Here is a 57,671-nt window from a genome sequence, read left to right as displayed (position 1 = left end):
AAACTGCGATCGGAATAGATTGCTTCGGTCAGCAAGGTTCCATTGCCGGCCAACTCTGGAAGTGCCACGACAGCGCGAACGGTTCCGCCGAAGTAGTCCAGTTGATTGTTTTGAGTCGTGACCAGGGTTGGGCCACTGTGGATGCCGATCCCCAAGGAGACGTCGGCCAATTCGGAGTCCAGCCATTCGGCTCGCAAATGCTCCGCAGCGATGATCGCGTTCTCTCGAGTCGCGAACGATGCCAGTGACTTTTCGCCGATCGTTTTGACCAGGGTGCCGCCTGATCCTGAAACGCATCGCTCCAAAATCGTGTGGTGTCCATGCACAGCCGAGTAGGCCTCTGTATCACCGAGCGAAGCATAGAGATCTTCGATGTTGTTGATGGAGGTTGCCAAGAACGTCATCGTTTCGGTGGCGATCGGATTGTTGTCAGCAAACCGTTGGTGAGGAAACAGCTTGCGGAACGTTGGATTTGCAGAGGCGGTGGCGGCTGTCACCACGTCACCGCGTGGAATCATGCGTTCGATCCGGATGACCTGGAGTGTTTCGAGGTCATTGAGCAATGTGAGCGTTTGACGTCCCGCGCGAAGTTTCGGAATATGGCGACTGGTTCCAAGGCTCGAGAGACTTCCATCCCAAGTCGAAGGAGCCGACGTTGACTGAACGCGGAGACTTTGCGTGTTGGCAATCCGTGGACCGCGAAGAAGGTAGTCACCGGGATCGAGGTCGATTGGCAATTGCAAACATTCTCCGGCTTCGATCCGGAGTTGAGCGACAACGTGTGGCGAATGTTCTGGACCGCCGATGCAATATTGTCCTGCGTTGACTTCGCGAATTTCGGGATGCGTTTGAAACACCATTTCGATCGCACCGGCCAAGTTTGATTGGAAGTCCACGTCACAGGCTTCACAGTGCGTGTGGGTGTCAATTTCCGCGAGTTGTTGCTTGTTGTCGGCTGATACTCGACAGGTTGGGCAAAGGATTTCCCAGTGGAGATTTAGGATCCCGGCGTCGGCCGCCATCAAGCACGCATCGATCATCTCTTCGCTGGGAATTTTCCAACGATCGGCGAGAGCCAGCGGACGCAGTGATGCGAGCTCCTGTGCGGACCATTCTCGAATGACTTTGGCCAAGCAGTCTGCAACCTCGGGACGAACACCTGATTCAATCAATTGACTCAGGCGTTGGTTCAATCGAAGGTCTTGGGGCCGCGACATCTTCGGTGTGTCGACAAACGGATCGCTTCCTTGTTTCGGGGTCAATTTGCCTCTCAGCGAACGATCCATTCGCTGATAGACTTTCTCAAGATTCCGGAACCCCTTCCAATCCGCCTCAACAGTTGTGAGCACGCGTCCCAGCAAATTGCGTGGTTCGATTCGAACTTGATGCGACAGTTGGGTCCCACCATCAGGATGCTGGTCGAGAGTCACGACACTCATGAACCACTTGAATGGCCCCGAGTCAAATTCTCGAAGTATGCCCATTCGTTGGCCTTCGACCCATTCGAACGGGTGCTCTTCCCAGGAAACTTTGACACCGCTGAGTGTGAACGAGCCAAATTTTCGGATGCCAAGATGGGGATCCTTTTCGGTTCGATAGTCGACCGCTGGCAGACCCACAGCTTCATTGAGACGCTCCGTGTTTGAAACGAGCGGCCACAAGTCGGAAGAGTCGCTTTCCAAATGCCAGGAAGCCGTCTTTTCCCAAAGCTTCTTTGCAGAGTGGTCGGTGGGAAGACGGGGGTGGGCTTGAACGTCGGCGGTTTCGCCTCGTAGCAGAACCAAGAGATCCGTCAACAATTGAGAAGCATCGCCATAACGCTGAGTCGGGTCCTTCGCCAATGCTCGTTGAACAATTCGACTGGCCGAATCACTGATCGTTGCGTTGCGTTTTTGCACCGAAGGAATCGGGTCGAAACAGTGCATCGCGGCGAGCTTCATGAACTCGTCGGCTTGATAAGGAACGCTTCCGGTCAGGAGTTCAAACAGCGTGATGCCGATGGAGTACACATCGGTGGCGGGGCCGAGCGAGTCAGAGGATTTGCACTGTTCCGGCGACATGTACTTGGGCGTGCCCATGACCGATCCCGCCTGAGTCACCTCCATCGATTGGGATTGATTGACATGCCGGGCAATCCCAAAGTCTGTCAGTTTGAGAGTGAAGTCATTGAAGGGACGCTTTTCGATCGGGACGTCGTTGGGGAGCGAAGCCTCGTCGCGTAGCTTTAACAGAACGTTTTCGGGTTTGATGTCGCGATGGATAACTTCTTGAGAGTGAGCATCCACCAAAGCGCGGGCAAGATCCGCGGTGATGCGAAGCGCCTCGGACTCCGTCAGCTCAGGACGTTCCGCAAACCAAGTTTTCAGGTCAATTCCGTCAACGAACTCCATCGCGAAGTAGTGCAGTCCGGCATCCTCCCCCACATCGATCAATTGAGTGATGTGTTCGTTCTGTACGTTGCCGAGCAGGCGGGCCTCTTTGCGGAATCGGCGAATGGCGTGTGCGACATCTTTGCCCCCGTTGCGTAGGACTTTGATTGCGATGGTTTCGTTGTTGGAAAGATCGATGGCTCGATAGACCGATCCCATACCGCCTTCGCCGATCAGTTCTTGAATCTGGAATCGCCCCAACTGCTTGGGAACGTCCGTGACTCGGTTCCCACCGGACGCGTCTGTTGTCCAACGACTGGTGCTGCCTGTACCGATGGGAATGAAGGGAGTTTGAATCACACCGGTCGCGTCAACCGATTCTGGCTGCGCCGCGAAGGGCTCCAAGACGGACTTCCATTGCCCGAGCGATGGAGCGGGTTGGTCGTCTGACGGTTGCAGCCATTGCTTCAGGATGGCGCGCTGACGCCCCCGAAGGTGTTCTGAAACTGCAGTCGGCAGTTCGCTGTTGAATACATCCGCCAGTAGCCATGCGAACAAATCACGAAGGCCATTCAGGTCACCTTCAATCGAGTGATCCGTGTCGAAGGCTTCGTCGCTGCAGTGCGTCGCGGTGAAGTCGATGTGGATCGCTGTGCTTGGATCGTCGGTTCCGGCTACCAAAATGGTGGAGGCATGAAATCCACCTTGGTACAAACCGACGCGATGGGCAGCCGCGCAAGCATCCACCAGTTGCGTCGCAATGCGAAGTTTCGCGAGAAGATCCAGTTCGCTTGCTCGGTTCGAAAGGCGATCCGCCATTGGATCCAAGCCTTCCGGAATGATCAGCTTGAGTTCCAGGACACCATTGTCAGCGTACGATGGGATCGCCGAACGAATCCTCGGGTGGTCGACCAGCGGAAAGAGACTGGACTGCTGTGTGATCTGTTGAATGCGTTCCGGAGTGGCGCGATTGAGAACACGCCACTCGAACCCATCGTCACCAACCAGGGTTTCTCCGTCTGCACCAACGGAAATCATCCGCAGAGAAGGGGAGTTGAGCTGGACGTCGAGTGTGGAATCGCTGAGCATGAGTCACATCGCAGGAGGAATGTGACCCTCAGAAGCAGACCGCGCACGCGAGAGTCCGGAGTTGTCGAGCATCACCCCGAAATGTTGCTCATCAACGCAGTCCGTCGATTGGGAAGGCTGGGGACGAACCTCGGAATCGTGGAAATGACAGTGGATCCCTGACAATCCATAGCGATTGTGCTGATTGGAGCGGGGACTAGCTCAAAGAATCAAGCTCAAGGAACCAAGTCGACCGAGAAACTGGTGGGTGCAGCGACTGGCAACATCGGTGCAAATTGGGCTCGGTGGGCCGTTTTTGCGTTGCCAAACGGATACCAGACCAAGCCCAAAAACGCGTCGACGGTACCCGTGTCAGCGGGAGTCGTCAGATTGGTCTCGCCGTACATTGCCAAGGAATCATTCAGCGGCGCCAAGAAGTCCGCTCCAAAAACGAACGCGTCGTCGTGAGCTGGTGCAGCACCAAAGGCGGCGTTGGATTCGCCATGTTCATCCACTATCCCCAGCCATATGGTGCCTTGCACGCCTGTTTCAAAAAAGTGACGCAAGAAAAACGATCCCTGGTTGGTCGTTCGTAACGTCACGGGAGTCCCATTGAAATTGGCTTGGTCATCAAACGCACGGAACCGTCCCGTCAGACCGACTTGAGTTTGGGGAGTCAGATCATACGAAACTCGACCACGGTATTGCGCCAGCGAGGTTTGGTCAAAACCTTCTTGGTACTGGTAGTCCATGACAGCACCGATCGCCCAACGATTTGCGCGACGGAACAATCCAAACGTTGTGTAGCTTTGAAACCGAGTCGTGTCCTCACCCATCAGTTCGAACACTCGAACTGCGTTGTCAGTCCAAGTCACCGCGGAGCCAATTTGAAATCCAATTCCGTATTCTTCCAACAACGGTGCTGCATACTGACCGCGCAGTCGCAATCCGATGTCGGCATTCACCCCGTAATCCTGCGGTTGCTTGGAACCGTCGATCGCGGCGAGAAATGAAAGTTGCTCGAGCGGATGCCGGCAAACTTGGCTCACCAATCCTGAGTTGCACGTTCCCGACGAACATGAGGAACAAGCGTCGGAACAAAAGTCTGTTTCAGTGAAGGAAACCTGGTCGACTGACTTCCATTCGAACAATTCAGAGTGATCGCTGAAGAGTTGCAGCGCCGGCTGCACTGCCTCGTCGGCCTGCAGATCGGTTGGCAGCAAAAGGACCAGCAACGCGAAAACGAACTGGGGGACAACGAACTGCGGGACAGCGGACTGGGAGACTTGGTGCAGGTGGGTGCACCCTGAGTCAACACTTGCGATCTTGTTCATGTTGTTCACCTTCGTCCCTGATTCGAATCCACTCCCCCAAACGGCGATTCGATCTGACGACAGGTCGCTCTGCCTGTGGCGGTGGCAGATTTCGTTCGGACCGCGCGGAAACGAACGTTTCTCGCTAATGAAGTTGGAGTAACGGTGGTATCGGCGAATCGAAATGGGGACGTGGTGCCGAATGTTCTGCATCACTCGATTGGAAGGACTGCTCGGTGATGTAATTCGTACAACCCTGACAGTTTCCCTGTCCGCTGCGGACGCGTCTTCGCTGCCTTAGTATCGGTAGATCGCCGCCACTGGTTGTGTCGAGGCGTTGTCCTGCAGGCGACGAACTGTTCCTCCAGCTTTCAAAGTAAGACGGACCGCTTTGTTTACCAAATCGGTATCGGCATTCGGGTCCAATTCGACTTGCCCAGTGTTCAGGTCACATCGTCCAAGAAGTGGCTGGTCTTGCCCGAGCAAGAGCGTGTCGACTCGTCCTTCGGCAGCCCTGAGCACCACACTCTTCAAATCGACCGAGCCGAGTTCGCCCGCGATAGCTGCTCCAAGGCGATCCGACAATAGATCATCGTGATGCTGGTTGTGCTCCTTCGCGAACGCGCTGATGCGAGCGGTCAGTTGAGAGTCCGTCAAACCGTCTGGGCTGACTTGAATGCATTGCGTCAATTCGACTGATTCGGCTGCGGCATCAAAATGTCCCGCGACCTCTTCCGTGGCAATCGCGACCAGTTGTTGATCGGTGTTGTAAAGACGCTTCGCGACGTACTCGCCCACGCGAGAAAGATAGTTGCGGCGGTCGGCTTCGATTTTGCCTTCGCCGTTGCCATGGCCGTGGTACATCACGGTCTCGGAACCTCCGTTGCCGAAGGACTCATGAGACGAATACTGCAACTGCTTTTCCGGGTCCCGTTCGGTGACCAATTCGTCCATCGTGAGCGGGAAGATCTCGTCTTGAATCTCCATCGTGGTGTGTCCGTCTGAACGGAACAAACGAGCTCGTTCCCACGACAAGGCAAGCGTCAGCAAATTTGTTTCGCCACAGGCGACGCTGGCGATTGACCGCACGTTGAACTCGGGGCCAAACGAGACCGATTCGCCAGGGTCGTGGCTGAGCAGCACGTGCTCTTCGTATTCGCCGCTCAAGTAGATCGCGAGCCCAGCGGATTGGTGCTGCCAGAAAGTTGAGTCGTGTTCGAGCTTCGCCAATTCCACCATTCTTGGTACCAATTCACTGTCTGCTTGTTTGGCTTGCTGAATTGCCTGTTGAACCAAGTTTTTGAATCGGATTGGATTCTGGTTCGTGTCGCGTCCCGCCTGATAGGTTCCCATCAAAATGGAAACGCAATCGCCTTGCTCGTGTTCCAGCAATTCAGTGAGTTGAGTCTTGGTCGGAAAAGCGATCATGGTGGATATCCTTTCTTGCGGCAATGAATGGTTTCACTCGTCAAAGGACAGAGGACGCAAATCGGATGCCAGCGGGGGCGTCTCGTACGTCGTTCTGCCAACGATCAGCGAAAACTGGACGTGGTCCAATCATTTTGCAAGCTCGGCAAGATCCTCGGAGGGTGTCAGTGGCGTTCGGATGACAAACGCGTCCGTCCGTGTTTTGGCATCGAGAGGGTTTGCACCTCGAACCAGCAGCCTGGTCGATTCGCGGTCGTCGGTGGATCTCCGGTGAACGGGCGTGTTGGTTGAGAGAGCGCACGCGGAATGCTCCGAAAGAATGTGCAGCGAACCGCAGTTGTGTCACTCTGGCACAATTCCTGCATACGAGTGGCAATGGAATGCTCGATTCGATCCTCACTGCCCAACCCGGTCACCGTTTGACTTACGATGCAGGGAAACCAATTCGCGGCTGTTATTCGTTTAGCCATGCTCGGTTTGATTGAAGGGTGAAAGCCGAAGTCGAGTCCAGACTCAACACTCGCTCCAACCAAAATCAGGACAGCCCAATGCCACGCTCATCCCACACGCAATCGCAAGCTTTCGCCCCTAAAGCTGAAACATTTGATGCTCCTTTTTCTTTGAAACGTTCGAGTCGACGTTGGCGGCGAGCAGCTCTTGCCACGCTCGTGACGTTTGGTGTCGCATCGGTAGGCGTGGATTCGCTGACCGCCCAAGATTCGCAATCGACGGAACGAACGAATTTGCCGCCCGATCGTTCCGGCTCGGCCGACGTCGAAACCAATCGGATTAGCGATTGGGGCTTGGCGGGAATCGTTTGGAGTGACGCGAGTCTGGTCCGCAAGCTCGCATCCGAATCAGCGCAGCGAACCAAGGATCCTCAGCAACTTGCAGAATTCGAGCGATTGGTGAGTCAGTCTACGAGCGTGATTCAGTCACTGGAATCTTTCGGTTGGAAATTCCGTAGCCAACAGGCGGCCCAATCCGGGCGGCCAGTGACGGAAGCCTCGCAGCCAGACACCGACGTGATGCCTACCAACGTATCGTCCGACACAGCTGATGTTTCCAACGACGAAACTGAACAACCGTTGCCAGATCCGGAAGAGGTTGGAAAGGAACTGGCAAAGGAACTTCGCCGGACACGTCCCAGCAAATCATCCGCCAGCGAAGATGTGAATGAGGATCGGGAAACGATCGAAAGCCCGGAGCAGGTCGCTGGGCTGCAACGTTTCGATACGGAGACCCCTGCCGGAACCGATGACCCCGGCAGCGATGACGAATGGACTGCTGCGAGGCCTCCAATCGACGTCGACAACTATCGCGTGGACGACTACGTCGATGAGACTCCGGCCGAGAGGGCGAACCGAGCTGACGCGATCGAAGATGGTGTCGAGGGTGCGATCGCATCGGCGGCCGGACGCCTCGGTACCGGACGTGACCTCGGGGCTCGAATCAGTGAACGCGAAATTCAAACCTTGTCAGCAACGTTGCCTTACTCGGATGATTCCATCTACGACGCAGACGACTACGATCCCGATCGTGACTACCGAGTCGACAATCCATTGGCCGCGAACCCTGATGCGTCGACTGGCGTCGACTTGGGCGACCGCGATGATGACATCGGTCGACGCGCAGATCCCAAGGTGATCGACGGTGAAGACGAAATGGTGGCTGAGTTGGCCACCGAAAACGCCGAACGGAAATTGCCCGCAAGGCAACGCCGATCAAACTTCCAGCGGTTCACCACGGAAGAATCGGTTCAAGAACGAGATGCCCACTGGGTTCAGTTCCAACTGGATTCGAATGAGTTGGTGCTGACTCGCCACACGACGCTTGAGAACCTGCAGCAACGAACCAATGACGCGGTGACAAAGCTGAAATCGGACGCCAGCGTCGCGTGGGACACCACCGACAATGAGCAACTCAAAGCGGTTCTGAAAGCGATCAGCAAATTCTGATTCGCGGCTACCGTTGGTAAATCGGCAACAAGCCGTACGCCGGAGTCAGCGCGAGGATGGCGAGTGAGCTGCTGTAGGTGGAACCGAAGCGTTGTTCATTGGAACCGCCCGGCGGCCACGCGCCGTTCTCGGTTTGCTCCTTCAGCAAGCCAGCGGCAATTTGTGGGAACATTTGCTCCCACGTTTCGCCGCCAACCTGAGCCATCGCTTGGCTGCTGTAGTAGGTCGCGAGGTAGTAGTAATTGTTCTGCCATGGGTTCGGGTAGCTCCGCGTGCGGAACCAACGAACCGAAACGGGGATGCTGGCGTGACCTTGCCGGCCACCCAAGATCAAAGTCAACGTTGCGGATGCGGTGTTGGCGAGCGTGATCTGAGGTTTGTCTTGTGAGGCATGTGGCCGATAGCGAAAAATACCTTTTTGGTGTTCGTTCTGATCTGGTTCGTAGCACAGTTCGACAAAGTCCAGTCCCTCGTCAAAGTACTGTTTCGGTACGTTGAACTCGGCGTTGCGAGCGGATCGCAGAAACATCAATGCCCAACCCGTCACGGACATGTCGGACGCGGCATCAGGGCTCTCCGGGTACCCGTAACGCCATCCGCCTCGGTCCGATTCTTTGCCCTTCGTTCGTGATTGAACTTCGCGATGAAAGACCAGTGCTCGGTGAAGCGCGTCCTCAATTCGCTGGGAACGTTCTCCCGATCCCATTCCGTAAACTTCACCCAGCATCAGCCCGGCGATGGAATGGTTGTAGATCACCGTTTGAGAGGGTTTCAGGTGTTCGACGGGTGGTAACACCGGGCGCAACGAGAAGTAACCGCGACGACGTTGCGTGCTGAGGACAAAATCAATTGCTCGCGAAATTTGGGGGCCGTAGGGGCCTTTGTCCGGCAAATGTCCACGAGAAAGGAACGCCATGATGGCTAGCGATGTCACGGCCGGTTGAGCAGCTTCCTCGCTCGGGAATCGGCCGTCATCGGCTTGTTGGCTCGCGAGCCATTGCAGTCCGCGGTCGACGGAGGATTCCACGCGAGCCCATTCGCTAGCGGGTAACGCGGCACTCAAGTTGGCCGAGGTGGCAATCACCGGAACACTCTCTTGAGCCTCGACGGGCGACGCGACCAGAACGATTCCGGCGAACAACGCGACTCGCATCGCCAGCCTCCGCGCGAGATTCGCTATCGGTCGGTGTAGCGACAACGAATTGGCGGAACAAGCGATTCGATAAGAAGCGTGACTCAGTTCGGATTGGTTGTGCATGCTCAGCCTTCGTCGATCGTTGACATCAACTCACGGATTTGATCTTGATACTGTTCGATCGCTTTTCGATACGCTTCCGGGGGCCGGTTGCCTTGGACTTGCCAAAGCCCATCGTCGAGCGTCGAAAGCAAACGATTCCACTGTTGGTCCGCAATGAATTCGCCATTTGCGATCGCTTCCATCAAACCCTTTGCTTCGTCGGCTTGGACAATCTTCTGCCAAGCTCGTTCGGATGATTCGTTGTCGCCATCCGAATCCATCAGCTGTTTGATCTTTTCCGCCATCTCGTCCAATTGCTTGCGTTTCGCCTCGGACGGTTCACCTTGCTTTTTTTGTTTTTCAATCTCCAACAAGGTTTTCGCGAGCATCTCTTGGGCTTTCTTCGCCTGTTCTCGTTGTTCCTTTGAAATGCCCTCCGACGGCTCGTCCTTCGGTTTTGGCTTGCGTTTCTTCTGTTTCTGCATCTTCATCGCATTCGCGGCTCGTTGTGCTGCTGCGACCTGTGATGCCGCCAGAGTTCCACCGTTTGTCGATTCCTGCCAAAGCAAACTGTCGGCCCGAACTCGGAGGTTAGTCCGTCGATTTGGGATTCCCAACTGAGAGGCGATGTTGGGCTCGCGTTCCAGTCTCGCCAAGAACTCATCGAGTGTCGGGTCACGCAAGTCGCCGATGTTCGGGTCGCGTACGTCGTACTCGTCCAGATACATCACCACGGCTCGGCGAATCTTGTCGAACAAGTCTTCCGCCTCGGTCAGTCGGTCGGTTGCCAACTGTTGTTGTTCGCTGGCCGATTCCAAATTGTCGTTGCCCGACCGAATGGATGCGGCGATCTGATTGAAAGTGATCGATTCCATCATGCGATGCAGGGTGCGAACCATGTCTTTGATTTCGCCCGGCAAGTCCGTTTCAATAGTACGTTGAAACTGTGCGGCCAAATCGGTTTCCATATCCAGCATCTCGACTCTTAACAACTGCGTCGAGACAGCAAGCCGATACTGTTCCGTCTGCACCAGACCGCCGTAGTTGTCACCGGTGATGTTTCGATGAAGGTCCGCCCAGACGTCTGCCAAATCAGCGACGACGCGTGTTTCTTGGATGCGTGACTCGACGAAGAGAGCGAGTGGCTCGATGCCTTCATTCTCAAACTGCAAGCGATCGAGGTGTGAGAACAATCTTTCGCACTGATCGATCAATGATTTGGTACTGGCGGATGTCATCCGGTCTTTCGCTTTGTCGTCCGAATCAAAGAGCAGCTCCTCCGCATCAAACTGAATGTTTCGAGCAGTCGCGGAAATTTGGTTGGCGGTTCGAATTAGATTGGCCGCCGTTCCCGCTTCGATGTTGATCTCCAGAGGCATTTGCTTCTGAATGCGTTCGGCCAATTGAGCGGCGTCCTTGGCAAGATCTTCGGCCGCGGACAATCTCAATTCGATGATGATGGTCCACAGATCCGGTTGTTGAGACTCATCGATTTGCAGCCAGCTCATCGCTTCTTCGGTCAAGTCATATTGACGCTGTGACAGGTCGGACAATTGATTCCGCAGCGACTTCTGACGACGTTGGACCAGTTCCATGTATCGCGAAAGCAAACGCGGGTCATCACCCAGCATCTCAGCAAATTCGTCCATCATGGCACGCCGAAGTTCCAGGACCTCAGCGAGTCGGTCGAGGTAGGCTTGGTCGACTTCGACAATCCCCATCTTGCGATCCAGCGGGTTTCGGTTTTGTCGAGCGACCCGCATCAGCTGACGACGTTTTTCGAGATAGACCTCGTAAATCGTGACCGCCTCGTCCATTTCCTTCTTCAGTTTCTTTTCACGTTTGACGCGATCAAAACGTTTCAGCAATGCCGTCAGCAATTCACGAGCGCGAACGACATGTTGCAATCCCATGGTGGCTTCCATGTCGTTTGAGCCTGCACTTTGCGAGCCCGCGAAAACTCGGTCGCGGGCTGGTGTGACGTGGGAGCGAGTGATGTCGACCATTTGCAAGCCAACGAATGCGTATTGGCTTTCTCGCGTGTTCTCTCTCAGGTCGGCGACGAAGTCCTCGACGTTTCCCAAACCAGAATCGAGACGGCGAAACTGTTCGCCGCGGTCCGAGTCCGCAATTTTTCGTTCGACCAGTTTTTCCAAGCCGAGTTCCACTTCGGCGAGCATCTGATCGATCTTAACAACCGAATCTCTCATCTTGAGTTCGTCACCGGGGCGTTCCTCTGCCTCGGCAATTGCGGAGAGTTTTTCGGTGATTTTCAGACGACGACGACTCGTGTTGGTGTTTTGCCCTTTGCGATTTCGCTGGCCTTTGGGTGGTGTCGCGAGACTGACGGTTGAGTTCTGCGGCTTCATCGTCTTGGAAGGAGCGTTGGCCGGAGGCTTCGTGCGGCTTGCAACTTTGGCTTCTGGTTTCGTCTTTGGTGAAGCGGGTTTGGCAGCTTGTTTGGAGTCCGAAGGCTTGTTCGGTTTCTTTTCGGATGAACTGGAAGGTTTGCTGGCTGACTTTGGTTTGGCATCCTTCGGTTGCGAACTAGGTTTGCTGGACGCAATCGCATCGGGGGTCGGTTTGAACGCCGGTTCGACTTCCTTGGGGGACACATTTTCATTGGGGGAATCCGTGTCCTTTGGCTGAGTAGCGTCCGTGTCCTTGGGTTGAGCAGCGTCCTTCGGCGGGGCACTGGATTTTGCGGCCGTGTCCATGGGACCTGGTTTGAGTGTGTGCTCGTTGTTCGGTTCGCCCTCACTGCGCGGAGCCATCTTGTCTTCCTCTGGCTTCGCGCCCGCTAGCTTCGTGTCGCCCAGTTCTGAGTCAGCTTGTTTTGATTCCTTGGGGTTTGAATCGACTTGCTCCGATTCAGTGGGTTTCGAGTCGGCCTGTTTCGAGTCGGCCTGTTTCGAGTCGGCCTGTTTTGAGTCGGTTTGTTTTGAGTCGGTTTGTTTTGAGTCGGTTTGTTTTGAGTCGGTTTGTTTTGAATTGGATTCCGCTGGCGTCGCTGTTTTGGATTTGTCGGATGTTTCACCTGCGACATGATCTTGACTTGGTTTTGAGCCATCTGTTGCGATCGCTTCGGTGTTCGTTGAGGCACGTTGTTCTTCGGGGTTCTTCGCTTTTGATTCCCCTGCGTCGGTGGCTGGTTTGTTGTCTGTCACGCGAATGGAGTAGCTGATTTCTCGACCCTCGCTGAGACCGAACTTCTTCAAGTCCAGCTTCGTTTGAGCGATCAAGTGTTTCTGGTTGGCTTGTTCGCCGAGCGGGATAGGCTGAACGTGCAAGACCTTCGCGTTGCCTTCGGCATCTCGTTGAGACTCGTCGTAGATCACCAGTTCCGCCTTTTCGATGCCGTGGTCATCATGGGCTTCGAATTTGATCTCAATGATCTCGTCTTCCGCCACCGCCATTTCGTCGTTGGGTGTGATGACTCGAGCGACGGGGGCTTTGTCTTCGATGACATCAATGCGTGAAAACAGCCGCCGTTGGTTGGTCAGATTGTGCGGGCTGACCAGCGCCGGACGCAGCAACAGGTCATCCACCAATGACAGTTCCAGTCGATACCAACCATCCTTTTCAAGCGGCAGTTCGCGGATGTCAGCCGTTGTCGTCTTGCCGTCTTTGGATGATGGAGTCTTCGGATCCGTCAAGGAAATGGTCAGCTGTTGAAGGGAATCAAGGGGCTTGATCGCCAGACGCAACACGCTGTCTTGAGGGACTTTGACACGGCGTGGCAATCGGTCCAGCAGGATCGGTGCTCGTTTCGTGTATTCAGGGAATTCAACGCCGAATTCGATTTGATCAATCTCAGGGAAATCGATCGATTGAAGGTGCATCCACTCTGTTTGTGCGTCTCCTGCGCGAACACGGTAGGAGATGTCATCGTCGACTCGCATCTTGTGAGACCAAGTGTCCGGTGATGTTTCCTCCGCAGTGAGGCGATAGTCTTCGATTTGACCATCCGCTTGCATTACGCTGAGGGTCGCTTTGGACGGAACCACGCCGCTTGCTCGCGTGACCAGTTCGATCGAATCGCCGCGGGGAACGAACTGCGTTCCGTTCAGACTGGCAAGCTGCGTCGCGGTGATGTCTTGAGTTGGAAACCAGAACCGTTTGAGCAGGACTGAAACGCGACTGGGACTGACGGCGAACAAAACCGCGAGAAGGACGATTCCGGATAACGCGAGCAGAACGCCGGGTCGTGTCTTGACCGGTGGGCTGATCTGACGAGGCTGGACCATTCGTTCCATCGCGACGGCTTCACTGGTCACTTGATTCGCCATCGCTCGTTGGGTCGCGGTCATCTTCGACGGATCTTGCCCAGAAAGGCTCGCGACTGTCGACCAACGTTCTTCCAGTTCCGGGACGTTGTCATCAACCGCATCCGCGGTACGCAACCATTGCCAGGAACGTCGCAACGGTCCGATCAAGCAGTAAGCCGCTGTCCCCAGTGTTGCCACGACCGTCACGGTGGTGAGTGCGATGCGAAGCAAGCGCGATGCGAATGGGAACATCCAATCGATCAACATCGATGGGACCATCAGGAGCAGAAACACACCGATCGCAAAGGCGAGTGCGGCGACGATGATTAGCACCGCATGCCTGAGCCGGATGCGACGCAGTTTGCTTTCGATCGACGAGGGGATTCGGTGTGAGAATGGTCGAGTCGTGATGGTGGTAGACATGTTCAGGAGAGCCCTCTCGACTTGCGGATGATCCATTCGACTTGCAGACACCCCAGCACCAGCCAGAGATATCGCCATCTTTGCCACAGCGGTTGACGCTGGATGCTGTGAGTGACAACAGGTTGCAAGTCGGTGAGTTCCAAAACTTCTTCGACGGCGGTCGGCGGCAGCACTTGCCCGCCGGTCAACGTTGAGATCTGGTCCGCCAAGGCGAGATTGGATCGCGTGTCGACCAGTTCGGTGGGTAGGTCGGCTTGGACGGTGAATGTCGTGATCACTTCTTCCGTGATCGAATCGTTCGCGTCGGCACTCATCGCGACCAATTCATCGATCAAAGATCCTTCGGGTTTGGCTTGGTACACTCCCGGTTCCAAATCTCGGACGTCGGCTCGGTAGTGACCGGGACGTTCCTCATCCACGATCAGCGGAACGGTGCGAACGTCCTCGCCGACTGACAACCGGACACTGAGCGTTTCTGCATCAACGATGTCGCGAATCACGGCTTGCCCATCGGCATCCAGTAGCTCGACATCGACATCGACGGATTGGTCCGTTTCATAAAGCGTTTTCGCGGTGCGGATTCGGACCGATTGATTTCCCGAGGACAAATCCGAGGCGATCGCCCATCGCATCAGTTGGCCCCAAAATCGATAGTGCAACGTGTCGCCGCGAAGGAATCGCAAGCGATACGTGTCCGGTCCCGACAGATAGATGATTCGCCCGCGTCCAACGGGTTGCCAACACAGAAAACTCGATTGGGTGAGCGCCGGATCGTCGGCCGAAAGAGTTTCGCCTCTCGGGACAACCGCGATCAGGCTTTGAGCCGTGGGAACGGGGACACGCCATTTCGAAACGCTGTGGAGCGGCGAAAACTGATTCACAAACGACCACGCGTTGTTGGTGGCCAACTCGGTTTCCGCAATCATCAATGCAGCGTGGGAGCGACCCTGTTCGGTGACTTGAAAAGAATACTGCTGGTTCGCATCGGCCGGTTCATCCGTTGGCCGAACTGGGATGGCTTCCTCGAGCGGATGATCGATGTAGGCCTGAGGCATGGCATGGTCGCCAGCGATCGTGATCACGGTTCCGCCACGCGTTCGCATGTATTGAAGAAGGGAGGTCTGCGAGGCGACTGGCAAATGTTCGATCGGCAGATCGCCCAAAATCACCACGTCGTATCGGTTCCACTCTTCCACCGTGACGGGAAAGCCGCCCGCCTCCTGACGATGTCCAGTCGCGATGAGGCGAGGTCGGAACAGCAGTTCGTCGAGTTCGATCTTGGGATCGCGACGAAACAGCTGAGCCAAGTAACGGTATTCCCATCGAGGCATCTCATCGGCCAACAAGACTTTGATGTCGCTTCGCGTGACATTGATCTCGATCTCGTCGAAGTTGTTTTCTGTCGTCATTTCGCCATCAAGTGGCTGGATAGCGATTTGGAAGGTGGCGGAACCAATCTCGGAAACGCGTTGTTGGAATTGCACCGAACGAGTCTCGGCGTCGGAGTCGATCAAGACGTTGCGGAAATCAACGACCTCACCCGATTGCAGCAACTGGACTGTGCATCGTTCGCCCTTGCACTGATAGATTCCCAGGTGAGCTTCGATGACGACGTCGTCGTTCCGCATGGCCACGGCGGGTGCCGAGACGGAAATCAAGTCGATGTCTCGAAGGCGTGAATCGTTGCCAATGGGAACGACGTAAACCGGCGTTGAATCCAGTTGCGCGGCGACTTCGTTGGGCTCACGCTCGTGAGCGTGGTTGTGCGCCACATCGGACAAGACAAACGCTGCGGCGACCGGCTGATCGCGGCGAAGCTGATCGATGTATTGCAACGCGGAACCGACATCGGTGGTTTTTGCCGCCGTTTCCTGATCCGCCAAAGACCTGAGAAGCTTATTGGTGTCCGCGACGTCGGCCATCGCCTTTGCGGCGTCATCAAACGAGATCCACCGCACATCAGCGACTTCGGAGATAGCATCCAACTTCGATTGTTCCAACCCGCTGAGGAACTTTGCCACGCGGTCCCCTCGAGTTTGGTCGGTGAAGCGTGTTGCCGGTGAAGCTGCGTTCTGCGGTTGGTTCGCGATCCCTTGTTCAAAATGACTCGCCAATTCGCGAAAAACGCGGCGTGCGGTGGCGAGTCGATCGATCAAATCGGGAAGGCTTTCACGCCATCCCGCTTGGTTGGGCGTGCGGCCTCGCTGAAGCATTTGGGTAAGCTCTGACAACGCATCAAACTCTGGGCTGTCGATCATCGGAATCAGGCGACGAAGCGACGAGTCAACGTCGCTGTCGATGGAATCTGACAACGAATTTTGGAGGTGCTCGAGATGCTTTCGAACACGAAGGATCGCCTGGTCCGCCAACTCAAGGTGCTCGGCGACGGATGTTTCGGCACCATGCTGGTTGAGCGCCGCCACGGCCGAGTTCAATTGCTGAGTTGCAACGCCGATGGCGGCAAGAGAACGGTCAGTGAGCAACAGAGACACTGCGTCGGGATTGTCTGGGGCGTCAATCGAGCTGGAAGTACTCCAACGCCAATCATCCGCCAGTCCAGGCGGGTCGACCGTTTTCATGCTCGCACTGGAATCGGTCACAAAAACGACCGCTTTGCGAGTCGTTGTCGATTGTTCAACAACGTTGGTAGGTGCAAGTAGCATCCAAAATGCGACGGTGAGTGCCCCCAATCGCAGGATCGAAAATAGCCCGGTCGTGGTCCGGCCGAGAACGTGTCTTTCGCGATAGAGAGTCCAAAGCAAAATGCCGAGGCAGCAGATGCCCAACACCAGCAGCATGCCAGCGTTGAACGGGTGCTCGTACGAGAGGTATTCGTTGGTGGATGTTTCCGTGAGGTTCATCTCTCAGCCACCTCCAAAGGTTGGACCGCCGCGGGTGCTGACGACTCGTGCGTGATCTGGGTGAGATCTGAACTGCTGGGCGGAATCGAGCCAATTTGCGACGCATCGAATTCGGACGACTCGGGGATTCCCGCCGAACCAAATCTTTCGCGAGACATTATTCCGGAGAGAACCAATTCGCCGGTGATCAGTCCGATCAAGGCGAGCAACAGATAGGGCCAAACCGGGTCGGTGTGCGTGCTCGCCACGGACACGCGATCTTCTGTCCAAGCATTGGGAGTCGTCGCGGACTGAATCCGCTGCCACGCGCCGCGGCCGAGTCGGTCCAGATCCGATTCTTCCGAAGAACGTTGGACTTGGAATGGGATGCCTTCTTCGGCCAAGCCAATCTGCAGACTGTAGGGACCGGGCCGACGCGTTTGGCTGGATCGAAACTCAAAACCTTCGTCCGCGTACTGCGCGGTCAGTTCGATCGATTCGTCATCTGGGGTTTGTAGGAACCCGGTTGGTGCACTGTCTTGATCGCCGCTCTCTTCCGATGCACTGACGTCCTTCGAAACCCGCATCGCGATGGGCTGTCCCGGCAGCAGGTTGTACTGGGTTGCACGAGGTTGAGCCAAGTAATCGATCCAGTCACGAACCATCACCACGAACGACTGCGTGCGAGCCAAGTCACTCCACTGCAATCGCAAAGGAATCGATTGGACAATCACTCGACCTTGTCCCATGAAGTTTTCGACAGCCAGTGGCGTGCCGTTGTTCAATCGCAAGAGCGTCGATCGATCGTCGTTTTCGTTGTTGACGGAAAACTGATAGTAACGCTGAATCGATGCGTCGGCCAAATCAAGTTGATCGTTGTCCGCCAGATTTCGCGTCGCGGGGTGATCGCTGCGAAACGGATCGATGCGTACGGGTTCATCGTTGGAAGTGACTTCCTCGATATCCAGGGTGTCACTCGCTTCGGAATTCATTCCGGCGGGCAACGCATCCATGATTCGGTCGAGTCGTCGCGGAGCCAATCCGCTGGCGTCGGCGAAGAGTTGATGGTTGAAGAAATCGACGTTGGTGCGTGGACCCAGCCCAATCCAAAGCCCGCCGCCATCGGAAACAAAATCACTCAGTCGTGAGACTGCATCGGGCGGGAGTTCGGTGAGATTGGGAATGATGACAACTCGTTGCTCACTCAAGTCGACAGTTGAAAGTTCGTTTGGAGTGATCAACGTTGGGACGTAGACGGATGTCTCATCGAGTGGTTGTCCATCAATCCATCCGAGAGCGGCCTGCACGAAGTAGGTGTCTTGTTGCATTTCCGCATAGTCGGTGGCACCCTCGACGACGACCACCGGCAAGCGGTCAACGACCTCGACGATCAAACTCGCGACGTTATCGGCTGGTAAGTCATCGTCTCGATCCAGACGGCAACTGATTCGGTAGATTCCAGGTTGCTCGAAGGTGTGATTCCAATTGGCCTCAGCGGATTGCTCGCCCTCGATCGGGGCGATTGTCTGCTGATGCAGCGGCAGGTCATTGATGCTCCAAGTCAGTTCGGCAGCGTCCATCGTCACGGCGTCGTAGTTGCGGAGCGTGGCGATCGCAGTGACCGGAGTTTCCGAACCGACAACCGTTCGATCCAAGGTCACGGAGTCAACGGCAACGTTTCCAATTGACTCGCCGTTAGTTGTCTGATCCAGACGAACGGTCTCGATTTCGGTCCGGATGGCGGATTCGTTGAGAACGGATTGAAAGCGTTGCCAGCCGGTTTCGTCTTCGGTCCGCCAATCGGTGGCTTGCCCGTCGGTCAGGACGACGATGCGTCTCGCGTTTTGCGTCGGTTGATGTTCGACTTGGACCGCGGTGTACAACGCAGCGAGCAGATCGCTGCGGCCTTCGGTGGCGTCGATGTTTTGCAATTGTTTGTTGATCAACTCTCGGTTGCGTCGATCTCCTTGCGTGGTTCCTGAATCCAGCCAGATGGGATACGGAGCTGTTGTGAGGACTCGGACGTCGTCGCGAGCCGAGAGCTTGTCGAGTTCATTAATGGCGTGTTGGGTCGCCGCTTCGATCATGGTTCCCGAGTCAGTCTTGCGAGACATCGACATTGAATTATCGATCACAAAGATGGTCTCGCCACGCTCCGTTCCACCGAGATAACCCGTTGGCAACAGCGGGCGTGCCAGTGCCAAAATCAATGCCGCGATCGCAAGACAACGCAGCAACAGCAACAACCACTGTTTCAATTTGCGTGAACTGGTTTTCCGAGCGGAGGCTTCCATCAAAAACTGCATCGCCCCCCACTGCACGGTCTCGTTGCGGCGACGATCGAACAGGTGCAATAGCAATGGTGCGGCGACCAGAGGCAACGCAAACAAGAATGCAACGCTTAGGAAACTCATTTCGCCACCGCCCCCCGGTTCGTCATGAGTCCCCTGCGTGCCATTCGATTGCGCAAAAACCAACCTAGCGTGTCCGCGAGATCGGTGGCGGTCGTCATTCGAACGTAGTCGCCGCCCAATCCAATCACCATGTCTTCCAGATTGGCAAGGAATAACCGCACACGTTGCAGATACTGTTCACGAACCGCTGGTGGATCCAAATGAAGCCGCTGCGAGGCCACTTCGAGCGATTGGAAAGCGGACCAGCGGCGGAAGTTGAACGTCAGTTCTTCCGGGGCCATGATGTGCATGACCACGACATCGTGGCCTCGGGCTCGGGCGATCCGCAGCGCCGTGGCAAGATCTTCGAGATCGCCAAAACAATCCGATAGCAGCACCAACAGTCCTCGGCGGCGTTGCCTTGCGATGCAATGCTGCACTTGATGGCTGAGGTTGCCTTCGCCGCTCGCATTGGCGGATTGGAGTGCCGCCATGAGGGTTCTCAAGTGAGCGGCGTGTTGTTTGGCGGGAATGAATTGCGAGTTGGTTTCATGCAACACCGTCAAACCAACCGAGTCACGCTGATGCAGCAGCAATCTAGACAAGCAAGCCGCCGCGCGTCGGGCGTAATCAAGTTTGCTGACCGTCGACAGCCCGAAGTTCATCGAACCGCTCGAGTCCACCGCCAGCATCGCGTGGAGATTGGTTTCCTCTTCGAATTGCCGTACGAAGTAGCGATCATTACGGGCGTAGACTTGCCAATCGATTTGTCGAATTTCATCCCCCGGAGCGTATTGGCGATGCTGAGCGAATTCGCAGCACCCACCCTTGGTGGTCGAGCGATGTTTGCCGGCCAACAACCCATCGACGACCGTTCGCGACAGCAGTTCCAAGTGCCCAATTTGGTCCATCACGACTGGATCAACCAAGTCACCCAACCCCGCCCCTGACTTGTTCGTCGGGGCGTGGAGGTCGTGTTTGGATTGACGTCGAAACAGTCCGAGCATGAACCGGTGGCTATTGTGAGTGGGAATAATGGGTGGTGGAAAAAACGTCGTTAGCTGATGACCGGCGAGTTCTTCTTGAGCGATGGCGTTTGTTCGATGATCTTTCCGAGCACTGAATCGGCATCCACTCCGGCGGCTTCCGCGTTGAATGTCAGGATGACTCGGTGACGCAGCACCGGTGTTGCGACGGCGATCAAGTCCGCGACCGTCGCGTGACAACGACGATTGATCAAAGCACGAGCTTTCGCTGCCATCAACAAAGCGATCGTGGCTCGAGGACCCGCACCGAACTGAACCATGTTCTTCAGTTCAGCCGACATCGTTCCTTCGTCCGGTCGTGTTCCGCGAACCAGGTCCAATGCAGCGTCGTAAACGTGATCCGAAACGACGACGCTGCGAACGAGCGACTGCATTTGCGAGATCTGCTCGACGTCCAGCACGGTCTTGGTTTCGAATGAATAGTCGGTCGTTTGACGCCGAGCGATTTCGCGTTCTTCTTCGCGGGTGGGATAGCGAACGTGGATCTTGAGAAGGAAACGATCGAGCTGGGCCTCCGGCAACGGATAGGTGCCTTCCGTTTCGACCGGGTTCTGAGTTGCCAAGACAAAAAACGGATCGGGCAATTTGTAAGTCTTCCCGCAAACCGTCAGTTGGTGTTCCTGCATCGCCTCGAGCAACGCACTTTGTGTTTTAGGCGGCGTGCGGTTGATCTCGTCCGCCAAGATCACATTGCCGAACAACGGGCCTTCGACGAAGCGAAAAATCCGTTTGCCGGTGGTGTGATCCTCTTCTAAAACCTCGGTGCCGGTGATGTCACCTGGCATCAAATCGGGAGTGAACTGAACGCGACGGAACGTCAGATCGGTCAGCGACGCCAAGGTTGAAACCATCATCGTTTTTGCCAGTCCTGGCATGCCCTGCAGAATGCAGTGACCGCGACAAAGGATTCCAATCAGCAGTTGCTCCGCGATTTCTTCTTGGCCGACGATCACACCGGCCAATTGTTCCCGCAACTCGCACAATTTTTCGTGCATTTGATCGACAACCAACGCGGCATCCATTTCTGGTTGGCTCACGTGGTTGTTGGTGTGGTTTGAGTTGATGGCTTTGATCGTGTCGAGTCGGTTGGGCATGTTGTTCTCCGATGGATTTTCCAATGGAAGTCAGTTGTGTTGTTCGCCAACTCAATGGCCAGAATGATGTTCGCGTGGGGCTGTTATTCTGCCGATTGTTCGAAAGTCTCTGCTTCATTGGCGTCAATCAGCTCGTCGCCATCCGCGTCGAGTGAACGGAACTGTTCGTCGGTGCCGGGGAACTCGCTGCGTGACAGGTCGCTGTCTTGGTTGCGATCCATGCGACGAAACCATTCCGGCGCGGTCACACTAGGGGCGGGCACGGGGCGTGTTGTCGCTCGTACGTCCGCCAGTTCCAAGTGAGCGGTTGGGCCGAGCCCGATGCAGACACGAATCGGTGGCAAAGACTCAGCACGGGTGATTGCTTGGTCACCATCGCGGTCGAAGACCTGCAAGAGATGGTTGAGTTCCCGCAATTCGCGAATGGTGAATCGACCATCGTCGTTTGGGTCCAGATTTGGCAGCAATGGATATCCGTCCACGATCGCCCCAAGAGAAACTTGTCCAGAGTCGCTTTGGGCGAGTGCTGGCGAGGAGGAGTGTTGAACGCCGCACAACCGAATTGTGACTGACCCGAGTTCGACATCGATCCCAGCGGAGTCTTCCGACGGAATGATCTTGGCTGAGATGTCTTCGGCCAATCCAATAACATCGACATGAGCGGACTCAGGTGACGTTGTGGAGAAATCGATCGAGCATGCGATGTCAGCGGGCTGGTCAGTCCAGTATTTGACTTCCGAGTCAGAAATGGTTCCGTCTTGGTCTTCATCGAGTGACCGAACGGATTCGTACAGCAGCGGATCGCTCTCGTTGATGCCTATCATGTCACTGGTCAGCCAAAGCAACGGACCATTGGAAGCGGGGACGGACGCCGGATCTCGGAGCGAGTCTGCCGCTTTTGCAATTTCCAATGCGTCCACCACTTCATCGCGATTCGCATCGCACTTGCGGAACGACTCGACGGCTTCGGCCAGTTCTTCTTGTGATACCGTTCCATCGCGATTTCGATCCAGCACCGCAAAGGCGGGGCGCTGGTCGGATCGAAAGCTTTGGAAGTACGGATGCACCACCAACAGCGGCGGACCTAGGGTCCAATGGTCCAGCAACCACTTGGCATCAACATCCGATGGTTCATCGCCGATGGCCTCCGCGAATCGTCGCATCGCTTCTTCCGTATCAGTGGTCATCGTGTACGGAGCAACTGTGGCTGGCGTGACCGGCGGTTTCTCTTCAGCGTCTTCATTATCGTTTTCTTCTTCCGCTTCTTGGTCGTCGTCAGAAGGATCTTCCGTTTCAGGTGCGTCGGCAATGAGCGGATCCACTGGTGTGACTTCTTCGGCTGGTTCGATCTCTTGTTTCGCAGGCGGAGCCAATGCGGATGTTCGCGTGGACGTTGTGTAGGAGGAACGAACTTCGTCGAAAGGTTTGCCATCGATTTTGATCGAAGCATCGATTCGCAAAGGGCGACCGATTCGATCCGTCAGGTCTGGGTGCGTGATCGCAAACCGAATCTGGCCGTCGACGAAGGTTGGCTCGGCGGAACTTTGTTGGGGAAGTTCCATTCGATATTGAGGTAGCTTCTCCGCGGGCAACGTCGCTGGTGGAGCGATCGGGGCTCTCATTATCATGCTTGCGTCCATCGGGCGACTCGAAGGAGCGGGGGCCAGCACTTTCACGGAGGACGTCGCCAGGGGAGCCGTGTCATTCGATTTCGGTGCGTCTTCGCCAACGGCCTTGCTCTGCACAGACACCAAAATCAGGAGCGACACAACGATGGGAATCGCAGAGACAATTCGTTTGCCTGAGTGACTCATGCCAGCACTTCCTTGATCGCACGACCTTCGGCGATGGGGATGGGCCGGCCACCGGGAGACATGTTGCTGGGAGAACTGCCCAGTCCCAAGGCTCGGCAGAGCGTGCTGATCAAGTCTTGGACGCCAATCTTTCCGTCGACGACCTCGTTGCCATCCTCGCTCGTCGCACCGTAGGCTTGTCCACCGGCGATGCCACCGCCCGCCAGAACGCTGGACCACGCGTTAGGAAAGTGGTCGCGTCCGGCGTTGGGGTTGATCGACGGCGTTCGGCCGAATTCACCCATCCACAGAATCGTCGTTGATTCCAGCAGGCCTCGGTCTTCCAAGTCCTGCATCAAGGTTCCCCAACCATTGTCCAGCATGGTCGATAGGTTTTGCACCGCATTGAAGTTGTCCGTGTGCGTGTCCCATCCAACGGATGTGCTGCCTGTTCCCAGGGAGACTTCCACAAACGGGACACCTCGTTCAATCAAACGACGCGCCATCAAGCAACCTTGGCCAAACACATTCTTGCCATAAGCCTCGCGAAGTTTTTCGGGTTCGCCCGACAGGTCAAACGCTTTCGCGTCATCGCTGTTCATCAACCGAACGGCGCCTTCGTACACTTCGTTGTGCATTCCCGCCGCGCCGGCTTGCCGTGAGGTCACAAATTGCGATTGCAATCGCCGCCAAATCTTCAACCGTTGGTCCATCCGTTCGGCGTCGATCCCCTTAGCTCGATCCAAGTACTGAACTTTGAGATTGGGATAGCCGTCGTCTCCATTGGACATGGCGCCGGGCACATCGGTCGCTCCCACGAACAACGGACCAAAACGCGGCCCGAGGAAGCCCGGGCTGAAGGCTTCTTGGTTGAATGCTCGGTAGGTCCCGATGCTCACGTTGCTGGGAAGACTCATCGTGTCCTCCGCCAATTGCTTGCCGATCGCGGATCCGATGCAAGGGTACTGAACCGGGCCCATTGGTTTTTGTCCGGTACGCATCAGATACGAGCCGCGGCCGTGGTCGCCTTCTTTGGTCGACAGCCCGCGCAGAACGGCCAGCTTGTCCGCCATCGCGCCGAGCTTGGGCAAGTGCTCGCTGAATCGTAGGCCTGGAGCCGACGTCTGCACCTCTTTGAATTCCCCACCATTTTCATGGTTGGGTTTCATGTCAAAGGTGTCCGTTTGGGTTGGGCCACCGCTCATCCAAAGCAAAATGCAGTGTCTGCGTCGTTTCGGATCGTTGGCGGCAGCTTCCGCTAATGCCGGGAACCATCCACTCGCACTGACGCCGCCGATTCCAGCCGCCATCGATTGCATGAAGCGACGACGTGATGAATGATTCATGTTTGAAAATGACATGGAAACGCTCCGTCAATGGTTCAGGGTGAATTCGGAACTGTTGATCAACGCCCACAACAAGTCAGCCATTCCGGTGTGACGTTGTTCTCGGCTGGCTTCGGCAGGGATGAACTCCGCAACCAATTCGCGTTCATTGGGTCGTGGCGGTCGAGATAGGGTCGACATGAACAGCACTTCGATCCTCTGTTCGTCAGTGAAGAACGGGGCGTCGAGCGAACGAATCAAGCCGCTGCTCTGTTCATGGGTGGCTTGGCCGATCAACGATCCATTCATCAACATCAACGCCTGCGGGATACCCGCGAGGTATTCCGATCGGCTGATCGCTGGAGCGGCAAATTGCTGCAGAAACGTGTCACGTTGACTGTTGCCAAACCTGGCGAGCGTGTAGTCCGATGTCGCGTTCTGTTGATCCAGCATTGTTGCGACTGCGATGCAGTCATACACCTGCTCGGGAGTCAGGGTTTTGACGTTCATCTGGGCGAACGTTGTCAGTCGTTCTTCAATCCCATCGGATGAGTCTTCCGCACGATTGGAGCTGCTGGAAAGCTGGTAGGCACGTGTCAGTGCAATGCTTCGGACCAATCGCTTCAAGTCAAAGTCGTTCTCGATGAACTGGCTGGCCAAGGTGTCAATCAAGTCAGCCGACACGGGAAGGTTGTTCTCTCCGAAGTCATCGACGGGATCGACGATGCCGCGTCCAAACATGTGACTCCAAACTCGGTTGACCGTCGCACGAGCGAAGTACGGGTTATCCGGTCCGGTCAACCAATTCGCCAATCGTTGACGACGGGGAGGCAAAGGTTGCGTCTCATCGGCGGGTTGCCATTCCTCACCCAGGAAACGCGGCGGGATGACTTCTTCCGACTCGGGCAGCATGACTTCGCCTCGATCAACATCACGCACTTGCATGACTGTCGAGACGTTTTCCAGCATCGCTTTGGGACGGGAGATTTGAGCGAAGAACGCGGCGTAGCTCCAGAAATCTTCTTGCGACCATGGTTCAAACGGATGGTCGTGGCACTGAGCACACTCCAGACGCATGCCCAAGAAAACACGTGACGTGCGAGCAGCCAGCTGGTCCGCGTCCAACTTCAACGCACTGTAAAACAGCAAGGGGCCGGACTGAGCCAAGCGGCCTTCCGCCAGCAGCAGTCGACGGACGATCTTGTCGTAGGGTTCGTCGTCAGCAAATTGTTCGGCCAGCCACTTCTCAAACGCTTCCCGGCCTCCGAATGCATCCAAGTCGACGCCTTCTGGGATCAAAAACGATCGCCAAACCGCGGCCATCTGGGACGTGTAGTCGGGGGTGTCGAGCAAATGATCAACCAGCTCTCGATAGCGGTCCTCGGATTTGTTTTCGAGGAAGCGGCGGACTTCCGTGACCGTTGGAGTGCGTCCAGCAAGATCTAGGTAGACACGTCGAAGCAACTGCAGGTCAGTCGCTCGATCCACTGGCTGAATTTCCTGTTCGGCCCAAAGGTCATCCAAAATGGAATCGGCACGTGCGATGACTTGATCGTTGTTTCGCGAGACCACCGCGACGGGCTGCCACTTGTTGGCGGGGCCGATCGGCAGCGAAACAATCGACTCAGCAGCACTATCCGTGGTTTGAGCTCCGTCGGCGACTCGGTCTTCGCTCGGAGATACGTCGAGTTTGTTTGGCAATCCGGCCTTGGCCGCACGATCTCTCGCCGCGATGCGATTGGTTGATTCCGTGTTGGTCCCCGCATCGACATCCGCTGCCGCCAGCATCAATCGTGATTGAAGCTCCGTTGTTGACTCATTGAGGTAGGACAACGACGACGCGATTGGATGATCCTGTGAAGCGTCCTTGATGTTGATCGCCAGTGGTAGTTTCGAGTCAGGGTCCAACTCCATCGACAGCTTGTATTGCTGGTTGTCTTTGGTGGCGAACTCAACGTGCAAATCGACAATCGCTCGTTCCTGATCCGATCTTTCCTGCCAATCCTGATGAACGATGCGAACACCGCGAAATTGCTCGATTGATTCCGCTGTCAGAGGCTGGTCGAGCAGGACCATGGCTAGCAATTCTTCCTTGGTCGGTGACGCGTTGCCTGGAAGAAGGAGAGACGAGCTTTGTGCTTCGGAGCTGTGAGGACGAACCACAACGGTCCGACGGGCGATGTCGATCCAACGAGTCTCCTGCTGTGTTTGCTGGCAAGCGACTTGATCCGAAAGATCCAACCAGCGGTTTCCGTCAGCGTCGGCGATTTGGATCAATCCATGCTGCTGCATGGCTTCCATCACCGTGGCCCAAGCGTACGTGTTGCTGCCGCCAATCAGAAAGACAACCAGCATCAAAGAAGCGGCAACGGTACCGGCCAACCACCAAGACGTCGTGATCACGCGTTTTGCATTGGCGAGCGTGACTGTTCCGGTTGAGTGAGAATGTGTCAGCCGTGGGGAGTGGCCCCACTGCTCCGTGATCTCGGCGTCCAACCGTTTGACCAGCGACCGCGGTACCGGTGGCGCATCGAGTGCGTCAGACAGCAGCGTTGCGATCGACGATTCATCCTCTTCGTTGCAATGCAACTCGGGCGGATCGTTGTCGATCGACGACGGATTGAGTGGACGTTCGGATGTCATGGAAGCGAACCTGTGCTACCTGGCTTCGTCTTACAAAAAGAACCAAGCCGAAACCTGTTTGGGAGGTGACGGCGATTTTTGGGATGGGGGATCTTCGGATTGAATTGGACGTGGAACTTCTTTTTCACACTTGGAACACTTCGCCTTCGCCGCCGGAATCTGTTCCGGTTTCAGTTGGTCACGCAAAGCTTGGCGTGCTCGGAACAGTGTTCCTTGAACGCTTTTCTCGGTCGTGTCCAATCGCTCGGCGATCACCTTGACGCTGACCTGATCCACGTATTTCCATTCAAGTGTTTGCCGGTAGTGTTCCGGCAAAGTGTCGATCGCTTCGCGAACACTTTCGCGGCGCAGTTCTTGGTCGTGTTGAGTCGCCGGGTCGTTGTCATCAGTGGGCTCACCTTGGTGCTGAGCGTCTTCCATCAAATGTCGAACGCGAGCGGCGGCTCGGAAATGATCTTGAATGCGTCGGTGAGCAACGGTTCGCAGCCATCCGCCAGGGTTCTCGATCTCAGTCTCGGCAATCGCCGCTGACATGAGAGCCAAGACGGCCTCGGCAACAATGTCTTCTGCCAGGTGAGCGTTCCGATCCACACGATAAAAAACGAACCGCCAGATCGATGGAACAAAGCAATCGTTCAAATACTGAGCAGCACTTGGCTCACGATTTCGCAATCCGGCAATGAGTTCAGCATTATTCAAAATTGGTCTCGCCATTCGGCAGGATCACGGACCCGCGGTCCACCAGCATTCAGAGGTAAGTCGAACCTGGTCGCGGAATCACACGCGGAATCAATCGAAAAAAATCGAAACGGCTCCCGAGAAGGCTTTATCATAGCGGAGACCAATGCAGCGGATCATTTGAACCATTGAAACTTCAACGCTCACTTCGTGCGAGCGTCGTTGTTCACACTCGCCCTTGTTTCCTTCCGCTATAAATCGAAGGAAAGACTCTGCCGCTTCGAATCAAAACGCCATAAGAAACCTGGAATTCCGAAATTGGTGCGTGTGATCCGAGTGTTTGCAGCGACATCTTGTATGCCGGAAATCTGTTGAGCCTGGGTACACGGAATCCAATGCGATTTGAAACACTCTTTGTTGAATCGAGAAACGCGGTTTGGATGGTCGTTCGAATGAGCGCATGCGTTGCTGTGCTGTTCTTGCCCAGCGACGGTCGGTCCGCGGATCCAGTGAAGAGTGGCGAGCGTGTGTCGGATGCGGCGTCGCTGAATCACTTGTTTGGCGAAGGCGTGATTCAAGAAAACGCGGTTGAATTCCTTTCGCGGATTCGAGAGTTGACTCCTGCGCAGCAATATCAAGAACTGCGTCAGTGGGTATTGCCGGGCAAGGGCCATGAGATCCGAGTCGGAGGTTCGATTGCTCGACCCGCTGGAAAAACATCTGATGTGGCGGATCGACATTGGACGACATTGTCAGAGTATCCGGAGAGCGGATGGATTCATTGTCCCGCTCGAGAAATGGTCGCTTTGGCGACGCAGTTGAATTTTCAGTCGGAGTTGAAGAGTCAGATCGCGGAACTGCAACCGGTCGGCGAACAACAAATTCAGGCGAAGGAAACGCTGTCGACCCTATTGGCGATTGCCGCATCTGATCGCGAAGATGTGTTGCAGCGTCTGACGGAACGATTTGCGAAAAATCGACACTGGCAAGATCTGAACGCGGCCGAATTGTGGTGGTCGGACTTGATCATTCTGTGGGCCGCCGTGGAGAATCCCGCGACGACCGATTTAGTGATCGAAGAATTGTTCGGCGCGTTCTCCGGGCTTCGAGACTACATTCCTGACTCAGAGTTCGACCTGACTGCGGATTACCTGTGTTTGTTGTTTGGGTACTGTTCCGCTCGAACGCATGACTCGTTGGCGAGTGTTCCTGATTCGTTTGATGTGTTCAGCCGAGTCGATGCTGCTTCCCATGGACGCGGAAGCGTCTTGCCACGCTTTGCCATGCATGACCAAGGGGTGGTGAAAGTTTCCGGGCACGAGCTGGACTACCTCGTGTATCGTAATCCATTGGTAGGTGACTACGAAGCTGTCGCGGAGGTCTCAACTCTCAATGGTGCGTTCAGCGAAATTATGGCTGGTGGATTAGCGGCCAACCCATCGGACTCTCGCCCAATCTCGTCGGTTGGCAGCTTTGCCAAAGGGAATTGGGAAGTTCCAGTCGACGAGCCGATTGAGCCGCTCAGTGGCGAAAGCTTTGTTCGGGTGACCAGTTCTGCTGGCAAGCTCGAACACTTTTTCAATGGGCGGCGTGTTCTCGTTGACTCGTCGCGCAACGCTTCGGCACCGTGGGTTGGCATTCGCGGTTGGCGTCGCTCGAAGGGGCACATCTCCGATTTGCGAATCACGGGACAACCCGGTGATCCGGGGGCGATTGATCTGCTAAGTGATCCATCACTAAGAGGTTGGGCGAGCTACTACGACGCGGATGAGAACAACGGGTTAGGGATTTGGAAGGCCAAAGAACTAGGTGACGTGCTGCACCTGACCAGTGAGCGAACCGGTGGATGTCTCGGCTCTCACGACGAGGACCTCTTGTATTACGTGCGTCCAATCGTTTGGGATGCACGCATCAACTATGAATTCTTATGCGACGAAGATTCTTACGCGGTGCATCCATGCATTGGTCGGACGGCTTTTCTGATCACTTCCAGCGGTGTGTCTCTACATGAGATCACAGATGGATTGTTTCAGAAGACACCTCTTCGACCTGACAATATGAAGGCAACGGCAGGCGGCACAACACCCGGCCTCGTCAAGGGATGGAACCGAGCGGAGGTGCAGTTCAGAGGCAACCGTGTCGCGGTACTGCTGAATGGGAAACGAATTGCGGAGAGGCAAATTGATGTTGATGAATCACGCACGTTTGGTTTCTTCCATTTTCGTGATCAGACTCGAGCTGTGGTTCGCAACCTGCATTTGAGCGGTGATTGGACGAAGTCGTTGCCCGATTTGCAGGAACAGTCACTCGCTTCCGAAATGGTCAAGGACTTGGAAGCTGCTGCCGAGGCATTGCCGGAAAAATGGACGCATGATTTTCGAAACGGAATCCCAGAGGATTCGTTCATCGTGGATGGACGGGCGGATCGTTTGTCGCAATTGCCTGATGGCATTCACATGGTGCGTGCGACGCCGTCCGACAAAACAGCCATCCGCTTGAGTGGCATCGTCGATGGTGATTTCGAGATCACGTTCGGTTTCAAAGACTTGCAAATCGGTGATGAAGAACCGACGTGGCATTGTGGGCTCGGGATGACGGTTCAGCTCGACAACGGACATCGCAGTTGCTTGGATGTTTGTATTCGTCGAGACCGTTTGAGTGGTCTGCCTGATGTTGCCTTTGTCCACAACACAAAGAACCCGGGCGGAGGTTACAAATGGGTTCGTGGCTGGACTCGACGAGAACTTTCGACATCGGGGCGACTGCGTTTGGTAAGGCGAGGAGGCACGATTTATGGCTTGTTCGCTCAAGGTGACTCGTCGCAGTTTCGGCTGATCGGTTCGACGGAGATTCCACTGGGGCCGGTGCCTCCACTCGGTTTTTACAACTACAGCGTGGGCGGCAAAGGCATGAGCGTCCGCGGTACCTGGACCGATCTGACCATTCGAGCGGACACGATTGATTTGCAGTCGGCCGAATCACCCTTTACCCTCGAAAACTTGAATCGAGCACGCGATGAGATGCATGCGTTGGATCTCAACCTGACCAAGCAGGCAATGCTGAATGGGGAGTGGATCGTTGCTGATGGTCCGGCTGAAAGCATTAATGACACAAGCGATGGGCTTCTGTTCACTGCGTTGGGTGGTGCCGAAACGGCAGAAAGGGTCGCGATCCTCAAGCCATTGCAGCACACGGTGGCGGCTGATATTCAAGCCGAATTCTCAATTATCAAAGCGGTTGGGAATCGTGAGAGCGGCATGACAACGGAGGCGGTGATTGGAATGCATCTTTCCGAGATTGGAACGGTGGAGTTCGATCCCTTGCACCTGACCGTTACGGAAGCGACTTTGATCACTCGATACGAGCCCGACGGAAGGATCGAATTGAGACCGCGAATTGTGGCACGTAACCAGGATGGAAAGACGATCTATCAACCGTTGCGCAGCCTAATCGTCGAGTCGCCTGGTCAGTTGCGAATCGCTTTGAGAGACCAGGCTCTGCACTTCCTGTATCAGGTCGATGGTTCAGAGAATGAAACGTTGGTTGCTGTCCATAAACTGAAGCGTAAGACGGTCGCGACCAAAGCGGAGACTTGGTTCATTGGTGGGTTGAACAACGGTGAGATGCGGGCTGTGCTGAAGCGGATGTCGATCCACACCGATCCAAGCACGCCGACGACAGATTCGTGGACTGCTCCTTTTCAGGCAATGCCGGCGAACGCTCCGTCAACGGCGAACCCACCTGAAGATTCGGTACCTTCGCAGATCTACAATTCCATTCGCAATGTGTTTCGTTGAAGCTGGCATGATAAAAACCTCAAGGGTTCAAATTGTTTTGAATTGCTTCGCGATTGTCTTAGCGTTGGTCGTTTGGCATGGAGTCGGGCAACGTTCGTTGCTTGCTGACGATCGGACGGGGCGGTCGGATGAAGTGGCCGCAGCTTGGATAATGAATGACCAGCATGCCTCGGACTCCGGTGCAACCATTGACGCTCGTGCGGAGGATCTCGCTCCCGATGAACATTTTCTATTTCTTCGTTCCTGGGTGCTGCCCGGTCCGAGCTATCCGGGGCTTCGCATCACGGCCGACTATGGGATCGTCGATGATCAGCAGCGGCAACGACCGGAGGTTGATTCTCCGGCGCTGAAATTGGTTCACGTCGCCAAACAATTGGATCTGCTTTCATCGCTTTCGGAGGCTGTCCTTGGTTATCAAGCCAAATCACCGAGCGATCGTTGCGATCAATTGGTGCTCGTCATTCTTGTGGCGTTTGAAATGGGCGATGCTCCGCTGGTGGAGAAACACGTGGATGAGTTGTTGAAGCTCATCCGCTCCGATGAATCGCTTTTGGAACATTCGCGGGATGGAATTGTTTTACTCGCTCAGCAAGCGACCAAGACGCCAACTTTGACGACAGCGATTCGCGAACTGGTCTTGTTCACGACGCTGGCTTATCGCAAGGAATACGATCGTCCAGCATGGATTCGTCATTTGGTCGCCGCCCAAGCCAAACTGAACGATCCAGTCAAAGCGGACGAGCGATCGGCCCGGGAGGCTTCACAGTGGTACACGGGAAGTCTCGAAAGGGCCTTTGAGCACGGCAATGCGTTTCCCCATCCACTTCCCGTGATTGAGCGAGGCAGCTATCGCAATCCGTCCAACTACGGAGACGACTTCGTGTTCTTTCAGTCGCCAGTGCAGGGTGACTACTCCGTTGACGCGATGGCAACCGGGTTTGGCTACCGCGAAGCGCATCTTTTGGTCGGCGGTTACTACGCGGGGCTGGTCTACAACCACACGCAAAGCATGCTGGGAAATGTGCGTCAGGAATTAGGACGCACGAGCATCGGTGAGCCACTGACGGACACCCATCGATACGGTGTTTTGCGCACGCGAGTGAGAGTGCGAGATGGAGTGGTGACGACATCGGTCAACGGCCGTGAAATCCATCGGCAAGATGTTGGTGACTCCGTGTATCCGTGGCTCGGCGTTCGCACCAATTACCGAGTGCAAGGCGGCGTCGACAATCTGCGGATCACTGGCAATCCTGTCATCCCGAAAAGCATCGAGATGGTCGAATCTTCCGATCTGCTGGGTTGGTATGACTATTACCAAGACCCCGGAAACCGTCCGAACCAACTGGCGAATTGGTCGGGCAATCGAGTGGAAGATTCTCAGGGCGATTCGACCACCGAAATCACTGACCCGCGATTGGGTTACCTGCCTCGCGGCAGCCATGTGGAGCATCTCCTGCGATACATCCGGCCGATGGTTGAAGACGGGGTGATCGAATATGAATTTTGGTACGACGGAGAGCAGTGGATGGCTCACCCCGCACTCGGGAGAACGTGCTACCTGATTCGCGAAACGGGGGTGACCGAACATCGGTTGACCGACGGACGCTATGACCGACGTGGATTGCGTGCTGACAATGAACGCGGCAGGGGCAGCAAGCAAGATCGGCTTGATTCCTTGCGATTGAATGATTGGAATCAAATGCAGCTTCAGCGGCGGGGGGACGAGGTCATATTGCGATTGAACGGTGAGGTGATCCACAACTCGGAGGTTGAAACCGACGGTGTGAATCCATGCTTTGGTTTGTTCCACTTCGCAGACCAATCGTCACTGCGAGTCCGAAATGTTCGATGGATCGGGGATTGGCCGACTGAGTTGCCACCCATCGAAAAGCAACTTCTGGCGGATGATTTTGACGGAAGCTTGGATTGGACGGCGAGCGAACCGGGCAAGAAGTTGAACTACCGGATCAACCGTGACTCATTCGCCAGAGGCAAGTTTGTTCAGGTCGAAGGTGATCCGGCCAAGACGGTGGTCGCATCCAACGAAGGAATGGTGATCAGCCAGTTCAGCGAAACTGGCTACCGTGGAACATTGGTGGCACCCGACATTCAAGTCGGAGGGGACTTCGACGTCATCGTCGCCTACGATCAAATGCAATGTGAGTCGTTGAAGGAAAAGATCGGCAGTGTGCGTTTGCACTTGGTTGCCGACACGGCGGAGGAGGACATGGCATTGATCCAGCGAGTGGAAGATCGCAGCAACGACCAATTGATGCAGTGCTTGAGAATGGCGACGGTCAATGGGGAACAACGACGCAACTACTTTGGCAGGATCCCTTGTGACAACGACGCCGGGCGACTGAGGCTTTCACGTCGCGGCGACAAAGTGTTTTATTTGGCGGCAGATGGAGATTCGGACTACTTCTATTTGCTTGGTGAAGAACAATTCGTCACAGACGATTTGCAGCCGCTGGGAATTCAATTCGGAGTCCAGATCCAAGGCCCCAATGGTCGGGTGAGCACGCGGTTCACTGAGTTGCAGGTCCGAGCTGAACGTCTCGAAGGTGCGAACGAAGTTGATGCCAGCGAGACATTCGCGTCGTTGAACAAGTATCGCGAATTGCTGCCCGTCTCGATGGTCCGTGATTTCACGCGGTCGCCCGTCAGTCCAGCGGAAATCTACCGATGGGGAAATGTGCAGCAGACAGCCTCGGGGCTGAAAGTCACCGCCCCGGGAACGGATGAATGGTCAAGCGCGGGTATCTCCCTACGGCATCGCATCGAAGGCGATTTTGACATCGCATTTTTCTTTGATCCGTTGCAATTGCCGACTCCAACACAAAACCTTCAGACCCAGCTGTATTTGCAGATCGAATGGAGCAACGACGAAAGCACGCAGGTGGATGCGATGCTGAGCAAGTCCGACTCGGGGGCAATCGTCAGTCGAGCAATGACGCGGACCCTGGAGAACGGGAAATCGACTTACAAGATCATAGGGAATCACCCCTATGACAATCCCGATTACTTCCGAATCACGCGGCGTGGCAACATGTGCTTTTGCATCACGGGTCGACAAGCGGGCGGCCAACCTTTGATGCTGGGCGCCATTCCGGTTTCTGATGAACCGATCGACCCAAGGAGAGTCCGCGTTGTATTGCACACTGGAGGGGAAGGCCGAACGTCAGAAGTGTTGCTGAAGTCGATTCACGTGAGAGCGGATGCGGCGACACTCGATGTTCCTCTCCCAGCGACCAATCGCAATGACCGGGTGATCGTTGTCCCGACACCTGCCAAACCAAAACCGCAGCCCACCAGCATCTTTGAATCTTTTCGCAATCTCTTCCGTTGAAACTTCACGCCATGATTCATGACTCGCATCACGATCTCAAAATGAATTCGAAAAAGCTTCTTCTGCAAAGCAAGATTCCATGTCGATCGATTGCAATCACGCTCGTTAGCTTGGCGACGCTTTGGTTGACTCAAAACGCATCCAACTGTGCGGCGCAAGACAGCCTGACACGTTTGTCGGATGCCTTTGGGGCGACGACGGTTGCGAAGGCAAAGCCGTCTTACACTGCACTCGTGTTGCCCGCGCTGCGAGACCGCGATCCGGAGACGGCACTACGAGAGCTGGACGCAGTGGGTGGTTTGGCGATCTCCGATCTGATCTACAGCGACTTGCCATCGGCCGCGGCCGCTTTGAATCGTTCGATGGGCCAGTTGAGTAGTGATCAGCAGTACGAACTGCTGGAGGAGTGGACACTCCCGACGGAGCAACGCAAACGAGTGCGAGTTCTATCGACGCCGTTACCAACGGACGCTCCGCCTAAAGTCTTTGCTCGATCGATTGGCGAACGGCCGCGAGACAATACATTTGCGGTTGCTTCGGTCGGTCCCGTCAAAGGCTTCTTTTGCAGTGGATGGATGCTGTTGCAAGCTGCGAATGACCTCGGACGCTTGCCAAGATTGCGAATCGCGTTGGAAGAGCTTCGGGAGCAAAACGTTTCCGGTGCGGAGGAGTTGTTGGTGCTGTCACAATTGTTGGGAGCCCGCGGAAACCTGGAGATGGCAACGTCGTTCTTGAACGCCCAAGCTGACCTGCCAACCGAAGCCACGCCACTGACGTCTCGTGATATCACCGTCGCCGCGATCGCTGCCGCTGCGATGCAGCACGATTCCACTCAAGCGGCGGCGGAAGCCTACTTGGCGACCTTGGTTGATCGAGCGGTGGACGATCGGTCGATTGGAATGCGTCCATTTCTTCGAATTGCACACGCAATTGCCGTTCAGTGTCATCGCGGGGAGTCGCCGCCCGACGTTTTGTTTCAGAATCAAATGAAGTTCTGGGTCCCGGCAACGGTTCGAACATCGAAGGACATTCAGCGCGGGCACTCGCGAGGCATGTGGCTGACGCACGAGCGACATGTGTTGCACATGGCAGGAGGGACCGCGGACGTTTTGTTGTGTCGATTCCCGTTGGTTGGTCAGTTTGATTTTGTTTGCGAGACTCAATCTGGTGGTTCAATCGGCACCGATGGCGGGCTGGTTTACGGCGGGATTCAATTCCAAGCCACAGGCCGCAACACCACGCTTTCGGTCTGGGACGCCGACGCGCAGCATCGATCCGATCAAATGTCACCGTTCGCGCGAACTGCCGCCCAACCGGTTTTTAATCGCGTTTCCATTCGCTCGACGAAGGACTCCAGCCAATTCGAATCCAATTTGCATCCGATCTGGTTTGACCGCGAAGCGGCGCGAATGAGTCCATGGATTGGTCTTCGCAGTTCCGGCACCAAGCGGCCCGTGTTCCGCAACCTAACACTCACTGGTGAGCCCATCATTCCCAAACAGGTCGACTTGATTGCCGGGAATGAGCTTCGCGGGTGGCAATCCAGTTTTTACGATGAGTCCCAGCCGCCGTTCCGCAAAACTCTACCCGACGGGGCGGTTGCATTTGGGGCCGCGGACATCGAACCTGAATCGGCCGAGATCGACTGGAAGGTCCAGTCAGGCACGCTCATCGGCAGTGCAAAGTCGGATCCAACCGAGGCCGAACATCCCGGCCTGTTGCAGTATCAACGACCATTGTTAGACGGGGAGTCAATCTCGTATCAATTTCAGCTTGGCGAAGACGACTCGATCGTGCATCCCGCAATTGGACGCATGGCATTTTTGCTGGAGCCAACCGGCATGCGAGTTCGCTGGCTGACCACCGGAAGCAATGACTGGACGACGTTGCCAATGGACAATACTGCACTGGAACCACTCAGTCGCCGAGGCCCGCGATCTATCCCATTGAAACGCAATGAGTTGAACGACGTCCGTGTTGGACTGGCCGATGGAAAGGTTCTTGTGCACCTCAATGAGGAACTCGTCTACGAACGAGATCTCGAATCCAACGCCGGAACTCAGTTCGGACTGTACCGATCCCGTCGCAGTTCACCAGCGACGGTTCAAAACGTCGTGATGAAGGGCGATTGGCCCGAGTCCGTCCCCGAGGAATTCCTTTCCAATCCGGTCGCAACAGTGGATCGTTGAAGCGACCGCATGCCAGCGTGGCCACCCCGATTTTGTAGGAAGCGTCCCCATCCAATCGGTTCAGAGCCGGTTGTTCACAATCCGAATTCTTGGCGAATCCGGCTACGCGGGCCGGTCGTGTTTCCAACATCGCAGACTGGAAGCGGTGGCGGCGCGCGCTCAAAAAATTCCCGGCCGGATAGTGGTCGGCGCACAAAAAAAGCCCAGCTGAAACAGCTGGGCTCTTAAAAGCGACGCGGACGGGACTCGAACCCGCAACCTCCGGATCGACAGTCCGGTAGTGCAACCGGACCGATTGGCCAAAGAATACGCCGTAACTTATTTCTACAAATAGACTTGTGGATGATGGGAAAACGAAGTCTTCCGTCGCCGACAGTCCAGATTTTACAATGTTTTCGGACGAGTATCAGTAGTTCTCGGACAGTTCTCGGACGTGCCTGTTTTCCGAGTGCGAGTACTTGGGAGTCCAGGCTCGCCCGACCTTCGGCGGCTCGACCGGCGAGGGGAAAGCTGAAAGCAGTTCGTCGCCACCGATGCGTAGTGCCGAATAGTATGGCCAGCGATGAGGGTCGAAACCTTTCGGTGTACTGCTGGTTTGCTGTCAAAGCAGGTGCCGAATTGGTAAGCTGTGGCGGTAACACCCCCGAAAATCCCATACGCGCTGAGGCTCAAACATGGTCAAACTTGCTGGCGAGCAGTCGTCGCCGACAGTCAATCGTGTTGCTTCGGAATTGGATCACGCGAAAACTGACGTTTCGCGTTTTGACCGTGCGACCCTCACGTTCGACGAATTGTCGAAGCCACGTCAGGCGATTGATTTGGCCAGTGAATTGTGGTCTCGACTCCCATTCTCCCGAGCCGGTGCAGCTTCGGGTGACCGTGGTATCGAACACACGATTCGGATCGTCACGACGAGCACCTCGCAGATTCAGGAATGGTATCGCGAGCTAAACGACTTCGTCCCGGCAATTGCAAAAGCGGCGATCGAGTTTCGTGGCGATGAGTTGACGGCTGAATTGCATGGCGAGTTAGCTGCTGAAATCGAAAGGCAGATGGTTGAGCAGGTTCGCTACCCAACTCCCAGTCGCTCGTTCGTTGACTTCAAGTACGCAGATTTATCGCCCGCCGAAGCGTGGGCTGAGGGGCGACTTCGTCTCGAAGAAGCCTGCTTGAGGTTTGCGAACGATGTGTTGGCACTCTTCGACTCTCTTCAGCAAGAGCATTTAATTGGTCAGATTCAAGAGGCATCGACAACTTGCCGCTTCACCTACTTTCGTCGCGTTGCCGTTGTCGAGCTGGCAGAAACGAGAACCCGTGAACGGGTCGTAGATGAGTCGGGCCGGCGAATGTTCCAAGATAGTTACCTCGTTGAGACGCTCCAAGTTTCTGACTACGAAATTCAGCACCGACAAGCCCAGCACGTGCATCACGTTCGCCAACCAACTTTGAATGAGCCGAGTGCTACCGTTCATCCACTTCCGACGAAATACAACGAGTTAATCGAATCCTGCCCTGACTGGCTTCATGGGCAACTACGTGTTCTTGAAGGCGAACTGTTCCGCCACGAATGCATCGAATGGGATTTGCTCACCGAAACACGGAGTGCTGAAAAGGTCATCGAACGCGTCCGTCGTGACCCAGCGGTTTTAATTGGCCCCTACGTCCTTGCGGGTTGGGGCGAAGACACCATCAAGGCTGAAGAGAATCGGCAACTGGACACACGGATTGCAGCAGCTCGGAAGAAAGCTGCAAGTGCCGCATTAATCAATCACATTCTTTCTTACGGCTTGGCCACGCTAGCAGTTGCAGTCGTTGCAGTTTCTGCCCCTGCAATCGCAACGCTAACCTCGCTTGGAATTCTGCTTGGTTTGGCTGCGATGGGTTTCGCCGGAAACGCCGCCCACTTGGCGTCGATCGCAAATAGCGTGGTTTCGGCAAAATCGGTCTTGCTTCATTCCGCTTTGATTGGTGCCTCGGTGTTTGCCATCCAAGGATTTGTCTTCAGTATCTTGTATTGGTCTCTTCCTGCATTCGTCATCGGTGCAATCGCCGCTATCGTCGCAGCAACGGCATTGAAAGCTCACCGTGCAGCTACGGAGTTGGACGAGTCAAGTGTCGGCTGATGTCAGTGCCACGAATGAATCCTCAACCCCTACGCTTTCGGTTGAGCAGCGACGCCAGCGGGAAAAGCATCACTGGTGGCTTTCGACTGCACTCGTTCCAATTCTGTTGCTAGTGATTCCTGTCGGTATCGGTGCCGTTGCTCTTCTCTTGCACGGGCGGCAAATGCCTCCGCCCGATCCGGTTCCACCTCCAGATGAGACTGAACTGATTGCAGGGGAAGTCGATGCGAACGTTGTGGGTATCAGACTTCAATTGCAGAAGGCGTCCTTCGACATCGGTCTCGCTCAAGCAAAACAGAGTTTGCGTCACCTTGAGTCTGCGGAGCAAGAGTGGTCGACGCTTCTTGACGCAACCCTCCACGATTCAGCGGGAAGACAGATTGCTGGTAGTGATGAACTGCTGTTGCGTTTCATTGCACTGCGCGAGATGCCGTTGCCAATTGAGTCAAAGATGACTGCCTCGGATCTCGCTTTCGCGGTCGATGACCTCGCAAAAAATGTGAATATGGAGGATGCGGATTCGCTGAGGTCCGTAGCGGAAGCCTTTGAGAAAGCGAGCGAACGCGCCGTGTTGCTCTTTAACTTGCGGCAGGCCCGTACCGATCAACTGAAAATACTTCGTGACTCTGCACAATCACTGGTTCCAAGTCCATACAAACTGTCTATGGCAATCTCAAGACGTCCTGCCACGGTCAGCAGCAAGCTGGAAGCGATTGCCGAGAAGGTGAAACGTGATACTGAAACCATGCTCAATGAAGAACTCGAGCGACTCGAAACGCAGCACGAGAAAGCGGTTGATTTGGTTGAACAGCTAACTGCACAACTAAAAAGTGTTCAGAGTGGCGAAGCTTTGGCTACAACGGATAGCGACGAACCAGCGATCCCGCTGGCAACGCGGCAGGAGTACCGTGATGAGTTTGATCGCATTCGCGCTGTTCTCACCGCCTTTACGACTCCCGGATACGTCCAACCAGAGACGGCTGACAAACTTGTCTTTCACGACACCAAACAGCCAGTTTCGTACTCAGCACTTGAACGTATCGGCGCACTGGAGGCTAAAAAAGGGCTTCCGATATTATTCCGTGTCGGCGGTTCAAAGTCAGCGACTCAGCAAAATGACCGTCCACTTGGAACATTTCCGCGGATGAACTCAATCTCCGAACTTGGCAACCCAAATATTGCCGCTCGCGTTGAGGAAGCACAAGAGCTGCTTTGCAAGTACGGTTCATTTCTAATCGAAGATGGCTTGCTCGCCCCCTAATTTCTTATGGCAAACCTATCACCGTACCAAAGATCAGACGCCGAACTTGGTCGACACTTGCTTTCCACGGCAGTGTTTTTAGTCGTCGCTGCGTCAGCCTTCGTTGGTACAGCATGGATTGCGAATCCAGACATATTTCCGTTCCAGCCGAAACCGATTGATCCAGTTAAGCGAGACGAGACAACCGTTGTCGATAACTCAAAGCAGCGAACTGATGATGGTCCAAAAGACTGGGGGCCGAGTGTCGATGCGGTCACAGAGTCACTTCCGCAAGCTGAGTCACGTGAAGTCGCGAGAATACGCCAGCGTTTGAACTCCGTTGTTCAAACGCTCGACGGCGAGGAATTGTCTCCCGACGCTGAAGCCGAGATTCAAATGCTGCTCAATGAACTTGCTGGGAAAGCGGCGATTCTGAGTCGTTTGTCGAAGCCGCCTACCATCAATGTTGATGGAGTCGGCGAAGCCATGAATTCCAAAGCCCAATCGCGTCGAATGGCTGAGATTGAAGCGATTCGACGGACACGCACACAAACTGAACAAAACGTGCGGCGGGAGAAAGACAAGGCAATCCGCCCAGTTCGACTCGGATTGCGAGACCAGCAAGACCACGCCAAGCGTCTGAGGGTTGAAATAGAACAAACGCAACGGGAACAAGAAAAGTTCAAAGCAAAAACAGCGAGGGCGGAAGCACTGCGTCGCGAGATGCCTGACGTGCAGAAATATTTGGTTCCATTCACCTCGCCCGGTTATCGGCAGCCCAATAGCGACAGCAATCCGTGGGACAACACGCGTACCGCTGAAGCCAAACCGGTTTCGCTATCTCGTTTGAAACGCTTGGGAGCATTGGATTACAATTTGAAAGGGCTTGAAAACCTTTACATATTCGGCGGCATTAAGGCTCGCGGAACTAACAATACAAGACCACTTGGTTCGTTTCCCGAATACGCGTCCCAAAGACTGAATCGTCCTGAGGTAAGACAGCCTCTTGAACGCGCCCAGCAGCTCCTTCGCGATCATGGTCAAGCGATGGTCGAACAACAATTGCTATCTCCTTAGATCAATTCGAAATGCAACATGACAAATAGAAGCAACGGTGCTGTGAAATCGAATGAACGACAACGCCTTTGGAGCCGATGGCGAGTCTACGTCATCGTCATGATTTTACTGGTCGCATACGGCTCTCCTCGAACCTTCCTTTTCAACGGAGCTGGTTTAGTCGGTAACGCCGCTTTTGCTGATGAGCCGAAGGAACCCGTGGTCGGCACACAAACACTTTTAGACAAAACGTCTGTCTTTGCAATGCCGCCTCATACAGAGAATTCGGACAACGATCAAAATACGGCAACGACAGATTTGGAAGAGCAAGAAAAACCAAATGAGCCGGCTCCCAATGTGTTTTCCATGGTCACCCCCAAGGCTAAGCAGTACAACCCGGCGGTTCTTCGTGCCCTGGAACGAAAGCGATCAATCCTCAGAGCACTAATAGAGAAGCTCAAAGACAACAGAGCCAGCCTCGCGAAGGAAGGAGATCAAACCTGGAAACGAATTCAAACGCTCGCTGCATCAGCGTTTAAAACGAACAATCCAAGCATTGCCTCAAAGGATGCACAGCAAGCGATTGACCTGCTTGTCACCATCGAATCCGACTTCACCTATGCGAATTTCCGTGAAGAAATTCGAGGCAAGGATGCGAGTGAAATCCTGTCCGCCCTCGTCGACTTTTCTGTTTCTCATCCGGAACATCCACGGCTCAGCGATTTGGAACGGTCTCTAAAAAGATTGACTCACGACAATTGGCTGTCGATGGCGTCAGGTGAATTAAAGGCGGCAGCTCCAGATGATTCTGGATTCTCTGAGGGGTGGTTGCCGATCGCATCGGCTTGGCAACTAGTCGGCAACGGCCCCGAAGCTCGCGAGGCTATGCGACAGGCCATCGAAGCTCTTCCTCGCATGACCAAGCCGGAACGAGTCGTTGAATCAATTTTTGAAATCTGCCAACACCCGTCGTTTGATCGTTCACTATCGCGAGAGTTAATCGCTGATGCGGCTGAAATGTGTGAGCAGGTGTCAAACAAACGAGTGAGCAGCAACTACCTCGCCAACCTCTCGGGACTGTCAAAAACATTTGGTCTGGATACTGAAGCAGCAAGCCTTTTTCGTCGTTCGGTTGCATCGGTCGACAGAACTGAGATGGGCAGCGTCTGGCAGAAAGAAACGCTAACACAGGAAGCCCGGACTGCCTCGTGGACTGAACCGCCAGAGGCAGTCTTTGCCATTTGTGCGAAGATGGAAAAACTGCGCTATCCGAAACCTCTCATCACTGCGAACGCCTATGGTCATGCGGCGATTGCGGCAGCAAGGCGTAACGATCAGCCCCAATTCTTTAAGGCAATGTTGCTGACCGAGAACACTTTCGCACCACGGCGAATTTATGATTTCCCGGAATACTTGTATACGACTCGCCTCGCCGAAGCCAATATCCTCCAACGGCGATGGAGGGCGGCGATAGTTGTTGCCAACAACGTCCCCGATCCGTATCTCCGAGCGTCGTACCTGTTTCGCGTCATGAGGCACGCTCCACAGGATGTCCCGTTAGAAAATCTTCAGAAGCTGTTTGAACAATTTTCCGAACAGCGGTGGGCGTCCCCCGCGTGTGCTTCCTACGCAGAACACCGAGTTCGTACAGGTGAGAGCCTTTTATCTATCGCTGAGTGGTCAACCTTGCTTCCATCTGCCTCGATGCGAGCCGCCGCGTTTGCCGGGATTGCACGCACAGCGGGCACGAAGATTGTCGCTAATGACTTCGGCAATCGCCTGCCGCTTTCCTCAACCATTGACGTCGAAGATGTCAATTCTCTGTTGGACGAAGCCGAGCAATCGGCATATCGAGTACAACAATCCTTAGATGCTGCGTCTGCTTGGCTGGTGATCGCCCGCACATCGCAATTGCTCGATAAGACAGGTCGCTACGAGCAAGCAGTCAGCAATTTGAACGACAATCTATTTGATGCTTGGACTGAGGTTTGGAGCCAGCGTCCGCCGGTAAAGAGGTCGTACAATGGTGGTTACATTGACACCAGCGACCGACATCGCAAACAGGAAGAACGCATGATTGCAGGAATCATTGACTGCTATCGTCATCTAGCGGAGATGCAAACAGATTTTGGCGACTCGCGTGGTGCAATGGAGACACTACTCAATTGGGCTAACGCGGCAGGCTTTCGATCTTCAACCGCAACATTCAACGACGATAACTTTCTGCGAATGAAAGCCTTGCTCAACAGGCTTCAAGGTGCCACAGGTGTGGGATCGGAGTCACTCCCGTTGGCGAACCATCATTTCTACCGATACAGCCGCGCAATGGTTGCCGCGTGGTCAAAGGATATCCCCAATCTTGAACAGCTAATTGCTGAGCTGACTGAAAAGTCGCAAAAGCGAGGCAATTCGTCTTCGGATCGAATGTATCCCGCTCGGGCGTTTTCGGAACTCGCCATTCTCCACGCCGAACGCGGCAATATCGAGTCGTACCGCGATGCCAGAAGGTCAGCACAAAGTCTGATCGCCCGAGGAAGTGCTGGCCCGGAAATGAAACTTGCATTAGCGACTTCCGATGCTTTGGCAGGCGAGTTCGCACTCGCGGAATCTAATCTTGTTCGCGGAACGCTTCTTTGGTTCGGCGATGCCAGCCGTCCTCGCAGCCAACTTGCCGTCTCGCTGGCTGCTAACGGGCAATTGGAAAAGGCCATCGGTCACGCTCAGAGAATTTCGTCATCACAATCCTTTTATCGCACTAAGGCGTGGGCTGCCATCGCTGAAGCCCGCCGGAAAGGCAGTTCCGAGTCCGTGCAGGAACTCCTTGAATGGACTGATTCAATGGGGTCGCAGGTCGACCGAGCGGCAGTTTTCTGCGGTTTGGCTGTGGCAGCAGCCAGTCGATAGCCATCGTCGACGAACCCAAACTTCTGACACTCTCCAAGGAAAACGGTTGAAAGCTGATCTCGGAACGTTGTTGTCGCGATAGCCGCTTGCCTCTGCGCCGGTCATCGTTGGGGCGGGGCCGCGTGAACCCAACGATGACCGGCTCCGAGGAAAGCGGCCTCAATATCGAATGTTCTGTTTCCGAGAAACAATTTCGGTTGTGAACGCAACAGAGGCTTGGGGCCGTGAGTCGAAGGTAAGCACTGCGTTACGCGGCTCGACTCTCGCCGGCAGACGGTCGAAATTTTCGGCTCGAACGGTTTGCTTCGATGATCGGAAACGTGGTACCTATGGACGATGAATGATTCATGGATTGCCATCGTTGACAGAAAAGGACTCAGGCAACTAGTCCTGGAAACCAGTCATGCCCTGCCGTTCTTGATCCGCCGGGCATCTCGGGAAGATGTTGAGTGTTTCTGGGCAGTTCTCGAACCTCAACACGTGATTTTCATTGAGCGTTTGCGACGCTCAGGCAACGCCACTTCGGCGCTTCGATGGGTGGATTATCTGGCAACCGATGTCGGTCGAATGTCTCTGGATGATTCCACTGTTCCACCGCAACTTCCGGTTGATGTGACAATTCCCGACAACCGTGATAGGGAATGGAACTACTAGTTTCAAACGTTCCTTCAATTTGCAAAATGGGTAATCCGATACCACCTCTCGCTCGATGGCGACAAAAGCGTTTTTGCGTTGTCGAGAGAGGTCGGTGGTCTTACAGGTTTTTGACAATTTTACTGCGACTCGTTTCATGAACAGCCAGCCAGGCGTTCGTTTGTCTTACTGAGGCACACGATCGCTTGGCTGCGTTGGTTGAGCATTCACGTTTCAATACTGAGAGGAGTTGCAAGATGGCCACACTGACAAAGGCTCACAACGAACTGTTCCGACGATCCCCAGATGAATCCTACGATTCGTTTGACAAATTGTACGAACACTGCTCGAAACAGCGGTTGCAATCGGAGGATCTGTGGGAACGTCCGCAGAATCTGACGCTGACACACGATATGACGGTGTGTACCGGCGATGGAAACGAACTGCACTTAAATGACTGGTCATTCTCGCAGATGTGCCGCATGGCCGGTGTTAGCAAGGAAACCGTCAATCAGCTTTCCCATCGAACCGCCAGCAAGGTGTTTGAAGAAACTCTGCCGCGTGCTGAAAAGCCGTTGCAGGTTCTGACAACGGGTAGCGACGTTCGCAGCATGCACGGCGTCGCTTACACGCGACTGTGGAATGCGGATCTGCTGGATGTTGTTAACGAGTTCGCTTCTGATTTCGCTCCGCCGCAAACCGCGATGGATGGAACAAGTACCGGGCTCTACTGTGGCGAACAGGATTTGTTCGCGTTTATGATCGACCCGACCGGTTGGGCTGAAATCGACGGCCAGGCATTCGCTCCAGGCTTTTTCGTCTGGAACAGCGAAGTCGGTAAACGCTCGCTCGGTATTCAGACTTTCTGGTTTCAGAAGGTCTGCCAGAACCACATTGTCTGGGATGCGACCGAAGTTGTTGACTTCAGCCGCAAGCACACAGCCAACGTCCGCGACGGACTTGATGAAATTCGCTGTATCCTTGAACGGCTGGTCGCAAGCCGCGATGAACGCCGCGACTCGTTCGCCACGGTAATGAAAAAGGCGATGAACGAACGACTTGGCAGTGATGACGAAGAAGTGACGAAGGTGCTGTCTGCCGAAAAGATACCTCGTGGTCTGATCAAAGACGCGATGGAGATTGCCCGGCAGCGAGGCGGATTCACGATCTTCGCAATGGTTGATGCTCTGACAAAACTGAGCCAGAAGGTCAACTACGCGGGCGACCGTACGGAGTTGGATGCCAGAGTTGGTCAGTTGCTCGCATTGGCGGCCTAGTCATGGATTCGCAAGCAACTTGGGATTCTCTGCTATCCGAATGGACAGCCGGAAATTGGCTGGAAGTAATTGACCTAGCCGAAGCTCTTCTTGGTTGGCTCAAAAAAGATGGCTTTGCACCCGAGACGATGGGCACGCTCCGACTTGGAGCTGACTGGAATAGAACCCTGGCTACTGCAATGGCAACATTTGCTTTGCAGCGGTCCAACGAAGTGCTCGACAATCCTGCCGGGATTCCTAGCACGGTTCCCTTCACCCTTTCGTGCGCAACCTGCAACAACGAAGGTCCGTCAACGGTCGGTCAGGCAATCAACGCAGGTTGGTCGCACTTTTATTACGTTCCTGCGGGAATGTCTGAAAACTTTCTTGGTTACTGCCCAATTTGTCGCAAGACAGATTTGGAAATTTGACCTGTCTGACGACGTTCGTCAGCGAATCACTTGGTTCCCTTTAGGAGAAGTCTGTCATGGCTACTGCCACACAGCGTAAGCAATCGAAGAAGTCCCCCACTCGCCCCGTTCAAGAATTTCGTCTGGGACGAATTCGGGCGGCGATTTGGGAAAACGAAACGACGAACGGAACACTCTACAACGTGACCGTCAGTCGGCTGTACAAGGACGATGACACTTGGAAGGACTCCAGTTCGTTCGGACGAGACGACTTGCCATTGGTCGCGAAAATCGTTGACCGTTGCCACACTTGGATTTTTACCCAGAGCAGCGGTGAGTCCAACGAAGAAGGTGACGGCAACACGCCCTTCTAGTTGACTTCGCATTGCACGAAGCCAGAAGGTAAACCGCGTTCCAAAAGCGTAAGCTGAAAGAACGGATGGTGACTACGGTTCAAACTCAGGTTTTCAAGACCGCTGGCCACCACAAGTTTCACGTTGTTCTTTCGCATATTATTTCGCACACGTACCTCGCTCGTTTCAGTTTGACATTTCTTGTCACACGGAAGCGATGCGATGCCGAAAGGTTTTCTTTTGTTTTCGACTCCTATTCGCCTCGCGAACCTGACTGTCCCGCGTCGCAATTGACGACTGCTGGACGAGACGGCCCGGAAGGCCAACGGGGAATAGTGGGCCTACTGACATTCTTGACATTGTGAGCCGATTCACCCACTGAAATCTAACGAACGGGTTGAAATGTGTTGGCCGGAAGCGATCATCCTGCACTCCGGCATCATCAGCCACAGGTTTGTCATACCGCATCGCTTCCGGTCTACGTGCAACCGTGGAATGCTCATCAACTTGCAAACCAATCGCCGGTGAAGGATCTCGTGGCAAATACAAGCTCAGGAAAACCAATTCTACTTTTTCAGTGCAAAAGCGGCCCGGTCCGAGCAACCGTGCACGGTCCCGAAATCGGCTTTCGCTGGACCAGAACGAGCTACTTCTGCTGGATGCGTAGTACCAAAACACCAGGCGAATGGGAGCAACGACAACCTGATCGTGAACAAGATCAAATTCACGTTAAGAAATGCAATCAGTTGGTTTTGGAATGGTTCAAGCAACGATGATTCGAGGTCGGTACCTGATATCGGCGAACATCAAACCAGCCTTCAAGAGCAGGAATGATCCTTGATACAAGCCTGCGGCGGTCGAGACAGACTATCGTGACCCGTGGGCGTGAAGGCATTCCTGATCATCTGAGCCGGTTCACCGACTGGAATCTAACGAGTGGGTTCAGACTGGCTGTCCGGTCGAAATCACCATGCCACCCGGCATCGCTAGCCACGACACATGTTTCCGGAGCGCTTCCGGTCACAGCTACTTTCGACGCTTGTCATCGGTGGCAAACTGTCGTACGGTTGGCCACATGGAAAAACCCGCTCAAATCAAACCTTCTCAATGGTGGTTGCCCACCGGTGTGGCCATTGCAGGCTGCCTGGTGTCGGTGGGCATTGCGTGGTTGGACTCACGGGTGCTAACGCTGACATTTTTTGGAACAATTGCAAGCCTCTGTTTGGGCCTGCTGCTTATACGGTCACGAGAAGACAGATCTCGCGATCCCACGCTGCTTGAGACTCCGTTTTTCCTCGCGCATGACGCAGAAGTGTTCAAACGTTATCGTGCGATATTGCGCCAGATGCTTCGTGTCAGCGGACGGGTTGAGCCCAACTACCGAAAGTCGGCGCTGCGTGAATTGGATGTCGCTGTGGAAAAACTCACCGAGATAGGCGACGGCAAAATCGTTTTCCAGGGCACTGAGGCTTGGCGACTTGTTTACGAACAATTGCTGCGTGATCCGAGCGTGCTCGTCTATCGGTCGGTTGCTCTGGTAAAGAACACGTCGTACTGGCAAGACGGAGCTGGATTGCAGAGCATGCAACTGAACTTCGACCTCATTGCCGGCTCCGTCGTCACGATCGAGCGAACCGTCATCGTGACGAATGAGCTTTGGCCACCTGATGATGATCTGCCAACGGAAACGCTCAGGCAATGGATTCACGAGCAATCGGTCAACGGAGTCTATATTCGACTGGTGCGGAAGTCTGATTTGCTAGACGAGCCGGAGTTACTACGCGACATCGGCATCTATGGTTTCACGGCCACTGGAACCCAGGAATTCGACGATTCCGATCGTCGAACGAGCAAGTTCACGCTGGACTTCGATTTCGATTCTGTTCGCGCTGCGGAGGCGAACTGGAACAAATTGAACGTCTACGCGACCCCTTACGCGGAAATACTGGATCGTTTCAGCCTGGGCGAGTAGGATCTTAAGAACGCAACGCAAGGGTACTCTCTGTGTCAGTTCTTTACTTAGACACCGCGAGGCTGGGCAGGACGTGTGCGGCCGCATCTCAGGCTCAGCTCGACGTCAATCGGCTTCTGGTCGACGATCCGTCGCTGTACTGCGAGAATCTCTTCAGAAATGGCGCTGATGCCTGGCCAGAGGAACGCCTTGCTCAATATCCTTCGTTTCAGCATTGGCATGGGCTCCAGTCGCTTCAACGTGAATTCGCCAAACACTTTTCGGTTTCCGATCCGGAGAACGTCTTTCTTGCGAGCCGATCAGTTCAACTTGTGAGGCTAGCTTCTCGCACCATGTTTCGAGCGTGCCGTAACGTGCTGACCTGCGACATGAATTGGCCACACTGGCAACATGTCGTCGCCGATGAAGCTGCCCGAAGTGGTCAGGCAGTGTCGGTCGCGGAAATCCATTCGGCGGTTTTCGATAAAGGACTCTCGGCTAAATCACTCGTAGAAACGCTTGCCGCCGCATTTCTTGATCGAGACTGCGATGGCATTTTCCTCCCGGCAGTGACCAATCTAGGAATTCGCCTGCCAATTTCCGACCTCCTTTCACGATTAAAACCGAGCGGTCGACTCCGTTTCGTTCTCGTTGATGCGGCTCAAAGTTTTTGCCAGCTACCTGAACCATCACCCACGAAACACGTTGATATGACGATTACAGGATGTCATAAGTGGCTCGGAGGCGGGAATCCACTTGGCGTAGCGATCTGCGGACGTCCTATCGTCGCTGAGCAGTTTCGCCAAATCCTTCAATCAGGACATTGTCCTGAACTCGAAGATCCCTTGCTGAGATTCAGCCAGCAGATCGGCGGAAACTCCGTTAGTCGGTATTTGGAGACCGTAAATGTCACCCCACTCTTCACAGTGAATGCGGCAATCCGCGAAGAACGAACGAAACGCAAGCATCTGCGAGAACAACTCGAGCGTCAGCAACGGAACCTCGATACCGTTGAGCAATGCGTCGACGGCACGCCTTGGAACTTGCTGGACATTGATGAGTCACTTCGCAGCGGGATTATGTTGCTCCAATCGCAAGACCCGCTGCATCGAGAAGCGGATTGCCTAGCACTCGGAGACCGGTTCCGGGAGCGAGGCGTTGCGTTCAGTAGCTACCCCCAAGGAGTCATCCGAATATCGACACCGAAATCTCTCGTGTCCAATCATGCGGCGAATGTGATGGAGCGAGCCTTTCAATGTGTTGCCTAGCCCATTTCCTTCGCTGACATACTAAAAACATTTAGTGCATGACAAAGGACGTTATTGTGCGTTAATGTCTGACGAGGCAAAAACACATCTGAGGCTGCATTGCTGATGAGCGGTGTGCATGAATGAGTCGCTGGGCATAGCCAGCGTCAGCATGGAGGAACAGTGAAGAAACTACTTGGCAAAGCGATTGCTCTCAAAGCCGAACGAATGCCGCAGGCCCGTCAGACGCCGATGGTCGTTGCGGCAAGTGACCGCTCTCTTCCGATTCTTATCGCGAAAGCCGGGTCATCAGCCCGGTTTGCTTGGGAAGAGTTCATCTACGGTAAGATTCGCAATCGTCACACACGAGCTGCCTACGAGCACGCGATACGGAAGTTCTTGTCGCACTGCGAGGCGTTGAATAAAGAGCTTCCCACCGTGTCGCCACGTGATGTGGGCTGCTACTTGGATGAACAGGACTACGCACCGGCGACGAAGAAGCTGCATCTGTCTGCCATCCGTCACTTCTTCGATACGCTGGTGACAAGGCACGTCATCTTATTGAACCCCGCACACTCGGTTCGTGGCGTACGCTTGCAGGTTGTCGAAGGCAAAACACCCGAAATTACAGTTGCACAGGCTCGAAAGCTGATGCAATCACTCGACACCAGCCACGTTGTGGGGCTTCGGGATCGTGCTATCATCGCCATCATGATCTACACGGCAGCCCGTGTCGGAGCGGTTGCCTCACTTCGTCGCGACAGCTTCTACGACCTTGGCGATCAGCACTGCTTGAGGTTCAGCGAGAAAGGCGGAAAGTCACGTGAGATTCCAGTTCGTCATGACTTACAGCATTTCATCGGAGATTATCTCGTAGCTGGTGGAACAGAATACGCGGACAAGTCCAAGCCCCTGTTTCGCACGACAATCCGAAAAACCAAGAAGCTCACGCAGAATCCAATGTCCGCAGGCGACATGGCTCGGATGGTAAAGCGGCGCATGAAAGACGCTGGTCTGCCGCCCCGCCTCTCCCCGCATTCGTTTCGCGTGACCACGATCACGGACCTTCTTAGCCAAGGCGTTCCACTTGAGGACGTTCAGAACCTGGCTGGCCATGCCGACCCGAGAACGACCCGGCTCTACGATCGGCGGCAGCGACGAGTTACTCGGAACCTTGTCGAGCGAATTTCAATCTGAAGGCCGGGGCCAGTTGCAGGATCGCGGATTGAGTTATCGACGGTTAGCGTCGATAGTCATGCAAGCTCGAATAGACGGGATTTTTGTAAGAGAAATCGACAAGTGGAAAAATATGCGGAGATTGTTGTCCCCCTCGTGAGAAACGGCGATCCTTCGCGACCGTCTACGAAACGCTTTTCGCCGGCTGAGCACCCTTTGTGGCGGGAGATCCACTGGAATGTACTCGACGGTTGGCGCACCGAAGTATGGATTCGCAAAATCCGTGACATCTCTTGTTAGTTGATAAACGATGAAGGTACCGTTGTCGGCCAGCGTTCGATGACTTGCCTTAACGATTACTTTGGCCGTGTCTCGATCCACTGAAGAAAACGGAATTCGTGAGGCGATGATGCTGGGTGATTCACATTCGTTGATCATTAGAATTCGTTCCAGGCAAACGACGTCGCTTTCGACGACCGTCAACCGCGGGGCAACAATTGTCCTCAACAGCTCGATGAAGGCCGACGTCTTCTCAATCGCCAAGACTCAACTGCCGGGTATGTCAAGGGACAACCGGGATGGAATGTTGACTACTACGAATACTCTCTCCCGGCCGAAGATCCAGGTCCGCCGCTGCCGGACGGCTCATTTGCACGAGCGAAAGAGATTTTGGTTGCTTACAAGTTTCCCGATCCAGGCCGTGTTGTCGGATACTTCGACGCCAGCTCGGAATTGAATGGTCAAACAATGTTGCTGCAGGCCAAGTTTCTTTGGATGAGCTTCGTATTTGGCGTTCGCGTTTCGCAAGTTCTTGATGAACGCAGGGTGGAGGACGTGGGCGGCTATCGAAAACGTTTTGGTTACGCCTATCGAACTTTGCAGGGTCATTGGGAGATTGAGTGGGTAAAGCAGTGGCTAGGTTATCCTAGCCACCACCTCCCCGTTGTAGCGACAGGGTCAATTCCCTGTATTTACCGGCGTGCGGCTTTCCCGCACCGGGCTACCCCCGGTTCATTGCCTCGGGCAACGCTGGTCCGCCAAGGACCGGCCTCGCCAATGAGGAGTCACGCCTGCGTCTTGCTCATGGACGTTCCTGTGAAATCAAGAAGCTTCAGCAGTCCAAGTTTCTTGTCGAAGTGTCTCATCTTCAGTCGGTAGTTATCGTACGTCAACTTCCGTTTGAATTTCATGCAGCGGACTCGCATCCGAATCCACTTGTCCAGCTTTTGGAAAAGCTTGATGCACGTTGAGAACTCCGGAGCGAAATAGTTCGCCGTTCCTCGAATCACTTGGTTCAGTTTCTCGATCACCCGTGCGTCCAGGTTGTTACACCGGCGAGTTATCTCCCGGATCTTCGTCTTGAATTTCTCCAAGGACTTCGCACGCATTGTTCGTGACTTGCTCGAAAGCCGAAAGCCAAGGAAGTCATAACCCTTCCCATAGCTCGCAATCTTCGTCTTCTCGGGACTCAATGAAAGTCCGAGTTCGGTCATTACTTCTGCGACTAATTCCAAGGCTGCTTGTGCCTGTGTCTTCGTCTTGCACACGACGACGAAGTCGTCGGCGTACCGCACGAAGCGATACCCCGCCTGCTCCAATCGCCAATCGAGCTTATTGAGCACGATGTTGGCAAGCAACGGACTGATCACGCCGCATCTCGGTGCAGCAACTTAATGTCCTATCCTTGCAGCGAAAGCTCTGGGACACGGGGGCAGCCACAATCCACGTGAGCGATGTTTCCCCGCAACACAAAGACTTCGTCGCCGTGCAATGGTGGGGGAGCGTTGGCGGTCTGCACGGAATCGAGCCCGCACCAAAGAATCCCGGCGAACGTGGAGCTCATATTGTCAGCCAGTATTTTGAAGCCTTTCCCGGACACGCCGTTCAGTTGGAAAAGGTCTTGGGTTCGGAAGTCGCCGATCACTGGCGAAACATTGCAAGAGGCCAGCACCTACCGCTCGAACAACTACCATCAGCCGACCGCCACACGACTCGCGGTCAGTGGATTCGCGCCGCCTATGATGCGGCACATTCACCTGTTGGCGAGTAGCATTTCGGAAAAAGAGCATCAGGAAAAGGCTGCGCCGAGTTTGGAAATTCGGGGTATGTCAGGTCAGCGACAACGAAAATTGGATTACGGTAGCCGAAGGGCGTGTCAGTTACGGAGACCGGAAAGGCCACAACCGTTCTTTCTCGAAGTCACGTCGACGGACAAGACGAACAGTGTTCAGCAGGCACCACTGAATCCCAAACTGGATCGGAACATGACTTAGGTGCTGTCTGGAATTGCGGCTCGGTTAATGAGTATGCGTTGGCATGGTTTCAGGACGGATTCGATCCTGTTCAATGCTTTCACACCACTGCTCTAGTTCCCGACTCATTTGCCGAGCAACGCTGGGATGCTTGTCAGTCACATCGTGTGATTCGGTGGGATCGTTTTTCAGATCGTAGAGAATCGTGGGCCGTGTCGAATCCTTCGGCTTGGTGCTCCGAGTAACGTACGGTCGAACGAGCTTGAACTGTCCCTTGCGAATTGCGGCGTTGTGTGTGTAGTTCGGCCAAGCACGATTCCATTGCCAGAAACGCGTCAGTGAAAATCTGGCCGATGAGTCGCTTAGCACGGGGGTAAAGCTCTGACCGTCGAGACGATTGTTCGTCGGCAATTTGACATTACATAGATCGAGAATCGTCGGCAACAGATCAACAAACGAGACCACATGATCTCGCTGGCCCGGCGTGAACCGATGCGGCCAGCGAACGAACAGTGGCACACGGATGCCGCCTTCATTGACTTGGTACTTGGTTCCGCGCAGCTCATTATTGAAACGCTCGCCCGTCACTGGGTCGGGACCGTTGTCGCTGGCGAAAATGACAATTGTGTTGTCCGCCAATTGCAGCTTTTCAAGTTCCGAGAGTAACTCCCCAATGCCGCGATCCATCACTTCAATCATGGCATAGATCGTCGCGACAGATTCGCCGAACCCTTGATTGCGATAGCTCGAAATGATTTCAGCAGGCGCCTCCAAGGGTCGATGCGGCGCGTAGTGTGCCAAGTGCAGAAAGAACGGATGATCTTGATGGCTGCGGACAAACCCAATCGCTCGATGAGTCAAGTCATCGGTTAGATATTTATCCTTGACTCTACTGACTTCTCGCTGCTCCGAGAACGAATATTGAAAGTATCCCACATCATCGGAACCATCAAAGCCTTGGAATTCGTCGAAGCCACGATCCATTGGATGAAACCCGTCGCCCCGTCCAGTATGCCACTTGCCGATCAGCCCCGTCGCGTAACCGGCGTCTTTCAAGACGTCCGCGATGGTTGTTTCGTCACGTCGAATTCGCGTCAACTTCGGATACTTATTCATATTCAGCGTCACTACGCCGGTACGATGCGGATAGCGTCCGGTCAGCAAGGCGGCTCGGGCTGGTGCGCACACACAAGAGCCACTGTAAGCCTGCGAAAACCGCACAGACTCATTGGCCAGCCTATCCAGATTCGGCGTTCTTGTCGGATGGCTGTCGCCGCCACCCAGGTCACCCGTTGCGAGGTCGTCCGCCAATATTAAAATGACATTGGGGGGCTTGGCAACGGTCGACTTGGCACTTGATTGTGGTTTTTGAACCGTGGACTCAACATCATCGTGACCGATTGGTTCCAATAGTTCGCTGACATATGCGATGCGGTGCTGAATGATGTTTCCCAGTTTAGTACGGTCCGCATCAGGAATGCGTTCCGGGTGACGCTGGATCGTGTACGCGAACAGTGCCGATTCCGCTAGGTCTTCACGCGGAGGCCTCCTCTTCGCATGAAGCACCGCGAAGTCACCATCGATCAATTGAGCTCGTTGCCATCCTTCGGACCGCGCGTGTTTTGCGTCCCATGCGGCATGGACAGCCTCGAGAAAAATGGTTTCCTCTAGGTCGTGTTTGCTAATGCGTTGAGTCGCGTTCGCGGAATAGACGACAATCAGACCGGCATCACTGAACGCCGTCGTATCCTTGCCACCTTCGTGAACCACTAAGCGAGCGACTCCCTGGCGCAAACTCGCAGGGAGTTTCCCCAACGGACCGACATAACGGCGAGCCTCGGCTTCGGCGGCCTCTTCATTCTTAAACCTATCGTCGATGTAGAGACTCACCTTAGTCTCATCGGTGAACGCTGCCTCGAAGATGAACGCCCGTTGGAAGAGTGGAGCATCCTTTGACCGCTTGTCCGGCATCTCGACGCGTGCGGACTTCAGAAACACAAGGCTCTTGAATGTCGACGGATCGTCCGCTGTAATAAGGTCGAAGTCTGTTCCGACGACCGAATTCATGTATTCGTTGGAGCAAGCGGGACCACTGAGCCCTGTCGCGACAAGCACGGATAACAACACGCCGCCGAAATGCGGAGGCGATGACTGCTTCGATGAGGGGATCTTGTCCGTGGTCATGAGCGGGTTCTCGTATCTTAGATCGTGCGGGCAAATTCACATCAAGTCTTGATGCAAATCATGTGGGGGGCACCAACTCATCTCCCTCAATGGCGCGCCAGCGTAGTTTCGGAATTGTAGATCATTCTCGCCCTAGACGATGCACTCCTGCAAAACATTTCGACTGTAGATCATAAGAACAGTAGGTATTGTCAATCAGCCAGAATCAATGAATCACGGAGAGTAATCGCGTTCTGTACAGCGTTCGCAAGCGCCGGCTGTTAGAGTCAGCCGGTTGAAACTCGCTGCAGCATACGAACCGTCTGCCTGCGAGGGGCGAACTAAACGCGATTCGGAAATTCCCGCGTTCCCGATGGCATGGGCCTTCCTTGACCAAAGTTCCTTGAGCACCAACGTTAGAGCGAATCTTATAGGTAGAGCGGACCATGTGGAATTGCGATACCATTTCAATTTGACAAAATGCGACCCTCAACACCGCAAAAATAACGGATGCGCAACCGATCTCGCCCAACGACCGCTGTGCGATTCGTTCCTGTCACACTGTTCGTTATACTGTTGTCAGCACACACTCGATTGATTTTTCAACAATTGGCAAACCACGCAAATGAATTCGACAACACGTCTCCTTAGTTTTGCCTTGCTGATCTGCTGCGGCGGAGTAGAGTCGCCAGCAGACGAACCTCGCAATGCGGATGTCATTGTGTATGGCTCCACACCGGGTGGCTTCTGCGCCGCCATCGCTGCCGCTCGCGAAGGCGCATCGGTCATTCTTCTCGAGCCGACGGACCATGTCGGCGCGATGAACACGGGCGGGCTGAGCCATTGCGACTCCAATCAGATGGTCCGCAGCACGCTAATGGGTTTGTTTGACGAGTGGCATATGCGCGTGGTGAAGGACTACACCGATCGTGGCCTCAAAGAGCCATACGACCCGGCAAGAAAGGATCAATCAAAGTGGACTTTCGAGCCGCATGTTGCGATGCGCGTGGCCATGAAGATGCTCGACGAGGCTGGAGTCACGGTGCTGACCGAGCGTTATCTTCAATCGGTCTCAACAGAAGGGCCGCGGCTCAATTCCCTTGTCACAAAGCACGGCACGTTCACTGCCAAGGTCTTCGTCGACGGCAGCTACGAAGGCGACTTGATGGCAGCCGCAGGAGTCGATTGGACGATCGGGCGCGAAGGGCGGGCTGACTACGGTGAGTCGCTGGCGGGTAAGCAGTACCCGAAGAAGTTGATGAAAGTAAGCGGTTTCGATGATGACGGAAAACTACTGCCACTGGTTACCACTGATGATGCCGGGCCTGATGAGGCAGGGGACAAGAAAATCATGACTTACAGCTTCCGGCTGTGTCTGACCGAGGACCCGAAAAACAGAGTGCCTATACCCAAACCGGACAGCTACGATCCGGCTCGGTTTGATGTTGTTCGCAGAGCGATGAAGACAGGCGTACGGGTTGGCTTCGACCTTTACCCATTGCCTGGCGCTAAACTCGACGGCAACAACTCCATCGGCGGACAGTTTTCCATAGGCCTGGTAGGCGGCCCCAACGAATGGCACTCGGCGGACGAAGCGGGGCGAAAAGAAATTTGGGAAGCACATAAACAGTACACGCTTGAGTTTTATCACTTCCTGAAAACCGACCCGGTCGTTCCCGCTGAAATCCGTAACAGA

31 protein-coding genes and 1 pseudogene (2 of these 32 only partly in view) are annotated in these 57,671 nt (G+C 54.8%); 17 read left to right on the top strand and 15 right to left on the bottom strand.

What is annotated here, in order from left to right; genetic code table 11:
- The 3 genes from CEE69_RS01400 to CEE69_RS01390 all read right to left on the bottom strand — a co-directional run.
- Positions 1 to 3,458: the 5' portion of a protein kinase domain-containing protein gene (locus tag CEE69_RS01400; RefSeq protein ID WP_099258775.1), read on the bottom strand. Its footprint begins 112 nt before the window's first position; only the first 3,458 of its 3,570 coding nucleotides appear in the window; its start codon is at positions 3,456 to 3,458; the stop codon falls past the left edge of the window.
- 215 nt (positions 3,459 to 3,673) lie between these two features.
- Entirely contained in the window at positions 3,674 to 4,771 is a 1,098-nt protein-coding gene (locus tag CEE69_RS01395; protein ID WP_143549129.1) for a DUF6666 family protein, read from the bottom strand.
- Between the two features lie 276 nt (positions 4,772 to 5,047).
- Positions 5,048 to 6,178, bottom strand: coding sequence for a baeRF3 domain-containing protein (locus CEE69_RS01390; protein ID WP_099258771.1), 1,131 nt, complete (start codon positions 6,176 to 6,178; stop codon positions 5,048 to 5,050).
- 548 nt (positions 6,179 to 6,726) lie between these two features.
- Between CEE69_RS01390 and CEE69_RS01380 the strand changes: the two genes are divergently transcribed.
- Positions 6,727 to 8,136, top strand: a complete 1,410-nt coding sequence (locus CEE69_RS01380) for a hypothetical protein (RefSeq protein WP_233214490.1) — start codon at positions 6,727 to 6,729, stop codon at positions 8,134 to 8,136.
- A 7-nt stretch (positions 8,137 to 8,143) separates the two neighbouring features.
- Here CEE69_RS01380 and CEE69_RS01375 read toward each other — a convergent pair whose 3' ends face one another.
- The 10 genes from CEE69_RS01375 to CEE69_RS01330 are packed head-to-tail and all read right to left on the bottom strand — an operon-like array spanning position 8,144 to position 27,897.
- Complete coding sequence (locus tag CEE69_RS01375) at positions 8,144 to 9,394, bottom strand: prenyltransferase/squalene oxidase repeat-containing protein (protein ID WP_233214489.1); 1,251 nt, start codon at positions 9,392 to 9,394, stop codon at positions 8,144 to 8,146.
- 2 nt (positions 9,395 to 9,396) lie between these two features.
- Positions 9,397 to 14,064, bottom strand: coding sequence for a hypothetical protein (locus CEE69_RS01370; RefSeq protein ID WP_233214488.1), 4,668 nt, complete (start codon positions 14,062 to 14,064; stop codon positions 9,397 to 9,399).
- A gap of 2 nt (positions 14,065 to 14,066) precedes the next feature.
- Positions 14,067 to 16,925, bottom strand: coding sequence for a hypothetical protein (locus CEE69_RS01365; RefSeq protein WP_099258767.1), 2,859 nt, complete (start codon positions 16,923 to 16,925; stop codon positions 14,067 to 14,069).
- On the bottom strand, positions 16,922 to 19,318 hold the full coding sequence (locus CEE69_RS01360; RefSeq protein ID WP_099258766.1) for a BatA domain-containing protein: 2,397 nt from the start codon (positions 19,316 to 19,318) through the stop codon (positions 16,922 to 16,924). The genes CEE69_RS01365 and CEE69_RS01360 overlap by 4 nt, the downstream gene beginning before the upstream one ends.
- A complete protein-coding gene (locus tag CEE69_RS01355) occupies positions 19,315 to 20,304 on the bottom strand; it encodes a DUF58 domain-containing protein (RefSeq protein ID WP_099258764.1) in 990 nt (329 codons plus the stop codon). Before CEE69_RS01355 ends, CEE69_RS01360 begins: the two co-directional genes overlap by 4 nt.
- 50 nt (positions 20,305 to 20,354) lie before the next feature.
- Positions 20,355 to 21,461 (bottom strand): AAA family ATPase, encoded by a 1,107-nt coding sequence (locus tag CEE69_RS01350; RefSeq protein ID WP_099258762.1) that lies wholly within the window; start codon positions 21,459 to 21,461, stop codon positions 20,355 to 20,357.
- A gap of 59 nt (positions 21,462 to 21,520) precedes the next feature.
- Positions 21,521 to 23,251: an EF-hand domain-containing protein gene (locus CEE69_RS01345; protein WP_099258761.1), complete on the bottom strand. Its 1,731-nt coding sequence runs from the start codon at positions 23,249 to 23,251 to the stop codon at positions 21,521 to 21,523.
- Positions 23,248 to 24,591 carry a DUF1501 domain-containing protein gene (locus CEE69_RS01340; RefSeq protein ID WP_099258759.1) on the bottom strand — a complete coding sequence of 448 codons (1,344 nt, stop codon included), beginning with the start codon at positions 24,589 to 24,591 and terminating at the stop codon, positions 23,248 to 23,250. The genes CEE69_RS01345 and CEE69_RS01340 overlap by 4 nt, the downstream gene beginning before the upstream one ends.
- Positions 24,592 to 24,603: 12 nt before the next feature.
- Positions 24,604 to 27,198, bottom strand: a complete 2,595-nt coding sequence (locus tag CEE69_RS01335; protein ID WP_099258757.1) for a DUF1549 and DUF1553 domain-containing protein — start codon at positions 27,196 to 27,198, stop codon at positions 24,604 to 24,606.
- A gap of 30 nt (positions 27,199 to 27,228) precedes the next feature.
- A complete protein-coding gene (locus CEE69_RS01330; protein WP_233214487.1) occupies positions 27,229 to 27,897 on the bottom strand; it encodes an RNA polymerase sigma factor in 669 nt (222 codons plus the stop codon).
- Between the two features lie 431 nt (positions 27,898 to 28,328).
- Between CEE69_RS01330 and CEE69_RS01325 the strand changes: the two genes are divergently transcribed.
- From CEE69_RS01325 to CEE69_RS33600, 14 genes and pseudogenes are all read left to right on the top strand, one after another.
- Positions 28,329 to 31,673: a DUF1583 domain-containing protein gene (locus tag CEE69_RS01325; protein WP_233214486.1), complete on the top strand. Its 3,345-nt coding sequence runs from the start codon at positions 28,329 to 28,331 to the stop codon at positions 31,671 to 31,673.
- A gap of 7 nt (positions 31,674 to 31,680) precedes the next feature.
- A complete protein-coding gene (locus tag CEE69_RS01320; protein WP_099259200.1) occupies positions 31,681 to 35,022 on the top strand; it encodes a DUF1583 domain-containing protein in 3,342 nt (1,113 codons plus the stop codon).
- Between the two features lie 41 nt (positions 35,023 to 35,063).
- On the top strand, positions 35,064 to 37,211 hold the full coding sequence (locus CEE69_RS01315; RefSeq protein ID WP_233214485.1) for a DUF1583 domain-containing protein: 2,148 nt from the start codon (positions 35,064 to 35,066) through the stop codon (positions 37,209 to 37,211).
- A gap of 674 nt (positions 37,212 to 37,885) precedes the next feature.
- The gene (locus CEE69_RS01310) at positions 37,886 to 39,334 is read left to right on the top strand and encodes a hypothetical protein (protein WP_099258752.1); all 1,449 of its coding nucleotides are present in this window, start codon (positions 37,886 to 37,888) and stop codon (positions 39,332 to 39,334) included.
- Entirely contained in the window at positions 39,324 to 40,595 is a 1,272-nt protein-coding gene (locus CEE69_RS01305; RefSeq protein ID WP_099258750.1) for a hypothetical protein, read from the top strand. Before CEE69_RS01310 ends, CEE69_RS01305 begins: the two co-directional genes overlap by 11 nt.
- Before the next feature lie 6 nt (positions 40,596 to 40,601).
- Entirely contained in the window at positions 40,602 to 41,651 is a 1,050-nt protein-coding gene (locus CEE69_RS01300; protein ID WP_099258748.1) for a hypothetical protein, read from the top strand.
- Positions 41,652 to 41,750: 99 nt separating this feature from the next.
- Complete coding sequence (locus CEE69_RS31790) at positions 41,751 to 44,534, top strand: hypothetical protein (RefSeq protein WP_233214484.1); 2,784 nt, start codon at positions 41,751 to 41,753, stop codon at positions 44,532 to 44,534.
- Between the two features lie 890 nt (positions 44,535 to 45,424).
- Entirely contained in the window at positions 45,425 to 46,444 is a 1,020-nt protein-coding gene (locus CEE69_RS01285) for a DUF932 domain-containing protein (protein ID WP_099258743.1), read from the top strand.
- A gap of 2 nt (positions 46,445 to 46,446) precedes the next feature.
- Entirely contained in the window at positions 46,447 to 46,854 is a 408-nt protein-coding gene (locus CEE69_RS01280; RefSeq protein WP_099258741.1) for a hypothetical protein, read from the top strand.
- Positions 46,855 to 46,910: 56 nt separating this feature from the next.
- Positions 46,911 to 47,207 (top strand): hypothetical protein, encoded by a 297-nt coding sequence (locus CEE69_RS01275; RefSeq protein WP_099258739.1) that lies wholly within the window; start codon positions 46,911 to 46,913, stop codon positions 47,205 to 47,207.
- A gap of 1,324 nt (positions 47,208 to 48,531) precedes the next feature.
- The gene (locus CEE69_RS01265; RefSeq protein ID WP_233214483.1) at positions 48,532 to 49,158 is read left to right on the top strand and encodes a hypothetical protein; all 627 of its coding nucleotides are present in this window, start codon (positions 48,532 to 48,534) and stop codon (positions 49,156 to 49,158) included.
- A 32-nt stretch (positions 49,159 to 49,190) separates the two neighbouring features.
- Positions 49,191 to 50,405, top strand: a complete 1,215-nt coding sequence (locus tag CEE69_RS31785) for an aminotransferase class V-fold PLP-dependent enzyme (protein WP_233214482.1) — start codon at positions 49,191 to 49,193, stop codon at positions 50,403 to 50,405.
- A 162-nt stretch (positions 50,406 to 50,567) separates the two neighbouring features.
- On the top strand, positions 50,568 to 51,581 hold the full coding sequence (locus tag CEE69_RS01250) for a tyrosine-type recombinase/integrase (protein ID WP_233214481.1): 1,014 nt from the start codon (positions 50,568 to 50,570) through the stop codon (positions 51,579 to 51,581).
- 564 nt (positions 51,582 to 52,145) lie between these two features.
- Positions 52,146 to 52,718, top strand: a pseudogene (locus tag CEE69_RS33600) (DUF1990 family protein); the annotation flags it as partial.
- Here CEE69_RS33600 and CEE69_RS01235 read toward each other — a convergent pair.
- On the bottom strand, positions 52,625 to 53,209 hold the full coding sequence (locus CEE69_RS01235; protein WP_099258730.1) for a reverse transcriptase domain-containing protein: 585 nt from the start codon (positions 53,207 to 53,209) through the stop codon (positions 52,625 to 52,627). The pseudogene CEE69_RS33600 and the gene CEE69_RS01235 sit on opposite strands and share 94 nt — an antisense overlap.
- Positions 53,210 to 53,286: 77 nt before the next feature.
- On the opposite strand from CEE69_RS01235, the gene CEE69_RS01230 reads away from it, so the two are divergent.
- Positions 53,287 to 53,610: a hypothetical protein gene (locus tag CEE69_RS01230; RefSeq protein WP_099258729.1), complete on the top strand. Its 324-nt coding sequence runs from the start codon at positions 53,287 to 53,289 to the stop codon at positions 53,608 to 53,610.
- 247 nt (positions 53,611 to 53,857) lie between these two features.
- Here the strand turns inward: CEE69_RS01230 and CEE69_RS01225 are convergent, their stop codons facing one another.
- Positions 53,858 to 55,996 carry an arylsulfatase gene (locus tag CEE69_RS01225; RefSeq protein WP_233214480.1) on the bottom strand — a complete coding sequence of 713 codons (2,139 nt, stop codon included), beginning with the start codon at positions 55,994 to 55,996 and terminating at the stop codon, positions 53,858 to 53,860.
- A gap of 604 nt (positions 55,997 to 56,600) precedes the next feature.
- On the opposite strand from CEE69_RS01225, the gene CEE69_RS01220 reads away from it, so the two are divergent.
- Positions 56,601 to 57,671, top strand: the 5' portion of a protein-coding gene (locus CEE69_RS01220; protein ID WP_099258728.1) for an FAD-dependent oxidoreductase. It continues 999 nt past the right edge of the window; 1,071 of the gene's 2,070 nt are visible here — the first part of the coding sequence; its start codon is at positions 56,601 to 56,603; its stop codon lies beyond the right edge, outside the window.

The sequence above is a fragment of the Rhodopirellula bahusiensis genome (assembly GCF_002727185.1).
Taxonomy (GTDB): Bacteria; Planctomycetota; Planctomycetia; order Pirellulales; family Pirellulaceae; genus Rhodopirellula; species Rhodopirellula bahusiensis.
Note: the sequence above shows the minus strand (reverse complement) of the source record. Positions and strands in the feature narration are given on the sequence as shown.

Excerpts from the sequence above, each read along its gene's own strand:
- CEE69_RS01300 (WP_099258748.1), top strand. The coding sequence starts at position 40,602 with ATGGCAAACCTATCACCGTACCAAAGATCAGACGCCGAACTTGGTCGA.
- CEE69_RS01380 (WP_233214490.1), top strand. The coding sequence starts at position 6,727 with ATGCCACGCTCATCCCACACGCAATCGCAAGCTTTCGCCCCTAAAGCT.
- CEE69_RS31790 (WP_233214484.1), top strand. The coding sequence starts at position 41,751 with ATGATTTTACTGGTCGCATACGGCTCTCCTCGAACCTTCCTTTTCAAC.
- CEE69_RS01315 (WP_233214485.1), top strand. The coding sequence starts at position 35,064 with ATGAATTCGAAAAAGCTTCTTCTGCAAAGCAAGATTCCATGTCGATCG.
- CEE69_RS01390 (WP_099258771.1), bottom strand. The coding sequence starts at position 6,178 with ATGATCGCTTTTCCGACCAAGACTCAACTCACTGAATTGCTGGAACAC.
- CEE69_RS01370 (WP_233214488.1), bottom strand. The coding sequence starts at position 14,064 with ATGTCTACCACCATCACGACTCGACCATTCTCACACCGAATCCCCTCG.
- CEE69_RS01265 (WP_233214483.1), top strand. The coding sequence starts at position 48,532 with ATGCTTCGTGTCAGCGGACGGGTTGAGCCCAACTACCGAAAGTCGGCG.
- CEE69_RS01340 (WP_099258759.1), bottom strand. The coding sequence starts at position 24,591 with ATGTCATTTTCAAACATGAATCATTCATCACGTCGTCGCTTCATGCAA.
- CEE69_RS01285 (WP_099258743.1), top strand. The coding sequence starts at position 45,425 with ATGGCCACACTGACAAAGGCTCACAACGAACTGTTCCGACGATCCCCA.
- CEE69_RS01310 (WP_099258752.1), top strand. The coding sequence starts at position 37,886 with ATGGTCAAACTTGCTGGCGAGCAGTCGTCGCCGACAGTCAATCGTGTT.
- CEE69_RS01375 (WP_233214489.1), bottom strand. The coding sequence starts at position 9,394 with ATGCACAACCAATCCGAACTGAGTCACGCTTCTTATCGAATCGCTTGT.
- CEE69_RS01335 (WP_099258757.1), bottom strand. The coding sequence starts at position 27,198 with ATGACATCCGAACGTCCACTCAATCCGTCGTCGATCGACAACGATCCG.
- CEE69_RS01345 (WP_099258761.1), bottom strand. The coding sequence starts at position 23,251 with ATGAGTCACTCAGGCAAACGAATTGTCTCTGCGATTCCCATCGTTGTG.
- CEE69_RS01225 (WP_233214480.1), bottom strand. The coding sequence starts at position 55,996 with ATGACCACGGACAAGATCCCCTCATCGAAGCAGTCATCGCCTCCGCAT.
- CEE69_RS01280 (WP_099258741.1), top strand. The coding sequence starts at position 46,447 with ATGGATTCGCAAGCAACTTGGGATTCTCTGCTATCCGAATGGACAGCC.
- CEE69_RS01355 (WP_099258764.1), bottom strand. The coding sequence starts at position 20,304 with ATGCTCGGACTGTTTCGACGTCAATCCAAACACGACCTCCACGCCCCG.
- CEE69_RS01320 (WP_099259200.1), top strand. The coding sequence starts at position 31,681 with ATGATAAAAACCTCAAGGGTTCAAATTGTTTTGAATTGCTTCGCGATT.
- CEE69_RS01360 (WP_099258766.1), bottom strand. The coding sequence starts at position 19,318 with ATGAGTTTCCTAAGCGTTGCATTCTTGTTTGCGTTGCCTCTGGTCGCC.
- CEE69_RS01365 (WP_099258767.1), bottom strand. The coding sequence starts at position 16,925 with ATGAACCTCACGGAAACATCCACCAACGAATACCTCTCGTACGAGCAC.
- CEE69_RS01275 (WP_099258739.1), top strand. The coding sequence starts at position 46,911 with ATGGCTACTGCCACACAGCGTAAGCAATCGAAGAAGTCCCCCACTCGC.
- CEE69_RS01395 (WP_143549129.1), bottom strand. The coding sequence starts at position 4,771 with ATGAACAAGATCGCAAGTGTTGACTCAGGGTGCACCCACCTGCACCAA.
- CEE69_RS01325 (WP_233214486.1), top strand. The coding sequence starts at position 28,329 with ATGAGCGCATGCGTTGCTGTGCTGTTCTTGCCCAGCGACGGTCGGTCC.